The organism is Nocardia acidivorans NBRC 108247 (assembly GCF_001625085.1).
In the GTDB taxonomy this organism is placed as follows: domain Bacteria; phylum Actinomycetota; class Actinomycetes; order Mycobacteriales; family Mycobacteriaceae; genus Nocardia; species Nocardia acidivorans.
Map to the genome: position 1 here is coordinate 1 of NZ_BDAW01000045.1, position 57,671 is coordinate 57,671.

The following is a 57,671-nucleotide window of genomic DNA, read 5'->3' on the forward strand; positions in this document are numbered from 1 at the left end:
GGTTCCGGCGCACACCGCCGCGACCACGATGAGCCCGGTGCCGAAACTCACCACCGCGGCCGCCACCCCATCGCCCAACCGCTCCCCCAGCGCCCCGTTGACCCGCGCCTGCACCGCGACGCCCGCGCCGATACAACCCCCCAGCAGCAGTCCGACCCGTCTCATCAACACCACCCGATCCTTGCGCATCGGCCGCGACGGACCACGGCGGCGCACCGCCGACGGGTGAGATGCCTTGTGCCGGAACGGAAGCTGCGAATGGTCGGGCGACCCGGTGTCGGATACGGTCGGGGCGTGACCGAATCCACCATCGGCGAAATGTACGACGCCGAAACCTATCGGGTGCTCGACGAGGCTTGGAATTCCTGGGGGCGACTCGATACCGACGTTATCGCGCACATGATCAATCCGGGATTCATCGGCGGGCCGATGTGGCCCGCGGTGCGGCAGGCGCATGCGATCGCGCGCCGGGACGATGGACTGCTGGTGGCCAGCAGCGGACTGGCGGACCCGACCGAATGGGATGACGCCGAACCCACCAACGGGTACGAACTCGAGGTGTTCGGGATCTCGGGGGACCTGGCCCTGAACAGCGACACCCTCTCCGTCGCCACCTCCTGGTTGGGGCAGACCGTGATGACGGTGTCGAATCTGGTGGCGCACTACGGGTTCGGGTTCTCCGAAATGCTCGATCGGTACGAGATATTCACCATTCAGCTGGACAACGCGCGCCTGCCCGACGAGGGCGCGCAAACCTATCTCGACGAGAACGGCGCACTGGTGGTCATGCTCGGACTGCTGGACGGGGAACTACCCGCGACCGTGCCCGGACCACTGGCCCCCATTCGACTGGTCAATGTGAAACTGCTGACCGTCGCGGAAGGGCGCTTCTGCGTGAACAATTCGATGGGCGACGGCGAGGCTCGGCACGAACTGGCGCGCCGGTTCGCCGAACAGGGCGGGGTGCTCCGGTCCGGTCTCACTCGGCCATCGGTTGTCTGAGCGACTCCGCCGCCGCCCCGGGCAGCCAGCTCGGCAGTAGCACCGCGATCAACAGCAGCGGGGTGCCCAGGGCCGCGACCAGGGCCGGAATGGGCAACCAGGCGGCGGCCACCCCCGCGAAAATGAAGACGATCAGTGCGATCACCTCGGTGACCAGGCCGGACACCGAGGTGACCGTCGCCCGCGCGGGACCCTCGATGGCATCCTGGAGACGGGCCGCGGCCTGGATATCGGCGTTGTAATCAATGCCGTAGGCGACGGCGATGGCCGTGAAGCCCAGTGCCGTCAGGGGATACACCAGGCCGGGGTGCGAGGTCGCCGCGCCGCACAGCAGCGCACCACCGATGAACAGCACACCCGCGATGCCCATGGCGAGGGAAAACGCTCGGGCGGAGACGTTTTCGGTGCGACCGGCCAGCGCCGCACCGGCCAGCGCGCCCGCGACCGTCACACCCACCAGTACCGCGGAGATCGACGGCGCGACCCCGGCGTGATCGGTGAGCAGGGGGAAGTACTCGTCGAAGGCGGTGATGCCGTTCAGCAGCGCGACCAGAATGACACCGCGGCGAATAGCCTTGACGTGCACGGACTCTCGAAGACCCGTGCGCAGCGTGCGCAGATAGCGGGACAGGCCCGCGGCGGTCGGTGTCAGCCCGACCGGGGAGGGCACGGCCTCCGGCTCATCCGCCAGGTCCTCCACCTCCGAAGCGGATACCGCCTTCGGTGCGCCTGGCAAGGCGATCGCGGTCAGCACGTGCACACCCGCCAGCACCACACTCGACCGGCCGACCAGGGCGTAACCGCCCCAGGCGTACAGCGGGGCGGCGGCGAGAATACCTGTGAGAGCGGCTGATTCGGCCGCGGCGCGCAGATAGCCCAGCAACCGCGAATAACCGGCCGTCGACCCGCGCGCGGCGAGATCGTCGTAGATCAGCGCCTCGAAGGTGCCCGAGCGCAGCGCGCCCGCGGTACCCCAGAGAATGAATCCGGCCGCGAAACCGGCATAGCACGGCAGCACCGTCCAGATCGCGAAACCCGCCGTCAGCAGGACACCGGAGAGAATCAGCAGACCGCGGCGCGACACCGTATCCGCCCAGGCGCCCGAGGGCACCTCCAACAGGAACGAGGTCGCCGACCAGATCGCCAGCAGCGAGGAGATCTGCGCGGTGGTCAGGCCGTGATCGGCGAAGAGCAGCGCGTACAGCGCGTAGTACGGAATCAGATCCGCCGTCAGCGCGAACAGCATCGCGCGCAACGTGAGAGCGCGCACCGGATCGGCGCGGCGGTTACCTAGGAGTGCGAGCCAGGATCAACAGGCGTAGACGAGCATGCGCATGAGATCAACTCTGCGCTTCGTGCCCGCCGCCGTCAAACGGATTCTCGACCGGGATCCAGCCGTTGGTGTTCACCTCGTGATCCTTCAAACCCGCGCCCACCAGACCGTGCCGATCGTTCAGGTCATTGATGAGTTCGGACACCGGATGCGAATCGCTGTAGTGATAGCCCTGCGCCAGCGCGAAGCCCAGCTCGGTCAGGACCGCGGCCTGGTACTCGGTCTCCACGCCCTCCGCGATCACCTGTAGATCCAGCGATTTGCTCAGCGCCGCAATGACTCCCAGCAGCGGCGGAGCCGGGGAATCGGAGCGGATGGCGGCCACGAAGGACTGATCCACCTTCAGGATGTCGCTGGGCAGCGTGGCCAGGCGACTCAAAGACGAATAGCCGGTGCCGAAGTCGTCGATGGCGATACGCACGCCGGTCTCGCGCAGCTTGTGCAGATTGGCGATGGCGGTCTCGGATTCGGCCGCGATCTCGCTCTCGGTGACCTCCAGGACCAGCTGATCGGCGGGCCAGCCGGTATCGGCCGGAATTCCCGAAACCCGGTCGGCATAGGCGGATTCGGCCAGCTCCAGACCGCTCACATTCACATTCAGCGTCAGATCCAGCTGGGCGAAGGTCTCCTGCAGACGGGTCGCGTCGGCGCAGGCCCGGCGCAGCACCAGCTCGTCCAGATCGGAGATGAGGTCGTATTCCTCGGCGACCCGGATCAAACCCTCGGTGGTCACATCCGGCTGCGCGTGCGAGGACCAGCGCAGCAGCGCCTCCACCCCGACCGCGCGGGTCGCACCGTCGGACAGGCTCACTATCGGCTGATACTGCACATCCAGGGTGCCGCGATCGATGGCCTCGCGCAGCTCCACCGCCAGCGGCAACTGCCGCGAGGATTCCAGCACCGTGCGATTGCGGCCGGCCTGCTTGGCCCGGTACAAACCCACGTCCGCGCGACTGACCAGCAGCGAACCCGACTCACCCGGCTGCCACGAGGTGACACCCGCCGAACAGCCGGTGGTCACCGCGGCGCGCAACTGCTCGGTCAGCAGAATCGCCGCCTGCTCCGTCGAATTCGGCAGCAGCAGGGCGAAGGCGTCACCGCCGTAGCGGGCCAGGCGCTGCTCCGGCGTCAACAGCTTCGACCAGGTGTCGCCGACGCGCTGGAGCACCGCGTCACCCGCGCGATGCCCGAGATGATCATTGATCTTCTGGAAACGGTCCAGGTCCACCAGCACCAGCGACAGCGCCTGTCCGGTGCGAGTGGCATGTCCGATCGCATTGGCCAGCGCCCGATCGAAACCGCGGCGGTTCAACAGTCCGGTCAACATATCGATATCGGCGTCCGACGCCATACGCGTGAGAATGCCGACCACAATGCCGATTCCGAAAGTGATACCCGCTGGAATCAGACCCGACCACCACGGCAACCCGCGCGAGGGCACCACCCACAGACAGCACACGATCGCGAACACCAGATGCGCGCCGAGCCATTTCCAGGCGAAGAAAATCGCCGCGTCACAAGCGACGAATACATAGAACGCGGCCAGGCTGATGGCGCCGACGGTATTCGGAAACCAGTGCACCGCAATGGTTACCAGCACCGTCGCCATGGCGACATAGGCGTGATGCACCGAATGATGCATACGCGGACCCCAGATGAGCAGGCTCAGGCCGAGCAGCAGCGCGACACCGGCCGCTCCACCCACCAGCGGCCTATTGCCCTCATCACCCGGGGCGACCGCCGTGATCACCAGACCCAGCACACCACCCATGACGTAGAACGCCCCGGTGGTCCGAGCCATAACCATTGCTGTCGCCAGCGCCGATGCCGCACGCACCCGCGTTCGGGTATCGCCGCGATGCCCGATTCCTCGCACGCTGCCTAGCCTAAACACAAGAAATGCCGACGGTAGACACAACCGTATGAATACGGTGTGTGACTTGCGTCTGTTTCACTTGGGCGGGTTTCCGGCGTAGCGACGTGGTCAGCGCTTGGGCTCCAACACTTCTTTACCCACGAACGGCACCAGCGCGGCCGGGATCCGGACCGAACCATCGGCCTGCTGGTGATTCTCCAGCAGTGCGACGATCCAGCGGGTGGTGGCCAGTGTGCCGTTCAGGGTGGCGGCGGTCTGCGGTTTGTTGTTCTCGTCCCGGTAGCGCACATTCAAGCGACGCGCCTGGAAGGTGGTGCAATTCGAGGTCGAGGTGAGCTCGCGGTAGGTCTGCTGGGTGGGAACCCAAGCCTCACAGTCGAATTTGCGCGCGGCCGAGCTGCCCAGATCACCGGCGGCCACATCGATCACCCGGTACGGCACCTCGATGGCGGCGAGCATCTCCTGCTCCCAGGCCAGCAGGCGCTGATGCTCGGCATCGGCGTCCTCCGGCCGGGTGTAGACGAACATCTCCACCTTGTCGAACTGGTGCACGCGAATAATGCCGCGGGTGTCCTTGCCGTAACTGCCCGCCTCGCGGCGGAAGCACGACGACCAACCGGCATAGCGCTTGGCGCCCTCGGTCAGATCCAGGATCTCGCCCGAGTGATAGCCCGCCAGCGGCACCTCCGAAGTGCCGACCAGATACAGGTCGTCCTCTTCCAGGTGGTAGACCTCCGCGGCGTGCTGACCCAGGAAACCGGTGCCCGCCATGATCTCCGGGCGCACCAGCACCGGCGGAATCATCATGGTGAAACCATTCGCGGTGGCCCGCTGCGCGGCCAACTGCAACAGACCCAACTGCAGCAGCGCGCCGTAGCCGGTGAGGAAATAGAAGCGCGCGCCCGAAACCTTCGCGCCGCGTTCCATATCGAACAGGCCCAGCGATTCACCCAGATCCACATGGTCCTTGGGTTCGAAATCGAATTCACGGGGCGTGCCGACGTGCTCGAGCACGATGAAATCGTCCTCACCACCCGCGGGCGCGCCCTCCTGCACCACATTCGAGAGCGCGCGCTGGGCGGTGTCGAGCTCGGCGTCGGCGGCGTTCTCGGCCACCTCGGCCTCCTTCACCAGCGCCGAGAGCTCCTGCCCCCGCGCCAGCAGCGCCGGGCGCTCCTCCGGGGAAGCCTTGCCGACCTTCTTGCCCAGGGCCTTGTGCTCGGCACGCAGACCATCGGCGTTGGCCACCGCCGCGCGCCGGGCCGTATCCGCCGCGAGCAGGGCGTCCACCAGGGCCGGATCCTCGCCGCGAGCGCGCTGCGAGGCGCGAACAACGTCGGGGTTCTCCCGCAGGAATCGAAGGTCGATCATGGCTCTCAGCCTATCGGGCCGGGGCCAGTGGATTTCCCGTAGGTCCGGGCTCGGGCGAATGTCCGCGCGCACTCGCGCATTTCGCCGCGACCACGCAGTTTCCGCCTGATTCGCGCATTCGGGTCGCCGGGGTTCGCCGGATCGACCAGAGTTGGACCACGGGTACGGCAGGAAGCGCGGCTATGCCCGCGCCCGTACCCCTCGCCAGCCCTCCCGAGGAGTCTCCATGCCCCAATACACGCCGAGCACAGTCGATTTCATTGTCGTCGGCGCCGGATCGGCCGGGGCGGCAGTGGCCGCGCGGCTGAGTGACCGGCAAGGCGTCAGCGTCGCCGTCGTCGAGGCGGGCAGCGCCGACCGCGACAAATTCGTCCATATTCCGGCGGGATTCGCCAAGCTCTTCCAAGGGGAGAACGACTGGAACTACCGCACCGAACCGCAGACCGAACTGCACGACCGCCAGGTGTACTGGCCGCGCGGCAAGATGCTCGGCGGCTCCTCCTCCATGAACGCCATGATGTGGGTGCGCGGCTTCGCCGCCGACTACGACGAATGGGCACAGCACGCCGGGCCCGCGTGGTCGTTCGAGCAGGTGCTGCCCTACTTCCAGCGCATGGAGACCATCGAGGGGCCCGACGGCCTCTCCGGCGACGGGCCGCTGCACATCGCACCGCAGCGCAGTCCGCGGGCGATCACCGCGGAATACCTGCGGGCCGCCGGTCAGGCCGGATTCACCCTCGAAACCGCGAACAGCGACGCGCCGCAAGGGTTCACCCAGACCATGGTGAGCCAGAAGCGCGGTGCGCGCTGGAGCACCGCCGATGCCTACCTGCGGCCCGCGCTGCAGCGGCATCGGGATCTCACCCTCATCACCGACGCGCACGTCACCCAGGTGCTGTTCGAGGGCAAGCGCGCGGTCGGGGTTGAATACCGGGTCGGCGGCGAAACCAAACAGCTGCACGCCAAACGCGAGGTCATCCTCTCCGGCGGGGCGATCAACACCCCGCAGCTGCTCATGCTCTCCGGCATCGGACCGGTCGATCAGCTACAGGACTTGGGAATCCCGGTGCGACACCACAATCCGGAGGTCGGGCGCAATCTGCGCGACCATCTGGCCGCGCCCATCGTCTACCGGACCACGGCGGGCAGCCTGTACGGGGCGGACAAGAACCTGCTGGAGCTGGCCAACTATCTGGTGCGGCGGCGCGGACAGCTCACCTCCAATGTCGGTGAGGCGTACGGGTTCGTGCGCAGCCGTCCGGATCTGGAGCTGCCCGATCTCGAATTGATCTTCGCCCCCGCGCCCTACATCGGCGAGGGCCTGGGCGAACCGGACGGGCACGCGCTCACCTTCGCCGCGGTCCTGCTCAAACCCGAATCCCTCGGTGAGATCACGCTGACCTCCGCCGACCCGTTCGCCGCACCGCGCATCGCGCCCAACTACGTCGCCGAGATCAATGACCGCATCGCGCTCATGGCCGGACTGCGCACCTGCGTCGAGATCGCCTCGCAGCCCGCGCTCAAGGAGCACATCGGCGAACTCATGCAGCCCGCGCTGCCCGCCGGCACCCCGATGGAGGAGGTGCTCAAGCGCTGCCTCGACGATCATTCGCACACCCTCTACCACCCCGTCGGCACCTGCCGAATGAGCTCGGACAGCACCGGCGTGGTGGATCCGGAGCTGCGCGTACGCGGCGTCGAGGGCCTGCGCATCGCCGACACCTCGGTCATGCCGATCATCACCCGCGGACACACCCACGCGCCCGCGGTCCTGATCGGCGAGAAGGCCGCGGACATCATCGCGGGATAGCACTCAGACCATGAGGTCGAAGTTCGCGGCCCGCCCCGGTTCTGGACCGACGGAGCGGGGGGAGCGAAGCGGAGGCGCGGAGGAGGGAAGAAACGGGGTTACGAGGGCCGCGACGCGCCGGAGCGTAGCGGAGGCAAATCAAACCCTGCATGATGGAGCGCGATGTCCGACGAACAGTTCCCTCCGCCAGAACAGCCCGAGTGGCCGAGCGCCGGTCCCCGTAAGGGGGGCTCACGGCGGATGCCCGGACGGTCGGGTCCGCTCTCCGCGCTGCGGTCGAAGCTGGATACGGACGGGCCGCTCTCCGCGCCGACCCTGCGCTGGGGACTGCTCGCGGTCGCGGTCGGGGCCATCGTCGCCGCCCTCATCACCATGTTCCTGTCCGGCTTCGACTCCGGCCGGGTGGAGGCGCGCAATCCGGGTGGCGCACAGCCCACCGGGGCGGTCGCCGGCGCGGCCTTCGGCACCGCCAAACAGGGCGACTGCCTGAGCTGGTCCAAGGGCAATGCCAGCGATCTGGTGAAGGTGGACTGCGGCAGCAAGCATCTGTTCGAGGTCACCGCCGATATCGACCTGAGCAAGTACCCGGGCCGCGAATTCGGGCCCGGCTCACGCTTTCCCGATTCGCTGCGCTTCTCCGAACTGCGCGATGAGCACTGCGTCAGCGCCGCGCAGACCTACCTCGGCGGCAAGTTCGATCCGCGCGGCAAGTTCGTGGTCGGGCTGATCAATCCGGGTGAGGCGGGCTGGAAGGCGGGCGAGCGCACGCTGCGCTGCGGTCTGCAGGTCACCGGTAGCGCGGGCACCGCCACACACCCCATCTCGGGCAGTGTGCGCAGCACCAACCAGTCCAAGGTCTTCGAGGTGGGCACCTGCATCGGCATCGCCCGCAATCTGCCCACCGATCCGGTCGACTGCGCCCAGCCGCACGCCTTCGAGATCGTCTCCACCGTGGACCTCGGCGCCCGCTTCCCGGGCGGCCCGCCCACCAAGGACGATCAGGACAAGGTCATGGAAGACCAGTGCGCCAAGGACTCCACCGACTATCTCGGCTCCCCCGACGCGCTGCGCAACAAGACCCTCACGCTGTTCTGGGATTTCCTGGACACCCGCAGCTGGCTCGCCGGTAGTCAGAGCTTGAACTGCCTGATCGGCAAGGGCGCGGACCAGGAGGGCTTCGCCACCATCACCGGTTCGGCGCGCGGCGATCTGCAGATCGACGGTCAGGCCCCGGTGCCGCCGCCGAACAACGGCCGCTACACCCCGCCGCCGCTACCGGGCGCCGCCCCGCCGGTCATTCCGCAGCCGCGGTGATCGGCCCCGGCTTCCAGGAGATCCGGTAGGTATGGCGGTCTCCATGTCCGACGACCGCTTCGAGGAGTTGGTCGGCGACGCACTGGATCTGATTCCGGGCGAATTGGCCAAGGCCATCGACAATGTGGTGGTTCTCATCGAACCCCGCAGTGACGAGGATCCGCACCTGCTCGGGCTGTACCACGGGATCGCGCTCACCGAACGGGACTTCAGCCACTACGGGGGCGCATTACCCGACACCATCACCATCTATCGCGAGGCCATTCTCGGCATGTGCCACAGCGAGCAAGAGGTGGTGCAGGAGGTGGCGATCACGGTGATTCACGAGATCGCGCACTACTTCGGGATTGACGACGACCGCCTCCATCAGCTGGGATGGGGCTGAACCGGGGCTAGGGGAACCATTCAGCTAACCGGTGCGTCCAAGGATTCATAGCCGGTACAGCTGTCTGTTCCACCCGCCTGAAAGGGAGTCGCTTCATGGTTGGTCTCGTCTCCGTGCAGCCCGAGGTCATTCTCGCCGCTGCTCTCGAGCTCGACCTGCTCGCCGAACGACTCTCGGCGGCTGCGGCGGTCACCGCGCCGGCCACCCACGTACTTCCCTCCGGCACCGAGGAAGTCTCCTTCCTGGCCGCCGCGCATTTCAATCAGGCGGCCTTCAGCCACGATCGGGCAACCGCCCAGGCGGTTCTCGAACTGCATCACGCCGCCGCCACCCTGCGCGGTCAGCTCGCCCAGTATCTGGTGCAGGACGCGGTGCGCGCCGCCGGTATCGCCGCCATCCAGGTGTAGAGGGGAACATCGAATGACATTGGGCATCACCGGGGTCTTCTGGCTCCCCCGCATGGCCGAACTCAACTCCGTCACCCTGAACGCGGGGGCACACGCCATTCCGATCGCCGCGGCGGGCACCGCCTGGGGCGGGCTCACCGCCGCCTGGGTGGACGCCACCACCACGGTCGCGCGCGTCATGGCCGAGCTCGGGGTGGGTCTAGAGGGCGTCAACGGGTTGAATGTGCTGGGCCGCCTCACCGGATTCACCCTCTGGTCCGAACAGCAGAGCGTGCTGGCCGCCGCCATGGCCGCCAAGGCCGCGGCCAATGTGACCGCCTACACCGTGGCCTCCCTTGTCATGCCGAGCCTGCCCGAGATCGCGGCCGTCGAGGCGGCGCGGGTGGCGGCGCACTCCACCGGCGGTGCGCTCAACGGCACCGCCGAGGCGGCCGAGGCCGCCAAACTGGCGCTCGATATCCGGGCCGCACTGGTCATGGAGACCTACGAGGCCGCCACCACCGCGCTGGTCACCACGCCCGGTGAATTCTTCCTGCCGCCCGCCATCGCCATGGGGGCCGGATCGGCCGATGGCACAAGCGGTTTCGGCGACGGGGCCGGTGATCCGGTCCAGACGGCGCTGGCCGCCGCGGCCGGGCTCGCCAATAATCCGGCGGTGCTCAGTGCCATGGGTCAGGCCGCGCAGGTGGCCGGGACCGTGGCCACCTCCGGGGTGAGCACCGTGGGCAATGTCGCGAGCACCGCGATCACGGCGGTGGCCAGCGGGCTCTCGCCCGGACACCTCGGCACCGTCGTGCCGGGTCTCGGCGCGGCGAGTGTCGCCGCCGCCGGTGCGGGCGGTGCGGGATTGAGCACCACCGCGGTGTCATTCGGCGGCGGCTCGACCGTGAACATCGGAAATGGCGGCGGCACACTGAAACTCCCCGACGGCTGGGGTGCGGGCGGTGCGCTGCCCGGCGGCGCGCCGGCCGCCGCTCCGGTCGCCGAACCGGTGAGCGGCCCGCCCGCCGCGCAGGCCGCCGCACCGGTGCGGCCCGCCAATTCCAGTCCGCTGCTGGGCAATCAGGCGCGCGACGAAGAGGACGAGACGCACGGCGGTCACGACTACGGGCGCTCGGTGGAGCATTTCGCCGACGGCCGGGCCATCGCGCCCGCGGTGATCGGCGGCGATCCGGCGGAGCATCGGTGACCGTCCTCGGCGCGGGACGCGGGCCGTCGGTGCTGCGATCGGTCACACTGTCCCTCGACGAAATGCAGTATCTGCAAGAGACTTTGGCATTCGACGAACTGCCCGTGGTACTCGACGCCATGGGGCGCTACGACAATGCCACCGACCATGACGCGGCCATGCACGCCGCCGCGACGGCCCTCGCCGACCGCGAATTGCTCGACGTCGGCGAGGTGCATCCGGAGCTGGCCGAACGGCTGCGGGTGCTGTACCGGCCGCACTGGGTGCTCGCGCTGCGCTGGTATGTGAACGGTCAGGTCAATCGATTCTGCCTGGCCAAGGGGGACGATATCGAAGTGGTCGCGCTACGCGGGCCGCACTCGTATGTGATCGACGAGGCCGGACACGATCTGGCGGGGACGGTCATGGCCGCGCTCGGCCCGGCCGAACCCCTCGAACTCGACGGAATGAACGCTCCCACAGCGGAATTGGCCCCGATCTTCGACGATGCGGGCGATCCGGCCACCACGGGCAATCGCCTGGCCGCGGTGGGCAGACCGCCGCGCGATGCGAAAACCCTTGCCGCGGCGCTGGTTCAGGTCGATTCGCACGCCGAGATCGTCGGCGTCATCTACGGCGACGGCACCCGCGATACCGCGGACAATCACCTCGCGGTGTTCAATACCCGGCACGGCCGATTCCTGGCCACCGCGAGCACCGCCGACGACGGCACCCAGTGGACCTCGCTCGCTACCGGTACACCCGCGCGACTGCGCACCGCGCTACAGGACCTGATCGGTTCGCTCCCACTGCGACAGGAGTTTCCGACGCACCGACAGATCTGAGCGAAAGCCTCCTGGTCATCCCGGCCCGCCGCTCAGCCCCCCGCCGCTCAGCCCATCGGGTCGTCGCCGGTGGGGGCGGTCGCTCCCGCGAAGGGTGGAAGGTAACGACCCCAGCGGGTGCACTCCCAGGTGCCGTTCGCGGCGGGCAGCAGTTCGATCGTCTCGGTATTGTCGAGGTGATTGTTGGCCGCGAAAAGCCTGGGGACGCCTGCCAATTCGCGGGAGACCAGGCGCATGGCGGCGCCGTGGCTGACCAGGATCACATCACCGGAGTCGGCGGCGGTCAGATACTCCCGGCGCAGGCGGTCCAGGGTCGGGACGTAGCGGTCGAGCACCTCCATTCCGCTCTCGCCGCCGGGTACGCGCACGCTCAGATCACCGAAGTGCCAGGCGTGGTACACATCCTGGAACGCCTCGTGCGCCTCCTGGGTATTCAATCCCTCCAGATCGCCGAGTTGCACCTCCTGCAGACCTTCCAGGGCCTCGAGCTTCACGCCGGTGGCATCGGCGATATATCCGCCGGTCTGCCGGGCGCGCAGGGCCTCGGAGGAGAACAGGCGCTGCGGCGGCACGGTCAGGTTCGCGCCGAAGGTCTTCGCCTGTGCCACACCGCGTTCGGTGAGCGGCAGGCCCGGGAGCCGGGTGTCCAGGATCTTGGCGACATTGCCCTCGGTCTCACCGTGTCGCACCAGGATCAGTTTGCCGGTCACAGGTCCGCCACTCCTTTCTTCAGATCGGCCAGCCAGGCCGCCGCGGGTTCGTCGGCGGGCGGCGGAGTTCCGGTCGCGGAGGTCGCGGGCCAGGAGCCGAGGAAGCGGATCCGGGCGGTGGTGCGATGCAGCGCCTTGAGCGCCTCGGCGACCGCGGTGTCGTCGATATGTCCGACACAGTCCAGGTAGAAGCGGTACGTGCCCATACCCGTGCGGGTCGGGCGGGATTCGATCCGGGTGAGATCGATACCGCGGGTGGCGAATTCGGCGAAGGCGCGCATGAGCGACCCCGGCTCGTTGGCCAACTCCATCACCAGTGAGGTGCGATCCGCGCCGGTGCGCGGGGGCGCGGGCTGCGGGGGCGCGACCAAGACGAATCGGGTTACCGCGGCATCGACATCGGCGACGTTCGCGGCGAGCACACTCAAGCCCAGGCGCTCCCCCGCCAACGCGGTCGAGACCGCGGCATCGGCGTGCCCGGCCACCACGTCCTCCGCGGCGGCGGCATTGGAGGCCGAGGTGTACAGCTGCGCCTCGGGCAGCGTGCGCGCGAGCCAGATCCGCACCTGGGCGGCCGCGATCGGATACGCGGCGATGCGGCGCACCCCGGATAGCTCGATGCCCGGGCGGCCCAGAATCGTGAACGCCACATCGAGCTCGGTCTCGGCGATGATCTGCAGGCGCGACCCCAGCGCGAGCGCGTCCAGGGTCGGCGCGATCGAACCGTCCACCGAACTCTCGATCGGCACCACCGCGCCCTCGACCTGTCCGGCCCGCAGCAGGTCGATGGTCGCGCCCTGACTCGGGGCGGGAATACGCTCGACCGGCCCACCGAAGGCTCCGGTGGACTCGAGTTTCGCGAGGGCCATCTCCGTGAAGGTTCCCGACGGCCCGAAATAGGCGATACGCGGCACGGATACGACCTTACTTGCGGACGCCTGGCTGCCCCCCATTTTGGATCACTCCCTTACCGGCTCCTAAGGCGCGAGCGCGGTGAGCGCGGCGGTGAGCGCGGCGGTGAGCGCGGCCGGATCGGTGGTCTCGATGGCGAGCAGAACCGTGCGCAACGCCTCCACGGCGGGCGGTTTCAGGCCCTTCAGGAAGGTCAGGTCCGGGGCGGCCAGTGCCGCGCGGATGTCCTCGCCCATGAGGGCCGCGACGGTGGCGGCGATGAGGGCCAGGGCGCGCTCACCGGAGTCGGTCCGGGCCAGGAAGCCGGTGTCGCCGTGCGCGATTCGGACCAGGAATGCCGAGACGGACTCATCGTCCAGGCTCAGGTCCAGGATTTCAGCGGTGCCCGGATCGGCGCCGATCGGACGGATCAGGCCGTCGGCGATGCCCCGCACGCCGGGTTTGCCCGGCACGCTCAATCGCAGGATGACCGGTTCGGGGGCGGGGGCTGAATCATGCGGCACGGGTCAACCGTAGCGAGTGGACGGGTTGCGCGAGATCACCCTCTGACTTAGCTTAGGTTTACCTAAATATACCTGGAGGTAGGCAATGACCCACACGGCCCCGGTCGTCGCGCCGCACACCGCCGAGCGCGTGCACAGCGCCTGCGCCCATGCCGAGAGCGCGATGCTGGCCGTGCCCGGTCTGGACCCGGTACCCACCTCGGTGCATCTGCTGCGCCAGTGCGGTGACATCGTCATCGCCGTTCCCTCCAATTCGGTTGCGGCCGTACTGGTGATGACCTGCGGCAATACCGGATCGCCCGCCGTGCTCGAGCTCACCGACCAGGCCCCGCTGCCGCTGCGCGAACCCGTGCGCGCGCTGGTCTGGCTGCGCGGCTGGGTGCACGCGGTGCCCGCCGGTACCCAGCGCGCGCTCGCCGCCGCCATGGCCGAGGACCATCCGCATCCGAATCTGCTCGATATCGGCCATACCGCCACGCTGTTGCGGCTGGTCGTGGACTCCGCCGTGGTCGCGGACACCTCGGGCGCGGATTCGGTCTCCCGCGAACAACTTCGGCAGGCGCAACCGGATCCGTTCTGCGCCATGGAGGGCGCGTGGCTGCAACATCTGCACGCCGATCACGCCGATGTCATCGACCGGCTCGCCCGGCATCTGCCGCCCGCGCTGCGGCGCGGCGCGCTGGTGCACCCGCTCGCCATCGACCGCTACGGGGTGACCCTGCGGGTCGAGGCCATCGAGGCCGACCACGATATTCGCATTCCCTTCGCCGCCCCGGCACATGATGTCGAATCGCTCTCGCGGGCGGTACAGGCGTTGGCCGCCAACCCCTTCGAACACGGGCTGCATCGCATCTGAGCTGGGCGCATAGATTGGCGGGCATGGATTCGGCTGCCGAGACCTCGGCCACCTGGCCCGCGCCCACGTCGAATGAGCGGGAACGGCGCGGTATTCGGCTCGAGATCGCGGTGGTGCTGGTCGTCACCTTCGGGCTGAGCGGGACGAACGCGGCGCTGTCGCTGGTGGAGAGTGCGCTGGCCCCCGGCGGGGTGGGCGGGCAGACCGTCGCGCTGAATCCGTCGCGAGCGGCGCAGTCCACCATCGATCTGCTGTTCCAGCTGTTGAGTGTGGCGCGGCTGCTCGGCTGGGCGGCGCTGGGGATCTATCTGTTGTGGCGCAGCGGGTTCGGGCCGCGCCTGATCGGGCTCGTCCGACCGAAGTGGCGCTCGGATGTGCTGCCCGGGCTGGCGCTGGCCGCGGTGATCGGCCTGCCCGGACTCGGGTTGTACCTGGTCGCACATGCTTTGGGGATGAGCGTCACCATTGTGCCCGGCTCACTGGATCACTGGTGGCGGCTGCCGATGCTGGTGCTGTCCGCCTGGGCGAATTCGGCGGCCGAGGAAGTGCTCGTGGTCGCCTGGCTGATCACCAGACTGCGCCAACTGGGCTGGACCGAGAATCGCGCACTCCTGGCGTCGGCGCTGCTGCGTGGCAGTTATCACCTTTATCAGGGGCTCGGCGGCGGGCTCGGAAACCTGGTGATGGGCCTGGTCTTCGGCCGCTACTGGCAGCGAACCAACCGGTTGTGGCCGCTTTTGCTGGCGCACGCGCTCATCGACACCGTCGCCTATCTCGGCTACTCGATACTGCGCGGTCACGTGTCCTGGCTGCCGTAATGCGATTGGAATGAACCCCGGAGAGGGTCCGATCAGTAGAGTTTCGATGATGAACGGCGACGACCCCCAGCAGTTTGCACGGATGCGCCGGGAGCCACCGCCGAACCGCGCGGGTCAGCCCCCGGCTCCCCGCCCACGCCCGAATCCGAGCCCCCGGCAACCGGATCCGGCGGACCCGCACGGACCCACCCACAAACTCCATCGAGACGAGCCCGCACCCGCCCTGGCATGGTCGGAAGTGCCGCCCACCATGCGCAATCCGCGTAAGGGTCCGCCGCCGCCACCGCGCAATCAGCCACCCCAGCGCAATCAGGTGCCCCCGCAACGCAATGCGAATCCACCGCGCAATCCGGTACCGCCGCAACGCGATCAGCATCCGCCGCGGCGCGATCAGCTGCCGCCGCGCGATCAGCGCGGACCCGGCGCACCGCAGCGGGATCGCTACCGTGAGGGCGCGATGACGCACGCGCCGACCCAAATTCCCGAGCCGTACCGCGAGAATCCCCCACCGCCGCCGCCCGCCCTGCCCACCAAGCGCGGTGGCCGGGGCGCGGATCGACCGCCCAAGGGCCCCAAGCGCAAACGCAAACGGCACTGGTTCCGCTGGATACTGGCGCTGCTGCTGATCCTGCTGCTGTTGCCGATCGCCGCCGCGATCTATGTGGACTCGAATCTGACCCGGATCGACGCGCTGCCCGGCTACTCCGGCCGGATCGGCGACACGCCCGGGACGAATTGGCTTCTGGTGGGCTCGGACAGCCGGACCGGGCTCACCCCGGAACAGGAGCAGGAACTCGCCACCGGTGGTGAGGTCGGCTCCGAGCGGACCGACACCATCATCCTGGTGCACCAGCCCAAATCCGGGCAGCCGACGCTGGTCAGCCTCCCGCGCGATTCCTACGTGAGCATTCCCGGGCACGGAAAAGACAAGCTCAACGCGTCCTTCGCCTTCGGTGGCGCACCACTGCTGGCACAGACGGTGGAGATCGCGACCGGCCTGCGCATCGACCATTACGCACAGATCGGATTCGGCGGCTTCGCCGATATCGTGAACTCGGTCGGCGGCATCGATATGTGCCTGGACAAGCCGATCGACGATCCGCTGGCCGGTATCGATCTGCAGGCCGGATGTCAGAAGCTCAATGGCGCGCAGGCCCTGGGTTTCGTCCGATCCCGCGCGACCGGCCTCGCCGATCTGGATCGCATGCTCAACCAGCGCAAATTCCTCAGCGCGCTGCTGCGGAAGGCGACCAGTGTGAGCACGCTCGCCAATCCCTTCCGGGCCTGGCCACTACTACAGGGCTTGACGAAGGCTCTCAAGGTGGACGAGGGCACACACGTGTGGAATCTGGCCTCGCTCGGTAAGGCCCTGGCGGGCAATCCGATAGCGACAACCGTGCCGGTCGGTGGGTTCGAGGATGTGGACGGCAGCGGCAATGTGCTGCTGTGGGACAAAACACGCGCCGGTCAGTTCTTCGACGCATTGGCCGCGGACAAACCCGTGCCAACGGAGCTGATCACCACGGTCGGGAATTGAAAAATTAGGCAATACTTGCCTCAATAAGGCTGTGCTCAATAAGGCTGTACTTGGATGACACGCTTTTTGACCAGGGCTAATGTCTTGTCTCATGTCCAGCCGAACCCAAACCAAGAGCAGCAAGTTCCACGCCCTGCTGCAGGATCAGATCCGTAATGAATTCAATGCCGAGCGCCAGTACATCGCCATCGCATTGTGGTTCGATCACGCCGATCTGCCGGTCCTGGCGAAGTACTTCTACAAGCAGGCCGTCGAGGAGCGCAATCACGCGCTCATGATCGCGCGGTATCTGCTCGATCAGGATTTCATCGTCGAGGTGGCCGACAACGCCGCCGCCAAATCGCAATTCGAAAATGCCAAGGAGCCCATCGCCTTGGCCCTGGCGCAGGAGCAGACGGTCACCGAACAGATCGTCGCCCTCGCCAAGACCGCCCGCGAAGAGGGCGATTACCAGGGCGAGCAGTTCATGCAGTGGTTCCTGAAGGAGCAGGTCGAGGAGGTGGCGACCATGAAGACCCTCCTCACCGTCGCCGAGCGGGCCAGCTCGAACATGTTCGATCTGGAGAATTTCGTTTCGCGCGAAATGAGTTCTCCGAAGGATGCTTCCGGCTCCCCGCACACCGCGGGCGGCGCGCTGTAATTCGGCGCTCTCGGGTTTTCGGTGCGAAAGGCCCGGTCCCCCTGCGGGGCCGGGCCTTTCGCTGGCCGAGCTACCTCAGGGCATCCGAACTACCGCACGGCCTCAGCGCAGCGTGACCTGACGCGAGCGCAGGCCGTCGCGCGAACGCCGCTCCTCGGTGCTCAACGGCTCCTCGTTCTTCAGCGCGGCCGCCAGGCGGGCGCCGAATTCCTTTGCGGCGGGCTCCCATTCGGTGGCGTGCCGCTCCGGGTCCAGATCGAAGACCGGTACCAGCAGACCGTGGGTGCGGAACGACCCCGCGAAACGCGAACCCTCGCCCAGGTGCAGCTCACCCGCGGCGTGCAGACGCGCGAGCGCCAGCATGAGCGCGTCCTCCTCCTCCGGGCGCACCCAGCGCAGATGCGCCTTCTCACCGGCGTCCACCCACCAGGCCGCACCGATGGCGTCCGCGCCCAGATTCAGGCGGGCCGAGGGCATGATCGCCTGATTCGCCTGCTCGATGGTGGCGGCCACCTGAGGTTCGGGGGTGACACCCTCGGGCACCCACCAGTTGAAGTCCTGATGCACGGTCACATCCAGACCGGCGTTGTCCAGTACATCCGAAAGGCTCGGCGCGCCTTCGACACTCGCCGCGGCGAGCGAATCGCCCGGTTCGGCGGACTGCGTCCACAGAATGGCCGTGGCCAGATCGGCGGCCGGATTACCCGACTGGAACTGCACCTGGGTGCCGACGAAACCGACCGGCTCGTCGCCGGCGCGCACCAGCGCGGCCACCGCGCCCGGCAGCACCGTCGCCAGGGTCACGGCGCGCTCGGCGGCCACACCCGGCGCCAGCTTCAGCGTCGCGGTGGCGGACGGCACGAACTCGCGGAGCGCGACCAGATCACACTCGGCGGCCAAACCCTCGAACGGCCGCGTGATCGTCTGCGCGGCCCGCTCCTGCTCGGCGCGGCGCGCGGCCAGCTTCTCGGCGCGGTTGCTGTCCGGCTTCGGACTGTTGCGCTTGCTCTTACCCATGACGCCGGAGCGTAGCAGGCTGGGGTTTGTTTCCCTGCTTTGACCTGCCCGTTTAGCCTTCCTGGCCGTTCTCTGCTAATCCCCCACAATCCCGGGGATTCACCAGCAGTTCCGGGATATCTCCGGGATTTCGGAAATACCATACCGGGGTATAACAGAGGGCGAACCGTCTGAGCGAAGGCCGCGCCAGAGGTTTCGAACCAAGATGAGGACAAGTGAAGATAACCGCAACCGTAGTTTCCAGTGACACCCTTATCTACGCATGGATCGTTGATCACGACGACTGGGGTAGATGCTTCATAGTCCACCAGTCGATCAGAGTGAAGGATCACCAGCCGCTTTACGAACCCGTAGCAAAATTCCTGGACGAGAACCGACATGCCTTGGTTTACGAGGAACAAACCTCGGACGAGACCATGATGGGTTACCAGCGAGTCGTCCGGGTTTACAAGCTCGAAGACTGAAATAGATAAACCCTTGCCCCGGGGTGTTCATACCATCCCGGGACAAGGGCACTGAAGAGGATACATCAGAGATGAAGCGCGTAATACTTCAGCCCCGGTACAGCACAGACCAGGGCGTCAATTACAAACTCAAGCTAGAAGGCGTCCCAAGCTTTCTTTTGTTAGACCGGGACGAATTAACGCAACTGCAAACTTTGATCAAAGATGCCTTGGAGGGCAACAGCAGTGACCGAGCAACTAGATAAGTTCTCTTGGATGAAGGCGTTTGCCTACAATGGGCAGAAGCTGCCTGCGGAGGCGGCAATTGTTATTTGGCACCACATCAACTCTGAGTCGCTCGAATGGAACGTGAGCTATGAAGATATGGCTCATGCGTCAGGCAAGTCCACTGACGCTATGGAAGCTCAGGTGAAGAAACTAGTTTCCGCCGGTTGGCTCACGATTACAGCGCGAGGCGGACGGGGCAAGAAGACTAGGTACCGGCTTGCGGTTCCAGAGGGCTTCGACTGGTCTAGGTGTGTCCAGGACTACAAAGGGGTCGAGGGTGTCCACACCCCCAATAAGGGGCGTACACGCCGGGTAGTTGGGGGCGTAGACGCCCCCGTATATAGAGATAATCAATCTCCTACAGAGATTGATCTATATAGAGAATATAATGGTGGTGCTGACACCCCCGTTTTCAGAGCCGTGTCCGGAGAACGCATAGCATCGGTGCCTACCTCTCCAGTGCAAACGGTTTACCGTTGGACCGAGAAGGCCGGAGCACTAGCCTTGCCTGATATTCAGGGTAAGAACTGGAATCCGTTCCTCACCGCCGAAGAGACGACGGCGTTCCATGTCCGGCACGTGATAGATAATTGCCAGGGTTTGAGTCGCACTGAGACCAACGCTCAGCTTCGGCAGCATTTCTCGCCAAAGGCTAGACGAGTCGAGGATCTTGCCGAGTACGTGGAACATATCAAGGAATAGCTTCCTTCTGAGCCATCGGAACCGTCATCAGGTACTTTGGGTAGCGTTTGGCGGTTCTCGCCCGTTTACGGTCAATCGAGGCAGCAATACGGCCGCCTCCGGTAGACTTCACGTCTGTGGACAATGCTGCGGTAGATAGCTTCGAAGGCATTCGTGATGAGTTTACCGCCATCCGTGAACACCTGACAAGTATCAAAGCGTCGCTTACCGAGGTCTCGACAACCCAGAATGAACACACCGGGATGATTCGGGAAATCTTATCTCGTTTAACGGTCAATTCTGATCGATAGACTGAGACACAAAATCGTATCCGCAGGCTATTCGGACCTCGCTTCGATCGCTTTCCGAATCAGCGTACGCGCTGACAGCGTGATCCCTCCCAACCATGTAGAAGGTCTACCCGGAGGGGTATTCGTCCGCCTACGGCAAACCAGGGCCGTCTACCGCCCCTCTCGCATCCAGAGAACAGACATGGGTTCTACCTCTCTCGGGCATCCAACGCCCTGCGGATCGCTGCACGGGCCGAATCCCCGGCCACAGCAAGCCCTGACAGCTCAGTGAACAGCCTGCCGTACAAGGCAATCTCTTTGGGCTGAGTAACGCTTAGCTCCGCAGTCACGGCTTCCACAAGCACTAACCGCTCATCGAACATTACGAAATTGGTTATCTGCATAGGCAGTTTCGCCTCCGATGGGATGATGCCCATCAAGACGCGCGGGAGGCCGATTACGGCCAGCAGCCGATCAAGCTGGCCCACCATGACGGAATTGCTACCGACTGTGGTTCGTAGGGCTTGCTCCGCTATGAGGATGTGGAAGCGATGGTCACCCTTGTATAGAAGCTGTTGCCGTTCAAGGCGTTTCGCTACCCCTTCATCCAGGTCATCCGGGATTCTGTAAAAGTCGATACTCCAACGCAAGATCGCAGACGCGTACTCGGCAGTCTGGAGGATTCCGGGAATGATGTTCGGCTGGAATATCCGCATCAGCCTGGACTGTTCGGCCAGCTTCACAATCTGGTGCTGTCTGCGCTTCGTGCCAGTGCCAAGCACCTTCCGCCACTCCAGATACGCGGCCTGGACGTTCCGCAGTGTTGCTATGAGGTCCGGCAACTGAGCCTCATTGCCCGTATGGACGCAATACGCCCTTAGATGCGCCTCTGTGGGGCTACGGTCCCCGGTTTCAATCTTTGAGACCACCGACTCATGCCAGCCCGCGAGCGCGGACAGCTGGCGGCCTGATAGTCCGGCATCACGGCGGAGCCCCCGGAGGGTTTGTCCGAGGGCTCGCCGTTCTTCATGGGCAGAGCTTGTCACCGCGGGGCGTACTCCGCGTATGGGATTGCCAGCTTCCAGAGCCGTTGGCGTACGCCTTGGCAGTACGCCACGATTCCGGGGTCTTCAGTGACTGCCAGCCCGGCCGGTATCCCGGTCGGATCGGTGAGGTTGTAGACAACCCGTTCACCATCCATAAGCCACCAGTCATCGGGTGGCACTGTTCCCGCGAGATTTTTTGGGACATAACGGATGTCTTCTCCGGCTTCGACGTTGAAGCCGGTGACCGACAGCAGCCACCGCTGATAGTCCGAATGCGGCTCCGTCACGACTCGAACTCTGGAGACCGACAGTCCCCGGTTGACGGTTTCGGTCATGAGGTCCTGCCAGAAGGTCCGCGTGTACGGCGCTGGTTGACCTGCGAGGAATGCTCGTATCCGGGTGTCCTCATCGGGCACATGGTATTCGTCCCTGACCTCCAGGTGGAACGCCTCACGCTTCAGTTCCCGGAACAGCGTCGGCCACAGGTCCGGTTCATCGTTGGGCCGCAGCAGCATTGCCGTAGAACGTCCTTCCTAGCTTCGGAACCTCAATAGCAGTCTCGTCTTCTGCCAAGGTCAACGTCCCCAACACATCCGGCTCAGTGATCGGCCGACCGGACAAGGCGAACGTACCCCGCCCGGTGTCGGTCAAGGTGGAGCCAATGAAGTTATCCGGCTCAGCGAACCCGGTGAGATGGTGCGGAATCTCCACGGTCCCTACATGATTCGTCTCCCAGCCTTGAACTACATACGTGTCCTGGTCGGTGGCGTAGAGGCTAGGGCAGTTTCCCGAGTCTGATCCGCATCTACCAAGGAAAGTTAGTTTCATGATCGAAAGTCCCGTCTAGTTGTTTGACACTAATTGGCGTATGCCTCCTCAATCGTCCTCCAACAAGACGGTTTAGACAGCCGGTAGAGCGAATTCTGTCAAGTTCTGCCAAGTTCATCGACCGTGCCAGCAGTCGGTCATTAGCGTCGAGATCACGCGTCGGGGCCGGTGAAGTCGACCCGGCCCCGACTGCTACCCAGCACCGAGAGGGGCGGACATGCCGAAGGGCGGTAAGACCAGATGGGTCCACGACGACTGCGAGACGAGCTTGGTACTCCCCTTAGACATCAAGCGCGCCGAGGGAATCCTTGCGATTCACGCGCAGTGCGACCCGCCGTGTCCACGCAAGATCACCGCTTGCAAGTACCTCGATCAGCAGCGGGCAACCGAATTGAGGTTGGTGCGGCGAAGATGAGAGCGGTTGTGTGGCTGGACACTTCGCTACTTTCCGAGCCAGGCGCGGTCAAGCGCGCTGAGCGTGAGGTCAGCGAGCGTGCCGCTGAACTCGACGCGTACGTGGTGCAGACCATCAAGGGCGTATGGGGCACCACGGGCCAGAGGGACGTGCTCTACGGCGTACTGCACGCGGTAGATGCTCCGTTGTTGATCACGCCGACGCTGGAACACGTAGGCGGGTCGGAAGATCCGGCAACCGAGATTGCAGAGTTGGTCACGATCGAACCCGCGAAGGTGTGGCGGTGGTGCACTCCGCTTACGAAGTCCATCAAGCGCCAGTTCGACCAATACCGGCGGGGGGATTGGTCTGTATGCGTTGGCTAGGGGTGGTGCTCATCAGCTCGGTATCCAGCGTCGCGGTTCTCGTAACGACTGTGTTCACCGTGGCCTGGGCGGTGTTCAGGTTCAACCCGGCTCAGTTCGTCACTGAGGTCCGGGGATACATCCACGCTGACGACTAAGCCACCGCACGATGCTCGGGAGGAAACGGAGGTGGACTAGGACAGCATTCAGTGACTGAGCACACGAAGACCCCCGGATGTCGGTCAACTTATAGGTGCAATCGCAACCACCTACCCTGACCAGGACTAGCCCGGGGGTTTTCTACGTCTGTAACTCGAAAACCGTAGAGGCACAAGGTGATTACTGAAAACGCGTTCAACAATCCAGACTCCCCGCGTGGCCGGATACTGGATTGGTTGACCCACCATTCCAGCTGGTTCATCGCGGCGTACGTGGGGTTGAGCGTAGGAACCTGGCTTACCGATTCCAACTGGTTGGTCATGCCCGCACTCGTGGTGGTCATCGCCTTCTGTGGAGCGGTCACGGTGACCGGTCTGCACCAGGAACTCACCCGGATCTGTCTCGCGTGTATGCGCGAGCTGCCTGAAGACGCTCCCGCACAAGCCCACCGGCGACGGTGGTTGCTGAGACTGTGGCACATATGGAGCGGGTATACGGCGGCTCCGGTACTGCTGGTGTTGCTTGTCCTGCCCGTTGCGGTCACCGCCCTTCTACCGCCAGCACACACCGGCTTGGCGTTGGCACCGCTTGAGATATGGGCGGCTACTGCGGCGTCCTCCCAGCGCATCCACCACCGGCTACGACCGTGGTGTCCGTGGTGCAAGGACTGGGGCGAAGACGGAGACATCAAAGAACCGTCCCCCGACCCAGTGAACCACGACAGTTTGACCCGCTAGGCACAAGCTATTCCCGATGGGCGGGAATCGAATTGCAACCTTGTTAGGGTCTAAGATGTTCTGAGACTTGCGTCACAATCTGGCCTGGACGGACAGATATCCGGGGGGTGTGACACCCATATACCTATAGAGGGTTGAGACGCTCTCAAATCGGCTCGCTTCTCTATGGTCGCTAGGTCTTCGTCAGCACTAGCGGCTAATACCCGGTCTCTGATCAACCGGGATGAGGGCTGGCGCTAGCCAGTCCTCCTTAGCTTCCGTAAGGAAGGTCGCCGTATCAACGGCGACAACCCGAAACCGATTACTTCGGACGATTGCTTTTCGGGTCCTCTTCTTGCCGAGACATCGAGCTAACCCCCGATGTCCGGCTTTTTATTTGTCCTCACTCATTCGCGTTAATGCCATAAAGGAAGGTCCACGATGAATGAATGCCGTAACGGGCATCTGATTCGCGGTTCCCAAGACCGGTACCTGAGTACCGGCAACTGCAAGCTATGCCAGCGTCATTCTCAGGCCCGCTACCGGGCCAGGTGCAAACAGACTATACAACTTGCTCGAGAACTGGGCATCGCTTAATGAACCATCGTTCGAGACATAAGCTATGCCACCGCTCGTACCGCAAAACACCTGACGAATCCACCGAAAACCGAGGTGTCACATATGCAGTCACCCCATCGGCCCACCCCTACCCCTACACCACACCGACCCGATGTCAGCGACTACCGATCACAACATTTCCAGATCTAACGACAGTCGCCTGCTCTGCGAAATAAAGTCGAACAGGCGACTCCACAATTCCTCAATACGAACCCGATTCGAAGCCAGGCCACACACCAGCCACCCACTACTCGACGCAAGTGGTTTGAAAAGGCGCAACCCGACGACTGGGTTAAGTCGGTCGCGGCTTCGAGCCGCATCACACGCATGAATGGAATTCCATCCACAGACAAGCTCCAAGGAGTCCGGCCTAGGAGTTACATCCGAACCGGTCTAAAAGTTACTCTGTGTCCATTCTAGACGGCAATACGGGCGCTTGTAGATCGCCCGCAATTGATGACAAACCGTACGAAAGGAACTCATGTCTTATTTTCATGCATCGCAGCATCGAAGGTCTACACCAACCGAGGCGGAACAACGACAGCTATTCGAACTCTGGTTCCACTCCGACCAACACCAAGCGTACCGAAAGGCCAAGGCTGCCGGTGGCGGCACGCTTTCCACAGGGAACGAAGCCTACGAATTGTTCTGCCGACGCTGGAAGCGTCCAGAGCCACCAGAGATCCTGAAGAACATTTCCCACACTTATGAGGCCATCAGCTAATGGACATTGACAAATACAGCGAAGATATCTACCTCGATGAAGAGACCGCGGCCATCTAGATCGACTCTCCGGCTACTAGCCCTCACTTATAGGCCCGGCTAATTCCCAACTAGTTACCTAACCACGGCCCACGGGTGGGCTAGCGACCTCCCCCCTAGGGTACCGGCCTACCCCATGGCCTACGGGCCGATACCTCCCCGCTGAAATAACTTGCCTCAGAGAATCGCGGATTATTATCCTGAACTGGGAGTGTTTGGCTCTTTGGTCGGAGTTCCGCGCGGGCCTGGTGATCGCATTCGGCCACTTCTAATGAAACCAGACAGAAAGCAATAACGTTATGGATATTCCCCTAAAGTTCATCACCGCTGACCAAAGGAATATGATGCGGTTCCGGAACGATCCTCGCATCATGCGGGCACTTGAATCGGCCCCCGGGTTCAATGAAGCCATCACAGTCGCTTTGAGGGCCGAAGTCTTGCTTGCCGAAATAGAGCAGCAATCTGAATCCACAAGCGTCCAGGATCTTGATGCAATCATCTCGGAAGGTCAGATTCCGGATTCGTGGCTTGAGTCGGTTGGTACTAATCATCTGAAGGCGGAGATTGCCGAGCGCAAGCTTCGGCTTATACGAGAGTTGCAGAGCAGGGCAGCGGCCCGCCTCGAATCTGTCGCGATGGAGAGTAGGGATGCGATCCTATCGCAACTCAATTCGCAGTTGCAGGTGGTTCTAACACATATCGAAGCAACTATTGCAGAACTCGGTGAAGCCTCGAATATGGCGGAAGCAGTGGAAGCGGGAACCGCTGGAGCTTGGCGAACTCTGACTCAGCTCCGTGGCGAATACAACCTGCTGCGATCCAGTCAAAATACGGTTATGGCAGAAGTTCGAGGCAGCATGGCTATTTCTCAGTGCTTTCGGAGTCGTGATGAGCGGGCTAGCGAGACATTCATTCGGAACCTTGATGATATCTGGCCGGAATGGTCATTGCCTCTGGATTCTGTGGGCCAGTCTATTGTTCCGGGCGTCGACCCCGCGCTAGTGATGGATCGAGGCAAAGACTCTCAGCCGTGGCCGGAAAATCAGGACGAATTCATGGTCTGGGCTGTTCGGAACAACGTCGAGTTGTGGATTCCAACGATTGCTCAACTACGCGAGCTGAGCGAGACGCGCTCTGATCTATCGTTCGACAAGGAAGCCGCCCGGCGAGACGGAATCCAAGAGATGGAGATTCTTGAATGAGCAGCCGTGACGGAGAATGGCTAACGGAGAAGGATCTAGAGCAAGAGATTGATGTGGTGGCCTGATGGCCGTAGAGCTAGGCGAAGCTTATGTTTCGCTCGTTATCGAAGACAGCAAGATTCCGGGTCAGGTTGAGAAGGGCCTTAAAGGCGCGGAACCGGCCGCGAGTCGTGCTGGGGTCGGTATCGGATCTCACCTTGCTTCGGGTATCGGCACAACTTTTAAGACTGCTGCGGCGGGTATCTGTATAGCAGCTGGCGCAGTGATCGGTACCGCGTTGACAGCGGGCCTCCAACGCATGACCGCGATCGATGACGCCAAAGGCAAGCTAGCTGGTCTCGGTAACGATGCCCAGAAGGTTACCGGCATCATGGATTCCGCTTTGGCGTCCGTGAAAGGTACCGCTTTCGGGCTAGGCGAGGCCGCTACTATCGCGGCTTCTGCGGTCGCTGCGGGTGTGAAGCCCGGGGAAGACCTGACCAAATATCTTAAGCTGACTGCGGATGCTGCGACTATCGCGGGAACCTCGCTCGGCGATATGGGCTCTATCCTCAACAAGGTTCAAACCGGCGGCAAAGCGTACACCGACGATCTGAATCAGCTTTCCGACCGTGGCATCCCGATCTTTACTTGGTTGCAAGAGGCGTACGGCAAGTCTGCTGACGGTCTATCCGACATGGTGAAGCGCGGCAATGTCGACGCTGCGACCTTCCAGCGGGTTATCCGTGAACATATCGGTGGTGCCGCGCTCGAATCGGGTAAGACCTTGAAGGGTGCCTGGTCGAATCTTCATGCAGCACTGGGCAGAATCGGCGAAGGTGCACTCAGCCCGTTCCTCCCGATGATGAAGAACGGGCTAGCCATCGCAACGCAGTGGGCCGACAAGGCCGCGCCTCGGGTCAAGGAGGCCGCGCAAGGTATCGCCGACGGGATGACAGACCTAGGACACGCATTCCAATCCAACGGCGCGAGCATCGAAGGCAACGCCTCGGCATACGAACAGTGGGGTCTGCGACTTCGCCACACCGCAGACGGCGCTAAAGGTGTCTGGTCGATCTTGAGAGATGGCCAGTACCAAGGTGCTGGAATGACATTCGGGCTCTCAGAGGATTCCGGGGTAGTTCGGGCGTTGGTCCGCATCCGTGAGGCCGCTGTAGCCCTGAAGGAAGCTTTCAAAAGTCCAGGCGGGGAGAAGTTCCAATCGTTCCTGAATGCCTTGAAGGGGACCGGAAGCCAAGCGTCCCAGGGACTGGGCAAGGTCCGTGAGGAAGGTTCTTCGCTCTCGTCGGTGCTGTCGCAGCTTGGGAGAGCAGGCACCGATGTAGGTACATCACTGTTGTCACTGGCAGGCGATACCGGCACCGTGGCGGCGACCGGCATACGGGTTCTCGGTTCTGCGATGAAGTTCCTTGCGGACCATTCCAGTATCGCCGCGACTGCCCTCGTCGGCCTGGTCGCGATCCAGGGTGTCTCTGAGGTCGCGATGATCTGGGGCAACTTCGGTCGAGGACTTACCGCGATCATGACCCCGGCAAATATTCTCGCTACCCGCGCGATGACCCGGGCTCTCACCGAACACACTGCCGTGCAACGAGCGTACCTGGTTGCAATCGGAGGGGAGCTGCCAGTACAGGAACAGACCATCCGGCAACGTCTCGCAAACGCGGTCGCGACAGCACGGCAGACAATTGAAACTCAGGCGGCCACTACAGCTTTGGGCCGTTTTGCCGTGGCACAAACGGAGGCCGCTGCAACCTCCGGCATGCTGGTTGCTGGACTACGAAATGTTGCCGCCGGAGCCGCGACAGTCGGCGCAAGAGCACAGGCGACCGCCACAACCGGCATGACTGCGCTCATGAACGGCTTGAAGAACACTCAAGTTGCCATGTTGGGCGCAACCATCGCATTCGGCGCGCTGAGTCAACAGACCGATGAATACGGCAACAAGACCGCGCTTGCGAAGGTCGGCACGGTCGGCATGGATGCTGCCATGGGCGCGATGGTGGGCAGCATGCTCGGACCGTGGGGTACTGCCGTTGGCGGCGCTGCTGGAGCAGTATTCGGGTTGTACCAGATGTTCAATAAGGGCTCTGATGCGGCGAAGCGGCTGGACGACGCGATGAAAGCTCAGATGCAGACTCTCGATCAGCTGACGGGCAAACAGACTCAAGCAACGATTGATGCCACCGCAACGCGGCTTCAGGACAACGGCAAACGTATCGACCAAGCCGCCGGTTTCGGGCTCGACCGAAACCGGTTCGTGTTGGCCGCATCTGGTGTGGATTCGGGCTACCTGAACCAGGTGAACGAGGATCTTCGTAAGAACATCCTGAACGATCCACACTTTCAGGCGATGACCAGTCGCCTGAACGCAGTGCAGAAAGATGCGGCGGCTCGTGCGCTACAAGGCGACAAGGCCGCGGCGGATAAGTCCGGTCTGACAACGGGATACCTGGACGAGATCCGCGACCGTATGAACAACGTCGGGCAGGCGTCGGCGGACCTGTCTGCGGCCATGAACACTGAGGCTTCGGCCACGGGTATGGCTTCCACGGCCGCAGTTCAGTTCATTCAAGACACCAAGGGACAGTTCGCGGCCACCGATGAACTGAAGGCGAAGATCGCAGAGCTTAGCGGCACGATTGCCGCTGTGCCACAAAAGAATACGGTCGAGATTTCGTCTCCTCCGGGGATGGACCCCGAGACGTTTCGTAAGAAGGTTGAGGATCTGCATCTCGGTGTTACCGAGCTGGAGCGGGACAAGAAGACGGTCAAAGTTGTCTTGGATGATGCTGAAGCTCAGGCGAGCATCAAACGTCTTGAGCAACAACAGCTTCCAGATAAGAAGCAAAACGTCCTCGTCCAGATGATCAATCAGGCTGCGATTGATGCCGGTAAGCCTCCGGTGATCAATGCTCAACCCCGGGCGATCGGTGGCCCGATCTTCGGTGCCGGTGGACCTACCTCTGATTCCATCCCGGCCCTATTGTCCAGGAACGAACACGTATGGACATCAGCCGAAGTGGACGCCGTAGGCGGACACAAAGCCATGTACGGCCTTCGGTCTGCCGCTCTGGCTGGCGGATTGAAGTTCGCCAAGGGCGGTACTCCTGCGGGTGTCTCCGAAGCGGTCAAGGCCGCACAATCGGCAGAAGGCCACGCCTACAAGTGGGGCGGCACCGGCCCGAACAACTTTGATTGCTCCGGGTTCATCGGATTCTTGCAACAGGTCACGATGGGCCTAGGGAAGCTGGCGCGTCGGCTGTACACAACTACCACGTTGATCGGTGGCTCTACGGCTGGTCTGGAGTCCGGCCTAGGTCCGGCCGGTACCTGGTTCCAAGTCGGTGCTTCGAGCGAACACATGGCCGCGACGATCGGAGGGCTCAACGTCGAAGCTGGAGGCCAATACGGCACCTCTGGTATCGGTGCAGGCCGTGCCGGTGCCGGTGACTCGCAGTTTCCGAACAAGTTTCATCTCCCTAATTCGCTTATCGCGGGGATCAACTCACTCATGAGCGGAGGGACGGTTGCCCAGTGGACCGATGAGAACGAACGGGAACTGGAGCGGCTCCAGATCGCAGTAACCGAGGCGAAGCAGAAGCGCGATGAGACCTACGCGAAGTCCGACGCTTCAGAGTCGGACAAACGCAAAGCGGATCTCGACGTCCAAGACGCGCAATCGGCGGTGGTGAAGAAGCAGGCGGAGAAGGACAAAGCCGGAACCGTCGACGGAGGTTCTCGCGTAGCGCCGCAGGCACCGGCGTTATCCAAGACGTACACGGACTCGGAAAAGTCCTATGCCAGCGCCTTGCAGGCCGTTGAATCCGCAAACAAGTCGCGTAACGAGGTCTACGACAACCCGGACTCGACGGACACTGACAAGCAGCTTGCAGATATCACGCTTCAGGAGGCGATATCGAAGTTGGAAAGCTCTGGTACGTCACCGTCCTCAGCGAAGTCGGTGAAGGATATCTTCACTACCTGGGCTTCAAGCAGTGCTGGCGCGGTCTTCGATGCGTTCAAGGAACAGCTACCCGACAAGCTCGGTAGCTCTCACTGGTGGGATGTCGCCGATAAGGCAATAGATCTAGGCGCATCTTCGACAGGCTCGAATTCGTCTGTCTCCCAAGCACTTCAGAATCTCGGATCGTTTGGCTCCAGCTCGTTCCTGGGTCAGCTCGGCTACAACAAATCCGCCGGGATACCAGAGTGGGTGAAGAACCTCAAGAGTGCTGCGGTGTACGACACAGGCGGCTGGTTGCCTCCCGGCGGCATGGCAGTAAACCTGAGTTCTTCGCCAGAGCCAATCTTCAACTCTCCCAGTCAACTTCGAGAGTTTGCAGGGTCTCAGTTGCAACCCGCTCAAATTGGCGGCGATACCCCGACCCTGGCGGAGATCGAACGCATGATTCATACACGGCCTAACGTCACGTTCAACGTGACGGATATTCCAGCGGCTATGCAGGCGTATCGAGTTGAGCAAAAACGGCAATCCAAGTCGTACATCCGCCGTTGAGACTGGCCGCCAGACGGGCGCAGAGTAGTTGTCTGCGCTGATTGGGCAATCGGCCCGGCCGCCAGTCTGCCGGAGCCTATCAGTGTTCAGTTTGGGAGTTGCGGCCCGGTGGGGGGCGCTATCCGCTCAAGAATCCCGTTTGCCTTGCCGGTGAGCTGGCCGCCTGCGCGGCCAGCGCTGCCGATAAGTAGTTCTTTCTTCCGCGCCTGCCAGAGGTGGCCCTTGATCGTGTTTGCCGTCTTGCCGACCATTTCAGCCAGGTAGTCAAGCGGCTTGGCCTGCCCCCGGTTGGTGGCCGACACGTAAGCAGCTGCCAGCAGTGCAAGGTATTCATCAGTAACCCCTTGCGCTAGTGCATCTCTCAGACTCTTGGCCCGATTTGTTTCGTGGCGCTCACTTGCCTTACCCGAGGGTTGCGAGCCCTTCAACTGGCGGCGCAACGTCTCAACCGCTCCGCGAAAGTCAATGTCTCGCAGGACAGTTGAGGACAGCCCACCCGCCGGGTAGTTCTGCGGATCGGCGGGCTCGATGAGCAGTACACAAGGGCCGCCGTTCTCGACCCCGGCAGGCCATTCCATCTTCACTACCCAGTCGCCCAGATCTTGGGTAACGACCCGATCGTTGCTCATGCGCGACACCCTACCCAACCTCTCAGCCAATCTGGTTGTGTCCATATTCATAGTCAAACCTGTTTGTCCAACTAGTTGGTCAGACGTAATGTGTGCTCTGTCGGGCGAACCGGCAGACCTGGACAGCAAGGAGGGCTCCCCTGCCCCGAACAAACGAGTGGCTCAGTCGCAAAGAGGTCTCCGAGGTTCTCGGCTTCTCACCGAAAACCCTGGCCAACTGGGCTCTAGAGAACAAGGGTCCGCGCTTCGCGAGGATCGGAGGCGGTCAGTGTCGCTACCGCCTCTCCGACGTAACCGAGTGGCAGAACAGCCACTTCGCAACAACATCGTAGGTAGCCAATGGCAAGCGTTTGGATACAAAGCAAGAACGGGAAGTACCTGGTCCGCTGGTACGCGGACAATCCCAACGAGGAGAAGTCAGAGTCGTTCTCAAAGCTTGGTAGCACGAGAGAGTCCGGTACTGCCCGCTTTCGCAAGCGGGAGTTAGAAGAGCAGCTGGCGAAGGGCACCTACGTTGATCCGAGCCTGTCAAAACAGCTGCTAGGCAAGGCTGTCGAGAAATGGGCAGGGCGCGCTGCCACCGACGGAACGGAACAGCAACGTTGGGCGCTGTACAACGATCTCGGAAAACTCCACCGGGTAGCGATTTCGGACCTGAGAGCACCAGATGTTCGCGATTGGGTGGACGTGCTTCTCAAGGGGCGACCGTGGAGAGACGGCAAGCCACTTCAACCAGGGACCGTCAAGCGTCGATTGGACATGCTTAAAGCGGTCTTGAATCAGCTTGTTGCCGACGATGTGTTGGTGAAGAACCATGCGGCCACGGTGAAACTTCCCCATATCGACGCCGAGGTGCTGCCAGAGAACCTGATGCCTCTCGATGAGGGCCGGACCATGCTGGCGGCCGCCAAGGACAACCGGATACGGGTAATGATCCTGATCGGCATGCAGTGCGGGCTGAGGCCAGCCGAGATAGCAGGACTACGCGTCCGGGATATCGATATCGAGAGTGCGACGCTTTCGGTAATGCAGCAGATCTCAAGGACTCGGGTTCCTACCTCTGTCCTGAAGACGAAGGCCAGTCGCCGTACTGTGCCGATGCCCCTATCTCTCGTTGCGGAAGTTAAGTCTTTCCTGGAGGGAAAGGGTTTGGACGACTTGCTGTTTCAGACGGCGAACGACAAGCCGTACAGCAGCAAGGACATGGGCGACTGGCTGCACCGTGTCGCAGCTACGACAGCCCTTTCCCGCGCGTACACATGGCGAGACTTCCGGCATTTCTACGCCTCGAGCCTGATCCGTCACGGCATCAACGTGAAGACCGTTCAGCGGCGTATGGGCCATGCCAGCGCGAAGGTCACACTGGACATCTACACCCACATCTGGCCGGACCAAGACGACAAGACCCGCGAGGCAATCGAACTCGTCTGGTTCGACACCGCCGCGTAGGGGGTATGCGCTTGTACGGCTCCGAGTGCAGACCTGTTCCGGGATATCTCCGGGATGCAGAGCCGAATGCGGGCGTTCAGCCCACCTAAGAAGCCCCTGACCTGCTCACCAACGAAACCATGGGTACAAGGCGCTTGCTCTTACCCATGGTTGGCAAAGTTACAGGGTCAGTCGAAGCCGATCGCCGACGGCGCGGACGTGTGCCGGGTTCGGGCTGTCCGCCCGCATTCGGCCCCGCGAAGCGGGCTGCGCTACAGCGGATTACGCGACCGGGAGCAGGCCCTTGGTACGGCCGGGGTGGTTGGTGGCGATCCAGCTGACGCCCAGGTCCGAGCAGAGGCGGACATCCTCCGGTGCGTCGACGGTCCAGACGTAGGTGGCGCGGCCCGCGGCGGCGGCCTTGTCGACCAGGTCCGGGTGTTCGCGCAGGGTGCGGACCGAGGGGCCGATGGCGGTGGCGCCCACGGTGGTGGCCGCGCCGCCGGAGAGGTAGAGGGAGGACTCGCCGAGCAGGACGGTCGGGAGCAGCGGCGCGGCGCGGCGAATGCGCCAGACGGCGGTGGCGGCGAAGGAGATCACCACCGCGCGCGAGTGGTCGGCCGAGGCCGGGGCGGCAATTCCGTAGCGCTGCAATTCGTTCAGCAGGGTGGTCTCGACGAGCGCGCCGAAGCGCACCGGATGTTTGGTCTCGATGAAAAGCTTGGTGGGGCGACTCTTCCAATCCAGCACCAGCTCGATGAGTTCGGCCAGGGTCAGCACCGGCGACGGCTCCGCCTCGGTGCCGAAGTTCAAGGCGCGCAACTCGTCCAGGGTCATCTCCGACACCGCGCCGATACCGTCGGAGGTCCGGTCCACGGTGCGGTCGTGCACGCAGACCAGCTGTCCGTCCTTGGTCAGCCGGATATCGCATTCGACACCGTCCGCGCCCTCCTGCAGCGCGAGATCGTATGCGGCGAGGGTGTGTTCGGGTCGCGCCGCCGACGCCCCCCGGTGCGCCACCACGAATGGTGCGCGACTGGCCCGGCTCACTTCGCCAATACCTCCTCGTGCTCTGCTTCCGCCGGATTCAATGCGGTCGCCTCATCATTCCCGACGTGCCGCGCGGGCGCGCGCCCGGCGGAATCGGATTCCGGATCGGCCGCGGGCCGCACCGGCGCGATCACCGGAACGGCGGGCGCGGTCGCGGGCAGCCAGCGCCGCACGGTGAGCGGTTCACCGCGCAGATCGACCCCGGCGAAGGCGCGCACCAGCCACAGCGTCAGCACCGCGACCCCGGCCGCCACCAGATCGGTCCACATGGTCACCAGGACGCCGTCCGCGCGCACCTGCAGGGTGCCCGCGAAGCGGTACAGCAGCACCGCCACCACCAGCACGCCATTGAGAATCCACGCCGCCCACCAGATTCGGACCGCGCGCAGCAGCCGAGAATCCAGTTCGCCGGTCTTGACGGCCTCGGTGAGGAAGACACCCGGCCACAGCAGATTCACCCCGGGAATCAGGCAACCGAGGAAGAGTTCGATACGCGGTCGCGGATCCGCCCGGCGCACAGCGGCATACGCGGTGCGGCGGGCCTGCACCAGCCAGCCGACCAGCGCGACCGCGGTGAGCAGCGCCAGCAGCGCGGCCAGAATCGACGAGACCGTCACCGCCCCATCGGAGATCCACAGCAGCCACGGCTGGATCAACCGGGTGCGGTTGCGCAGCAGAATGCCGTAGCGGCCCAGTTCGGCCAGGGCGGCGACGCCGAAGGAGACCGCCGTGGCGATCAGCAGCCGGGGCAGGCGCGCGGTGAGCGCCTCGAGTCGGCCGACCGGCGTGGCGACGGTTTCCGGGACGCGATCCTGCAATCCCCAGCGCGGAATCCGGTCGTAGCGCGGCGTTTGCGGCTCCGGCCGCGGCCGGACCGCCCGCGCGGGACGCGAGGTGCGGCCGGGCGGGCGGGCCACCCAGCGGTAGTTGCGCCGCGCGGGCGGTGCGTCCACCGGGGCGGGTGAGAGCAGTACACCGTGGCAGCGCGGGCACCAGTGCAGCGGTTTGCCCTGCACGGCCCAGCGGGCCCCGCAGCGGGCACACGGCTGTACGACCGCGGGTCGCCGATCTGCCACGTTCCCCCCGTTCATCAGTAGACCTTCGCCTCGTCCGGATTGTCACCGGTGAGCGGGCGCCCGGCGCGCTGCCAGGCCACCATGCCGCCCTCGACCATGACGGCCTCGATACCGACCGATTCCAGGAATTGCACGGCGGTCACCGAGCGGCCGCCCTGCCGGCAGATCACGAAGATCTCGGCGTCGTAGTTCAATTCGTCCAGGCGTGCGGGCACGTCGACCAGGGGGATGTGCAGGGCGCCGGGCGCATGCCCGAGCCGCCACTCGTCCTCTTCGCGCACATCGAGCAGCAGGACGGGCGCGGAGTCGGTGGCCGCCCTGGGCGCGGCAGTGTCGAACTCCGCGGGTACCTCCTCGATCGGGATCGAGGGGATATGGGGACCGGTCACGGAATCGATCCTGCCACGGGCGTGCGGGGGCCGGGGAGTTCTGTCCCGGCGAAGCCTGCCGTGGCGGGTATCGGAGTGGGAGTTATCCACATAATCCACAACCTGATCCACAGGTTGAGAACTGTCCGAAATGTCTGGTCGATCGGTCCGAAACATCCGGTCGACCGCTCCGAAACGTCCCCTCCACCTCTCGGAGCGACCGACCCGATATCTGTTTGGACGGCGGCGGTTCCGGATCGGTTCCGTTCGCATCCGAAAAAAACGACAACACTACAGAAAATCCGAAATCCTCGGCGCACGCTGGCAAGATCGGTAGCCTGGCGCTATGACTGTGAGCAGGGGGCTACTCGACGGACTGGACATCACCGGACTCAACACCGCACTCTCCGAGGCCACATGCCTGGGAATCGACGTCGACGCGGCGGCCGGGACACTACGGCTGGAACTCGACGTACTCACCCTCCCCGAGAGCGGGCCACCGCCGGAGGACTGTGACATCTACCTGACCCTGACCGGGGTCAGCCGGGTCGCCGCCTCCCTGCGCCGGCAGCGCTGGGACGATCTCGACCCGGTCGTACTCCCCCTCGAACTCGACGGGTTGCACGACGCGGTCAGCAGTTTCGGCGGCGGCGCACTGCACGGCTGGGAATTCTTCGATCTGAGCGATAAGGCCTGGACGCAGTGGCGCAAACTGCTCAGCTTCGACACCGTGCTGGCCGACCGCCCGGCCGCGCACCTGCTGGAGATCTCCCAGGAAGAGGGCATCGATCCGCGCGAACTCGATGTGCGGGTGTGGTTCGACGGCGTCACCGTCACCGACAAACAGGGCAACGACATCGCCCTGACCGACTTCGTCGCCGGGGGTGTGCGCTGGTGGCAGGCGCACGACGCGGGCGATCCGCGCACCATGAAGCCGAATATCGTCCCGCCGCTGTAACTTTCCGGGCCAGTCCCCGCGCCGAGCCGAAGGGCCGCACCGCATACCGCGGGGCGGCCCTGTCCATGTGTGGGACGCACACGGCCGGGCAGTCCAAGGAGTGGGACGCCGCCCCCGGATCGGAATGAGGGGGCGCACACCCCGGTTGCATCGAAGCGGGTGTACGAATGATGGTTGGGTGCCCCTGGGCACAATTGCCGAGGGCGCACAGCCCCGACACTGAGGAAGGGACATCGTGGCTGAATACACGCTGCCAGATCTGGATTACGACTACAGCGCTCTGGAGCCGTTCATCTCCGGGCAGATCAACGAGATCCACCACACCAAGCACCACGCCGCCTACGTCGCCGGCGCCAACGCCGCGCTCGAGAAGCTGGAAGCCGCCCGCGAGGCCGGTGACCACGCCGCCATCTTCCTGAACGAGAAGAACCTGGCCTTCCACCTGGGTGGCCATGTGAACCACTCCATCTGGTGGAAGAGCCTGTCCAAGGACGGCGGCGACAAGCCGGTCGGCGATCTGGCCGCGGCCATTACCGACCAGTTCGGTTCGTTCGACAAGTTCGTCGCGCAGTTCTCCGCGGCCGCCAACGGCCTGCAGGGCTCGGGCTGGGCGTGGCTGGGCTACGACACCCTGGCCGGCAAGCTGCTCACCTTCCAGCTCACCGATCAGCAGGGCAATGTGCCGCTGGGCATCATCCCGCTGCTCGGCCTGGACATGTGGGAGCACGCCTTCTACCTGCAGTACAAGAACGTCAAGGCGGACTACGTCAAGGCGTTCTGGAACGTGGTCAACTGGGCCGAGGTGCAGGATCGCTTCACCCGTGCCACCACTCAGGGCAAGGGCCTGATCTTCGGCTGATGAGCCGGGATTCCGTTGGGGGCTGATCACCCCCACACCCCCGGGTGGCGGGGTATTCCGAGACCCGGGCGGGCAATGGGGACGCAGCCCCCGCGCCCACACGCACTTCGAGGCCCGCGAACCAGCCGGTTCGCGGGCCTTGCGCGTGACCGGACCAATGTCGGACGGGGTGTCCGAGTGCTGGCACTCTTTGGTACTTGTGTGCCAGACATGACCAGGTACAAACTCGGGTACTACTGAAATGGGCATAGCCGCCCCGATTCGTCACCTCGGGAGGCACACGATGAGCGAGCAGATCGGTGTGTTGCCGTTTCTCTCATCAGCGGAACAGGCGCGCGGATCCTTGCGCGGGTTCGTCATCTCCGGGCGCTGGCCCGACTCCACCAAGGAATGGGCACAGGTACTGGTACTCGCGGTGCGGGTGGCCAGCCTGCCGGGAATCCTGCCCACCACAACGGTATTCGGGGCGCGCGAGGAGCTGCCCGATGATCCGCAACCCGGTATGGTCGGGCTCGTCATCGCCGAGGGCACCGTACTGGGCGATGCCGCACTGCTGCCGGGGCAGTTTGCCGAACATGTGCCACCGGCGTTGATCATGTTGCATCCGCCGCGTGAGACCCGGCCGTCGCTGCCCGAATGCGCGGGCGCGGCCTCGGGTACCCTGCTGCTTCCGGGGCTGCCCCACCTGGGGTTGGAGCATCGGGCGGCCTGGGTGGAAACCGATGTCGACGGGGCCGTGACATCGATGGTCTCCCGGGTGGGGGTCGATCCGATCAGCGATCCCGACACCGCGGTTCTGGCTATGCTGCTGGCCGCGTAAGGGTTCCCGAAACTTCTCGGCAGCGCGCCCAAACTTATTGCGCGCATTGCGATTTCGGCCATATGTGTTTGCGGATGCCGGGTTTGCCGGAGTAGTGTCGCTCAGAGCGAAGGGGAGTAGCCCCCAATCATGTAGTCGACATACTGATCCTCCCGGATCCGGCTGCGTGAACCGGAATCATCCGGTGGGCGAGACCTTCGGCCATGACAGCCAAACCGATCACGGTGCGGATGCAGGCTGAAGCGCCCCCGCGAATTCAGTCGGCAGGCCGGAGAACCTGGGAGCCGAGAAACATGATCACCACGATATTGCTGAGCTTCGGCGCGCTCTTCCTCGCCGAACTGGGCGATAAATCGCAGCTGATGGCCCTGACCTTCGCACTGCGCTACCGCTGGTGGATCGTGCTCTCCGCCATCACCGTCGCCAGCATTCTGGTGAACCTCATCGCCGTCGGCGTCGGCCATTTCCTCGGCGCGGCGCTGCCCACCGATCTCATCTCGCTATTCGCCGCCGCCACCCTGATCGCGGTCGGCCTGTGGACACTGCGCGAGGTGCTGCCGGGCCGCACCGGCGAGGACGATGCCGAAGCCGCGGCCCCGCAGACCACATCGCGCTCGGCCTTCTTCGTGGTCCTGTCCGCGTTCCTGCTCGCCGAACTCGGCGACCGCACCATGTTCGCCACCATGGCCCTGGCCACCAAGAACGGCTGGGTCGCGGTCTGGATCGGTTCGGTCGCGGGCATGGTCGCCGCGGGCGGCCTGGCCATTCTCATCGGCGTGACCGTGGGCAAGCACATTCCCGAGCGCACCATCGCCACCGCATCGGGTCTGCTGTTCCTGTACTTCGGCGCGGTCACCCTGCTCGGCACGCTCGCCCCCGGCGTGGGGACGCTCGGCGCGGTCGCGCTCGGCGCGGTCCTGCCCGCGGCGGCCGGTGCGGTGCTACTGGTATTGCGCCGCAGGGCATTCGCGCGGACGCCGGAACGAGCCGTCGCGCCGGAGCAGCCCGAGTTCGAACTGCCCTGAGCGCCTAGGTCTCCGAGGTCTCACCGAAGAGGGCGCCGCTGCGGCGCACCAGGGCGACCAGCGGATCGCGCAGGGCGCGCAGGCCGTCGATATCGCCCACCGCAATACGATTGGTGACCATCGCCGACAACGCCGCCACCAGGGTCTGACAGGCGAAAAGCTGATCATCGGTATCGGCGCGCAGAATATCGGCGACCATGGCGACGAAGGTCTCCTGTAGATGCGTGCGCCGGATGATGGCCTCCGGGCCGACCGCGTACACCTCGACGAGAAACAGTCTGGCGTAGGCGGGTTCGGCGGCCAGCGCATCCAGGTACGCGCCCAGCACGCGTTCGATGCGTTCGGGCTGGGTCTCACCGTCGAACTCCGCGCCGGTGACGGCGATGATACCGGTGAGCATCAACTCCACGGCGCGCTCGTAGGCGGCCTCGAAACAGTCTTCCTTGGAACGGAATTGCTCATAGAAGGTTTCGCGTGAAACACCGGCGCGTTTGATGACCGCGGCGACGGGTGTTCCGACATAACCGTTTTCGGCCATCGCCTCGGCCATGGCCAGCAGGATGCGATCGCGCTGCGCGGCGATCACCGTCTCGCGCGGCAGACCGTGGCGGCCTCGGGGCAGCTGGCGGGCGGTGACTGCCGAATCGGCCATCAGGCGAGCTTCCTCATTCTGGGCGGGCGGGCAGGCTGCTCGGTGGTGAAGGCCACCGGCTCGGTCGTCGCCACGGCCAAAGCCGGTGCGACACCGTGCCGCAGAGCGTAGTCGACAACCCGCTGCCCCACCCCTCGGAAACTCAGCACCACTCCCACCCAGTACGGGGAGAAGACGCGGCGCGAACGGCGGGCCAGGGCGCGCTCCATGGCGTCGATGGCCGGGCCGAGCGGTGCGATTCCGGAGACGGTGCTGCGACCCAGAATGCTGCGCGCTGCGTCGGTGCCGAAACCCCGGCTGGTCATCTCGGTATCGAGTTCGGCGAAATAGGCCATGCCGACCTTCGCACCGGTATGGCGCAGTTCGATGCGCAGGGTGTCGCCGAGCGCCTCCAGCGCCGCCTTCGACGCGCTGTAGGCACCGGCCAGGGGTAGGTGGATGGCGGCGGCCAGCGACGACACCAACAGCACGTATCCGCCCGGATGCGCGATATGCGGGCCCGCCGCGCGGAGGGTGTAGTACGCGCCGAGCACATTGACGGTGAGCGTCTCCTCGAGCACCGTCGCATCACCGTCCAGCAGCGAAAGCTGGCGTGCGATACCGGCATTCACCACCACCGCGTCCAGACCCCCCAATTCCATGGTGAGCGAATTGACCACCCGCTGCACCTGCGCGGGATCACCGACATCGCAGTACCGCCACGGGGCCTCCCCGCAGTCGGCGGCCACCTCGGCCAGCAGCCCCTCCTCGATACCGAGCAGCGCCACCCGGGCACCCCGGGCATGCAACTGCCGGGCCAGCGCCGCCCCGATACCGCGCGCGGCACCGGTGACCAGAATGCGTTGCCCGCTCACTTGCCGGGCGGAGTGGAAAAGACCACGGCGCGAACGTCGGGCCGCGTGGGCGTTCATGACAGCAACCCTAGCACTCAACGAACACCCGTGTTCGCAAACTACCGAGCCGGCTTCCAAACCCCAAGCCAACCAAGCGGACCCGCCCGCAAAGTTCGCGGCCGTCCCGGTTCTGGACTGAGTGGAGCGGAGGAGCGAAGCGGAGGAGCGGAGGGAGGGAAGAACCGGGACTTCAGGGCCGCGAACCCCGCCCGGAGCGAAGCGGAGGGCAGAAAATACCGCCGCGAACCCCGCCCGCAGCGAAGCGAAGGGCAGAAAATACCGCCGCGAACCCCGCCCGCGGCGAAGCGGCGAGCGGAAATTACAGTGCTTGTTGACGGAGGGCCAGTGAGAGGGCGCTCCACGTTCGAGAGGACCAATCACCGTGGAGATTTCCGGCTCCGCCGCCATCGTCACCGGAGGTGCTTCCGGCCTCGGTGCGGCCACCGCCAAGCGCCTCGCCGATGCCGGCGCCACCGTGTTCGGCCTGGACCTGGCCCAGTCGATCGAGCGCGCGGGCGACAGCGTCCCGGCCGGTGTCACCCTGATCCCGACCGACGTCACCAGCGGTGACGAGGTGGCCGCCGCGGTCGCCAAGGTCGTGGAATCCGGTGTGCCGCTGCGTATTGTCGTCAACTGCGCCGGTGTGGGCTGGGCGGGACGCATCCTGTCCAAGAACGGCCCGCACGATCTGGAGCTGTTCCGCACCGTCATCACCGTGAACCTGCTCGGCTCGTTCAATGTGATGCGCCTGGCCGCCGACGCCATCGCCAAGACCGAACCGGTCGACGAGTACGGCCAGCGCGGCGTCATCATCAACACCGCCTCGGTGGCGGCGTTCGAGGGGCAGATCGGGCAGATCGCCTACTCCGCCTCCAAGGGCGGCGTCGCCGGTATGACCATTCCGGCCGCGCGTGACCTGGCGCAGTTCGGCATTCGGGTCAACACCATCGCCCCCGGCATCATCGACACCCCGATGCTCGCCGGTGTCACCGAGGAGTACCGCAAGGGCCTCGAGGCCGGTGTGCCTTTCCCGTCCCGCCTGGGCCGCCCGGACGAGTACGCGCAGCTGGCGCAGTACATCACCGAGCACGACTACCTGAACGGTGAGACCATCCGCATGGACGGCGCACTGCGCATGGCGCCCCGTTAAATTTCACCTCGCCTGAGATGGGAGGGGAATGGGGGCTTCGCCCCCAAACCCCATTCGGGGCTCCGCCCCGAAACCCGAATACGGCACAAGGCCCGCACCGAAGATGGTGCGGGCCTTGCTCTTTGCCGCGATAGCGACAACTGATTTCGTGAGGATCGGGGTAACTCCCGAGGGACCCCCGAAATCCGTTGCGCCCTGGCCGGTCCTACGCGTTCGCGACTGCAGACGGCACTCAGCCGTGCGCTGAAGTCGCGAAGAGGCGGGACAGGCCTTGTTATTTCACGAGGTCGGCGGACGCGGAGGCTTCAGCACCCTGCCGGAAATCTCAGTGGGGGCGGACGGCCGCGGCCTGCGGACCCTTCTTGCCCTCGGTGATTTCGAAGCTCACGGCCTGGCCCTCTTCGAGCTGGCGGTAGCCGTTGCCTTCGATTTCAGAGTAGTGAACGAACACATCGGGGCCGTCCTCGCGGGCGATGAAGCCGTAGCCCTTCTCCGCGTTGAACCACTTGACGGTGCCCTGAACCATAACTTTCTCCTGCTGGATGCTGCATCGGCCGCCGCGGTCACGGCGACCGGGTCGAATCAGAAGGCGGCTTGCAACTTGGCTGGCAAGAGAAGCGCCCGCACGATGTTCAGCGCGAGCATGTAATACACGAACACGAAAAACTTACGACCAAGACGTACAACGTACGCGCCGGAGGGGAGTTCCCGAAATCATCGGATCATTGCGAGCGTCACATTTCACCGATGCTGGGTATGACCGAATGCCGCTATCGAACAATCGTGCCCCCTAACAATCGTGCCCCCTGTGGATTCCACAGGGGGCACGAGAGATCAGCGGGTCAGAGTGATCTGGTGAGACGATCCGCGAGGACCCGGGCGAAGCGGGCCGGATCCTTGAGTTCGCCGCCCTCGGCGAGAACCGCTGTGCCGTAGAGCAGTTCGGCGGTCTCGGTGAGATCGGCGGGCTTGTCGGCGTCGTCCTTGACCTTCGCGAACGCGTCCCGCAGACCGGTCACCAACGGGTGGGCCGGGTTGAGTTCGAGGATGCGCTTGCTGTCCGGGAGCAGCTGACCGGAGGCGCGGTACATGCGCTCCAGCAGCGGTGTGAAATCGAACACATCACCCACGATGCAGGCGGGCGAGGTGGTGAGGCGGGAGGTCAGGCGGACCTCCTTCACATTCTCTTCCAGCGTGGTCTGCAACCAGCCGAGCAGATCGGCGAAGTCCTTGTCCTGCTGCTCGCGCAGCGCCTCGGACTCCTTCTTCTCGTCCTCGGACTCCAGATCCACCTCACCCTTGGCGATGGATTGCAGTGGCTGCCCGGCGAATTCGGGAACCGAACCCACCCACATCTCGTCGACCGGATCGGTCAGGATCAGCACCTCGAGGCCCTTGGCCTTGAACGCCTCGATATGCGGGGAGTTCTCGATCTGCTCGCGGGACTCGCCGGTCATGTAGTAGATCGCCTGCTGGGTCTCCGGCATGCGCTCCACATATTGGGCGAGGGTGGTGAGCTCCTCGCTCGAATGCGTGGACGCGAAAGACGAAACGCCCAGGATGGTTTCGCGATTGTCCGAATCGGAGAGCATGCCCTCCTTGAGAACTCGGCCGAACTCGCGCCAGAAGGTCTGGTACTTGGTCTGGTCCTCGGCCTTCTGCATATCCTTGACCGTGGACAGCACCTTCTTGACCAGGCGCTTCTGAATCATCCGGATCTGCCGGTCCTGCTGCAGGATCTCCCGGGAGACATTCAGCGACAGATCCTGCGCGTCCACCACGCCCTTGACGAAGCGCAGGTACTCCGGCATCAGCTCTTCGCAGTTGTCCATGATGAACACCCGCCGGACATACAGCTGCACGCCGCGCTTGTGCTCACGGGTGAACAGGTCGAACGGCGCGGTCGAGGGCAGGAACAGCAGCGCCTGATACTCGAAGGTGCCCTCCGCCTTCATCGGAATGATCTCCAGCGGATCATCCCAGGCGTGCGAGACGTGCTTGTAGAACTCCTTGTACTCCTCATCGGAGACCTCGCCGCGCGGGCGGGTCCACAGTGCCTTCTGGGAGTTCAGGGTCTGGGTTTCGGTGCGGGTCTTCTCGGTCTTGTCCTCGCCCTCACCCTCGGTGACGGTGCGCTCGACATCCATCCGGATGGGCCAGGCGATGAAGTCCGAGTACTTCTTCACGATTTCGCGGAGCTTCCACTCCATCGTGTAGTCGAAGAGGTGGTCCTCATCGTCGGCGGGCTTCAAATGCAGCGAGACGGCGGTGCCCTGCGGGGCGTCGTCCAGCTCCTCGATGGTGTACGTGGAGCTGCCCGCGGCGGATTCCCAACGGGTGCCGGTGGTTTCGCCCGCCTTGCGGGTGGTCAGGGTGACCTTGTCCGCGACCATGAAGGTCGAGTAGAAGCCGATGCCGAACTGGCCGATCAGCTCCTCGGCGGCGGCATCGGACTTGGTCTCGAGCAGCTGTTTGCGCAGGGTGGCGGTGCCGGATTTGGCGAGCGTGCCGATCAGATCCACGACCTCGGCACGGGACATGCCGATACCGTTGTCGCGGACGGTGAGCACGCGGGCCTCGCGATCCACCGACAGTTCGATATGCAGGTCCGAGGTGTCGGCCTGCAAATCCTTGTCGCGGAACGACTCCAGGCGCAGCTTGTCCAGCGCGTCCGAGGCATTCGAGATCAGTTCCCGCAGGAAGGTGTCTTTGTTCGAATAGACCGAGTGAATCATCAGCTCCAGGAGCTGATGGGTCTCGGCCTGAAACTCCAGGTGTTCGACGTGTTCGGTCACGACGCGATATTACGTCCCGTGAAATCCGCGATCGCGGGAACCTCGATATCGGCCCGCTGGGTCATCCAGTCACGCAACACCTTCGTCGCCTGCACATCGTCCTCGTTGTACTCCAGGATGCGGGTGCGCTGCGACATATCGGGCTCGCCGCCCTCGTAGGCGACGGCCAGGCGGTACCAGCTCATGGACGCCTCACCACCGGCTTCGGGATCCCGCCAGGAGAAACCGGCGACCGGGGCGATCTTCTTGAGGCCCTTGCCGTTCGGGCAGATGAACTGCTCCGAGACGGCCTGGAACATATCCACCCACTGCGGACTGTCCACGAACTTCTGGATCTCGCGCTCGGTCGGGATGCCGGGCATGCCCGCGAAGCGGCGCGCCGACTCGTACAGCCACTTGTCCTCGGCGGTGCGCGAATAGCAGTAGGCGGCAAAGGTTTTGCCCGCCGCGGCGGCGTCGGCGCGGACCCGCATCAGCCAGGCCCAGAATTCGGCGAAGGAGCGGCCCTCATCCTCGGTGGGCAGCGGATCCCAGGTGACGAAGGGGCGGTAGACGCCGTCCAGCAGGGTGCCCCACAGGTAGGCGCCGTGCTCCTGATAGCTCTCCAGGTCCACATCCACCTCGACGTCGGCGCGGGTCACCCGCACCTGGTCGACGCGGCGCACCAGGGGGGCGCCGGTGGCCCAGGCCCGGGCTGTCACAACGGTTTCGGTGAATAGCTCGAAATGCCAGTCGTCCGGTTCGTCACCGGTCCAGGCGGCCAGATCGTCGATGGTGTCGACGCCGTGCCGACGCAGCACCTCGGCGCGGGCGCCGGGGGCGACCAGGCTCACATCGCGATGGTCGGCGAGCCACTGCGCACAGCTGAGACCGCCCTCCTCGGGAGCGCGGGACCACCACGGGCACTGGCGGCATTCGGGGACCTTGGACGGGACCGTGGGTAGTTCACCGCGGACCACCGCGATGCGGTCGGCATAGCGGCGGTCGTAGTCGTCCAGGATCGGGCCCAGATCGTGAATCAGGATGCGGTCGAAGGCATATCCGATCGCACCGCCCACCAGGGCGGGGCTGGCGTAGCCGTGCCGCTGCAGCATGCGGTACAGGTGCGCCAGGCGTTGCTGATCGCGCGGCTGCGGGCGGGTGCGGACATAGCGGTCCGGTTTGGGGGTCCAGGCGTAGAGGCCGCTGGTCATCGGATGGAAGTCGGCCGGATCCGGTTGCCGCGGATCGGTCACCTTGTGATTGACCACCACGATCGGGATGTAACCGCCGCGATCGGGGTCACGCCAGAGGATTTCGCAGCCGCCGCGGCGGCCGGTATCGGACTCCTGCGGTAGCAGACCGCCCCAGATGCGGTCCGCACCCGCTTCCATGGCGGCCATGGTCGCCTCGGCGCGGCGGCCCGCCGGCTGGGCGGGATCGATGACGGTCCAGCGGGCCGGATCGCCGCCGACCAGGGTGTCTCGCACGGTGATCCGATGCGCGGCGGCGGCCTCGCGTCGCTGTTGCACGCCGGCGTCCTCGGCGACTCCGGTCAGCACCCGGGGGTGTGTGGAGTCCAGGAGCAGCCGGTGGCGGCAGCCGATCAAGGCCCGCGCGTCTAGGAACGCGGCCCGCTCGCCATGGTCACCGATGCCCGAATACACGCCTAGCAGTATGGCCTCAACCGCCGACATTGCCCGCTTCGCGTCCCTCGGCGCGCAGAGGAGAGCGGGAATGCGGGGCTTTGGGCATGGTGCTCGCGGTGTGGGATCGGGAACCGATAGGGTGACGGTCGAACTGTGTTTCATGGGCGGACAGGCAATTCCCCCGGCCCTGTGCTGCCATGGCGAACCAGCATGACGGAGGCCATCTATGGGGTTGTTCACCAAGCGCAAGAAGAAGGTCAGTCGGCGGGCCGAGGCCAAGGCGTTGAAGCATAAGGCCGCTATGGAGGCCAAGCTGGGCGCCAAGAACGAGCGTAAGAAGCATCGTGGTGAGGCGCGCACCCAGAAGAAGGTCGCGCAGGCCGAGATCGCCAAATTGCAGGCCGAGGAGAAGGCCGCGCTGAAGTTGGCGGCCAAGGCCGAGCGGGATCCGTTCAGCGTGGCCTCGGTGCGCAAGTACCTGGGTGTGGCGCGGATTCTGGTGCCGGTGCTCGCGCCGCTCGCCTATCGGGGCGCGACCATGCTGCGGGCGCAGTTGGATACCCGGCGGGCACAGCAGTTGGGTGTGGGCGTGAACCAGCTCGGCGAATTCGCCGGGCCCGGTGCGAAATTGCAGGCGCGACTGGCGAATGTGGAGTCCACACTCGCCGATCTGGAGCGCAAGAATCCCAAGGACGGCGAAACCGCCAAGTTCACCGCCGCCACCCGCGACCGGCTGGAATCGCTGTCCGCGGCCATTCGCACCGCCTCGCAGATGCCGGTGCAGCGCCGGCGCGCCGTGCACGCCTCCATTTCCAACGAGCTCTCCGGTATCGAAGCCGATGTGCTCGCACGCCTCGGCGTGAACTGAGCAGCGTCCCGTGCCGAGCTCGAAATGACCAGGCCGCCCCGGCATTCCGGCGCGCCTTCGGCCGGGATGCGACGAAAACCGCTGGAGTACAGCGGGTGTGGATCCCGGCCACAAGCACGCCGGGGTGGCAGTGGGCGGTCGCGCCAGGATGACGGTGGGCGGTCGCGCCAGGGTGACAGTGGGCGGTCGCGCCAGGATGACGGTGGGCGGTCGCGCCAGGGTGACAGTGGGCGGTCGCGCCAGGATGGCAGTGGGCGGTCGCGCCAGGGTGACAGTGGGCGGTCGCGCCAGGATGACGGTGGGCAGTCGCGCCAGGATGGCAGTGGGCGGTCGCGCCAGGATGGCAGTGGGCGGTCGCGCCAGGATGACGGTGGGCGGTCGCGACGGGATGACGGTGGGCGGTTGCGCGGGGCGCTGGCGGCTGTCGCCATGGCGGTGCTCGCCGTGGGCGCGCACGGTGTCGCGGGTGGCGGTTATCCGGATTCGGCGGGGCTGACCCTGCTGCTGGTCGCCACCGCGGCCATCGGGGCGATCACGGCGGTATCGCACTCGCCCCTCGTACTGCCTGTTCTCATGGCGCTGGGTCAGCCGGTCTGCCACGTCGCCCTGAGCGGCATGGCGCACTCCGGACACGTCTCAGCGGCAGGCGATTTCGTGAACGACGGCGTCATGGCCGCGGCGCATGCCGGGGCCGCCGTACTGTTCGCGGTGCTGATTCTGATCGCCGAACGCCTGTATCTGCTTGTGTCCCAGGCGGTTCGGGCGGTGCTCACCCGCCCCGCGGTACGGGTCGTGCGGCGGATCGGACGCTGGGCCGCCATCGCGGCCGAGGTCGAACAGCGGTTGACGCTGGGCGCGAAGGGTTCTCGGGCGCCACCGGTCACGGTGTGATTCGCGAAATCCGTAACCCTTTGCCAGAAGAGGCCATTCACCCATGCACATCTCCCCCTCCCGCGCGTTCGGCGCGGTCGCGGCGGCCGCCACCCTGACGCTGTTCGGCACGGGCATCGCGTCCGCGCACGTCACCGTCGACGCGCCCGGCGCGTCCCAGGGCGGCTACGCGGTCGCCACCTTCAAGGTGCCCACCGAATCCGATACCGCATCCACCACCAAAGTCAGTGTCGCGCTGCCGAATTTGAAGAGCGCGCGCACCGAACCCCTGCCGGGCTGGTCGTCCAAGGTCGACAAGAACGACAAGGGCGAGGCCGTCACCGTCACCTGGACCGCCGATCCCGGCAATGCCGGGGTGGCGCCCGGTCAGTTCCAGCGCTTCGTCCTCTCGGTCGCGCTGCCCAAACAGGAGAAGGTCACCTTCCCCGCCGCCCAGACCTACAGCGACGGCAAGGTCGTGGTCTGGGATCAGCAGGACAATTCCGATGGCAGCGAGCCGGAGCACCCCGCCCCGGCCCTGACCCTGGCGGCCGGTGGCGGCGATGACGATCACGCCGCGACCACCACCGAGGCCAAGGCGAGCAAGGACACCGACGACACCGCCCGCTGGCTCGGCGGTATCGGCTTGGTGCTCGGCGCCCTCGGTGCGGCCCTGGGTCTGGGCAGCGTGCTGCGGAGCCGGAAGTCATGAGCCGCAAGCTCTTCGCCGGTATCCTGACCGGCCTGTTCATCACCGGTTTCGCCCTGCTGGGCGGCGGTGTGGCCAATGCGCATTCGGCCGCCATCGGCTCCAGCCCGGAGAACGGCGCGCAGATCGAGGTCTCCCCCGCGCGCGCCAGCGTCACCTTCAACGAGGATCTACAGGCCGGCTATCCGTCCATGACGGTCACCGGTCCGGACGGCAACCTCTGGTCCAAGGGCCAGCCCAAGGTGGAGGGCCCGACCGTCAGCATCGAGGTCGGCGAACTGGGTCCGGTCGGCGCTTACAAGATCGCGTACCGGGTCACCTCCGCGGATGGCCATCCGGTCAGCGGCACCCGCACCTTCACCCTCACCAAGGCGGGCACCGGAACTCCCGGTCCCAAGGCCGACTCCTCGGCCAAATCGGGTGGCTCCGGCGACGGCGGCGTCCCGCTCTGGGTGTTCGTCGCGGGCGCGGTGGTGCTGTTCGGCGGCGGGCTCGCCTTCGCACTGCTGGGCGGGCGGGGCAAGCAGCGCAAGTGAGCCGGTCCGACCGCACCGATCGTCGCCGTGAGCGGGGCACGACCGGCGGCAGCAGCTCATCCAGATGGCTACTGCTGCTGGTCGTTCCGCTCGGCTCGGGCGGTGCGGCACTGGCCTGGGCACTGGCCGCGAGCGATCCCGTCCAGGCGGAGGCGTGGGTGCGGGCGCTCGCGGACCTGGCGGGCGCGACCGTGCTCGGATCCGCCGCGCTGCCCAGGCTTTCCGAGCGGCTGGCCCCACCGTGGCAACTGCTCACCATTGTCGCCGGGATCTGGGCGGTGCTGGAGTTCGCCATGCTCGCCCTGGAAGCCTCCGAGGTACAGGGGATTCCGCTCGCGAAGCTGGGGGCCGGACAGTTCGGCGATTACCTCACCACGGTGAGCGGCGGTCAGATCGGTATCGCACTGCTCATCGGCAGCGGCGCGGTCGCGATCTACAGCGCCTTCGGTTTCCGCAATCCGGATCGGGTGACGGCGGATCTGGTGCTGGTGTTCACCGCGGTCACCCTCGCGCTACGCCCGATCACCGGGCATATGTCGCAGCAGATGTTCGGTTCGGTGCTGGGCGCGGTACACGCCCTGGCCGCCTCGGCCTGGTTCGGGGTGCTGCTGGCGCTGGCGCTGACCGTCCGCACCCGCGGTGAATGGGCGGTGCTGCTCCCCCGCTATTCGCGCTGGGCGCTGCCGCTGGCCGCGATCGTGACGGTCACCGGAATTGTGAACGGTCTGGTTAGGGTCGGCGGTCTCACCGAATTCGTCAGCACCGGATACGGCCGCATTCTGCTCGCGAAGACCGTGATCCTCATCGCTCTGCTGGCCATGGGCTGGTGGTGGCGGCGCAGTTGGGTGCCGCTGGCCACCGATCATCGAATGGACGCGGAATCCTCTTTGCGCCGTGCGATTGTCGAAGTCCTGCTGATGTCGGTGGTATTCGGTGTAGCCGGGACGCTGGCGGTCACCGCGTAGGAATTGGCCCACCGTCGCCAATTGTGGCGCTCACCTCATGATCTGCGCATGGAATTGGAACCCGTTACTGTCGTGCGCATGACCGAAGTCAAGATCGTCGCGGATTGCGCCGCCTCGGCCGAATCGGCCTTCGCCTATGTCAACGATTACCGGCATCTGCCGAAATTCATCAATGAGATCACCGATTTCGAACCGCTCACCGCGCAGACCGAAGGCGTCGACGCCACCTTCGACGGCACCATCGGACTCGGCCCGGTGAAACTGCACTCCACCATCAAGATCGTGCGGCACGAACCCGGCTACGCCATCGGCGTGCGGTCCATCAAGGGCTTCGAGATCGAATCCACCTTCCTCTTCCACGACAAGGGCGAGGAATCCTGCACCATCGACGCGATCGTCGACTATCGGGTGCCCGGCGGCATCGCCGGAAAACTACTCGGCAAGACCATCGAACCGTTCGTGAAACTCGCCGTGAAGAGCTCCACGCACAACCTGGTGACCCAGGTCGCCGCATTCCACACCGAACGCACCAGCGCCTGAGACCGCCGGGGTCGTCAGCGCCGCCGGCCCCCGACATTGTTCCGGCCGATCCCCGCGGAAATGCTGGGCATATGCCCGAACGCACCACACCGGCCCTCGCGCAGCGCATCGGCTATATCTGCGGCCGCACCCTGCCGTCGATGTCGGAGTGGGTGCGCGATGACCTCATCGGTCCCGGCGCCACCCGCCGCTATCTGCTGCGCATTCTCGTGCCGATCATTCCGGTGCTCTGTCTGTTCCTGCTGATTCCCGGTCCGCTCCGGATGGGATTGGCCATGATGGCGCTGCTGTATCCGCCGCTCATCTACTTCACCGTCGCCCTCACCTATGTGTTCCGGCGCAATAAAACTCATCAGGCACGGATTCGATCCGGCACTCGCCGACACCGATAAGCGCGCCCGCGACGCCGCCGATCGGCACGCCTACGAGCAGCGGCGCGGCCGAGCCTGAGCATTCGCTGTGGTTCCGGTCTCGATTGCGGTCCACTCGACCGGCATCGGCATACGCTCGTCGAGAAGACCTGTACCGCTTCGGGTTCGATGGAGAACCGCATGCAACCGCACTGGAATCCCGCACATCTGCGAGCGAGCGATGCCGACCGGGAACGCGTGATCGAGGGCCTCAATCAGTGTTTCCGCGACGGCCGCATCACTGCCGACGAACTCTCCGAGCGAATAGGGTTGACCTTCAACGCCCGCACCTTCGCCGACCTCGACGCCGTATTGCAGGGGCTGCCCGTGGTGCGACCCATGCCGCCCGTGCCCGGTATGCCGACGGTGCCCGCGAACGCGCCGATGTTCTATCGGCAGCACAGGCAAACGCAGTGGAATGGCATGGGGCTCACCGCATTCGTGCTCGGCGTCTTCGGATTCATCTGCGGCATCACCGCGATTCCGGCCGTCGCGCTCGGTGCGGCCGCGCTCGCCATCGATCCCAAACGCGAGGACAAGGGCTTCGCCATCGCCGGGTTGGCGGCGGGCGGGGCCTGGCTGCTGCTGTTCGCCTCGCTGTGGCTCACCTGAGGCTGTGGCTCACCTGAGGCTGTGACTCACCCGAAGGCCGTGACTCACCCGAAGGCCGTGGCTCACCGGAAATCGGAGCGAATGGAGATGGCGCGTTCGAACGCGCGCAGATCCGCCTCCAACTGCCGGAAAAGCCAATAGTCGCCGAGGAATCCGAGCACACCGGCCAGGCACAGCCATTTGATCGGGCCGATGGCCAGGGATACCTCGTGCGGGGTCAGGAACAGCAGACTGGTGACCACGCCGATCAGTGGAATCGCCACGGCCACCGCCAGATAGCGGGTGCAGCGGCGGCCCAGTGCGCGCAGGGCGGCCTCATCACCGGCGGTCTCACCGTGCGTGAGCAGGCGCGGATAGAACCCGCGCACCACGAAGAAGGTCACCAGGAAGAACGGGTACGCGACCGCCACCGCACCCGAAACCAGCAGTGTCGCGGTCAGATTCACCAGCCTGCCCATCGACAGGTCGGTGTAGACCAGCAGCGAGATCATCGCCACGATCGCCGAGACCACCCACCACAGGAAGGCCAGCAGCGCCACCCGGTCACCGGCGATGAGGGTGTCGCGGCGTGCCCGCCCCAGCGTCTCGGAATCGTAGCTGCGGCCCTTGCGCAGCCCGCGCCACACCAGGAAGGCCCGGCGGCACAGGTAATTCGTGACGACGATGGCCGCGGGCGTGCTGAACAGTGCCAGCCCCGCGCCCACCGCCTGTAGGTGCCGCCGTTCGGTCTCGGTGAACCAGATATCCCAGAGCGGCCCGTTGTGCAGATTCGCGTACAGCATGCCGAGGAAGTCGCCCAGGAAACTCGCGGCCGTCACCAACAGCACCAGGGACCACGGTCCGACCCTGGCGCGCAGGCTGTTTCGCGGCGGGTCCACCAGATCGCGGGCGCGGTGGTCCAGGCACAGATCCAATTGCTGCGCCAGCGCCGCACCATCGGACCAGCGGTCATTGCGGTGCGGGGCAAGACATTTCAGCAGGACGCGGCGCAGGGTCGGCGGACAGTCCGGCGGCAACTGCTCCAGAAAGCGCGGATCGATCTCGCGCTGACGGATGCGCAGCATGCGTTCGAGGGAGGATTCCGAATCGCCCGCGCGGGTCTCGTCGTCGAAGGGCCGCTGTCCGGTGAGCAGCTCCCACAGCACCACGCCGAGCGCGAAGATATCGCTGCGGCCGTCCAATTCCTCGGCGGTATCCGGCAATTGCGGGTGGCAGGCGGACAATTGCTCCGGTGACATATAGGCCAGCGAACCGCCGAAGTACGCCAGCGGACTGGTGCCCGCCACGTGCAGGCTGAAACTGATATTGAAATCGGCCAGTTTGGGGATGCCGTCCGCGGTGAGCAGGACATTGGCGGGCTTGATATCGCGGTGCAGCACCCCGTTCTCCGCCGAATAGTCCAGGGCGCGGGCCAGGCGACTGCCCAGCCAGGCGACCGTCTCCGGCCAGGTCTGCGCGGCGATGGCGGTGCGGGTGGCGGATTCACTCGGGACCAGACCGCCCTTGTCCCGCATGGCCGAATCGACGGCCTCCAGCAGCAGACCGCCGTCGCGCTGCTCGACCGGGCGCGCCCGCACCAGGCTCAGCACCTTCGACAGCGTGCCGCCCGGCAGGTACTGCATGTACATGAGCTTGAGTTCGCGCTCATCCATCAACCGCTGGTCGAAGACGCGCACGATGTTCTCGTGATCCAGCTGGGCGAGGGTCTCGGATTCGGTGCCGTGATTCTGCGAGACCTTCACCGCGACCAGACGCTGCATGGAGCGCTGCCGGGCCAGGAAGACCCGGGCGAAGGCGCCCGCGCCCAATTCGACGAGCAGGTCGAAATCGTCCACCCGATCCCCCACCTCGATACCGTCCAGGGCCGCGCGGGCACGCGGGCGGGCGATCAGGGTGCTGCGATAGTCGCGTTCCCCCCAGGCGGCCTCGGTGGGTGCGGCCTCGGTCGGAAAACCGCTCTCGTCGATACCGCGGCCCGAGCGCCGCAGGGCGTGGAACTCCTCGTAGGCCAGGTCGGGCGGCAACGGGCCGGAGCGCAGTTCATCGAATTCCAGGCGGTATTCGGCCAGGCGTTTGGGAAAGTCGTACCGGATCCAGCGGTATTCCAGATCCACCTTGATCAGCTCGATCAGGCACAATCGCCGGAATTGCGCGTCCTCCGGCAGGAATTCGCGCAGGGCGGGCGGGCTGCCCGCCGCCTCCCATACGGCCGCGAAGCGCGCCGCGACCGCTGTCAGCAGCGAGCGGGTCTCGCCGACAGCGTCCGACTCGATCGCAGACTCCAACCTCATGCCCTCCGCACGACCCATGACAACCTGTCCTCCCCGGGTGGATGCCACTTGGATTCAGTATGCGCCCGTGAGTCGGCACGGACGTACCCAATTACCCGCATGGAACAGCGCTGACGAGGCCGTGCGGGCACCGCGGGGGCGGACAGGGCGCGCCGCCGGGCACTACAGTTCCCGGACATGACCGAGCAGTTTCCGGACCGCATCTGGGGTTCGCGCACCAATCTCCTGTCCCGCGTTGTCAGTTCGTTCGCCGCGACGAAACTCGGATCGCTGGCGACCCGCACACTCACGCCGCTGGATCGGCGGCTGCTCGAGCGCACCGGCGGCAAATACACCGTGCTGGGCCCGATCGGCGCACCGGTCATCCTGCTCACCACCGTCGGCCGCAAATCCGGGCAGCCGCGCACCACCCCGCTGCTGTACGTGCACGACGGCGACACGCTGTATGTCATCGGCAGTAATTTCGGACAGGCGCAGCATCCCGCCTGGACCGGGAACCTGCTGGCCGATCCCACCGGCGAGGTCACCATCGCGGGCGAGCGGATTCCGGTGCGGGCGGCCCTGGTTCAGGACGAGGCGCGCAAGGCGGAGATCTTCGCCCGCTTCGAGGAGACCACGCGGGCGTACACCGCCTACCGCAACCGCACCGCGCGCGATTTGCGTATTTTCGCCCTGACAAGATAGGCGGGTGACCGAATCAGCAAACTTCGTCGCGACTGCCGACCTGGCCGATGAGATCGGCCCCGAAATCCGCAGCTGTGATACCCAGTTCATTCAATTCGGCGGCCGGGAAGCCTTCGCGGGCCGCATCGTGACCATTCGCTGCTTCCAGGACAACCTGCTGGTGAAGCAGACCCTCGGCGAGCCGGGCGAGGGCCGGGTGCTGGTCGTGGACGGTGGCGGCAGCGTGCACACCGCCCTGGTCGGCGACATCATCGCCGGGCGCGGTGTGGACAACGGCTGGTCCGGCGTGATCGTCCATGGCGCGGTACGGGATTCGGCGATCCTGCGCACCCTGGACATCGGTGTGAAGGCGCTGGGCACCAACCCGCGCAAGAGCACCCAGACCGGATCCGGTGAGAAGGATGTGCCGGTCGAATTCGGCGGTGTGAAGTTCGTCCCCGGGGACATGCTCTACAGCGATCACGACGGGGTCGTCGTCCGCGCCGAGGACTGATTCGCCGGACTCTCCAAAGACTCGGGGAGATGCTCAGCGGTGCCGTTCACCTGCCCGGCCGTACGCGCCGGGCAGGTCGCGCCGAGGCGCTCGGCGGGTGGGTTCAGCCGTTGGCCACGCGGACCTTGTGACCGGCGAGGGTGATGACGTCCCCGGCGCTGAGCTGACGCCCGCGACGCAGCTCCACCTCGTCATTCACCCGCACCAGGCCCTCGGCGATGACTTGTTTGGCTTCCGAACCGGAATCGATGAGGTTCGCCAGCTTCAGGAATTGGCCGAGCCGAATGACATCGTCTTCGATCGGCACATCGACTGGATCCGACATGGATACATCCTCACCCGGCGGTTCCAGGACACCAAATATCACCCCCGCAACCAACCGGTAAGGGGCCCGCAACGAGACACGAACCGGGTTCCGAGTGCACATGGGCGAGCGCAACATACACACTGGTGCGGTGACTTCGACGCAGGACCGGCAGCACCGGGAACTCGAACACAGACCCGACGCGCCGTCGCCCGAGGTGCCGCATCGCGGCCACGGGCGACTCCGGGAAGTCCCGCACGTCGCGGGGCTGGTCCTGGGCGTCTTCGCGGTTCTGTGCGCCATGTGGAGTATTTCGCCCGGTCTGCGGTATCTGACGTCGGGGCTGCGGCACTACGTCGACACCTATTACTTCGACGCGCCCGACACCTCGCTGGTGTGGGCGCTGGTGGTCGGATTGCTCGCGGGCGCGACCGCCAGCCGCAAGCGCATCGCCTGGTGGCTACTGTTCGGCTATATGGCCGCGTACGCGCTGGCCAACGCCCTGGACTTCGCCGCCGAGAGCGATCTCAACGCGCTCGTCGCCCTGGTCGTCCACCTCGGTGTGATGACCGTGCTGATCGCGGCCTGGTCCGAGTTCTACACCCGGGTGCGCAGCGGCACCGTCCTGCGCTCGCTCGGCGTACTGATCGGCGGCCTGGCTCTCGGGTGCGGGGTCGGCTGGGGTCTGGTGGAATTGTTCCCCGGCAGCCTGCCCGAGGACGAACAGCGGCCGCTGTGGGCCGTTTCCCGGGTGACCGCCGCCATCCTGGTCAGCAATGAGGATTTCGACGGACATCCGTCGCATCTGGTGAACCTGCTGCTCGGCCTGTTCGGCGCCATGGCGCTGCTGGCCGCGGTGATGGTGCTGTTCCGATCCCAGCGCGCCACCAACGCGCTCACCGGGCTGGACGAATCCGCCATTCGCGGGCTCATCGAACGCTCCGATGTGGAGGATTCGCTCGGATACTTCGCGACCCGGCGCGACAAGGCCGTGGTCTTCGCGCCCAGCGGTAAGGCCGCCGTCACCTATCGCGTGGAACTCGGCGTCTGCCTGGCCTCCGGCGATCCCATCGGCAAGAAGGAAGCCTGGCCACACGCCATCGACGCCTGGCTGCGGCTGGCCGACCAATACGGTTGGGCGCCCGCGGTGATGGGCGCGAGCGAGCTCGGCGCGACCGCCTACCGCCGCGCCGGACTCTCCGCGCTGCGCCTGGGCGACGAGGCCATTCTGGAGACCCGCACCTTCTCGCTCGCGGGCGCGGAGATGAAACAGGTCCGCCAGGCCGTGAACCGACTTGCCAAGCAGGGCATCACCGTTCGCGTACGCCGGCACAAGGAGATACCCGCCGAGGAAATGGCCGAGGTCACCGAGCGCGCCGAGGCCTGGCGCGATACCGAGACCGAACGCGGCTTCTCCATGGCCCTGGACCGGCTCGGCGATCCGCTCGACGGCGACTGCCTGCTGGTCGAGGCGATCGACTCGAACGAACGCGTGCTCGGCATGCTGTCGCTGGTGCCGTGGGGCCGCACCGGCGTCTCGCTGGATCTGATGCGCCGGGATCGCCGCAGCCCCAACGGCGTCATGGAATTGATGATCTCCAAACTGGCGCTCACCTCCGAGCAGTACGGCATCACCCGAATCTCGTTGAACTTCGCGGTCTTCCGCGCGGTCTTCGAGGAGGGCAGCCGGATCGGCGCGGGACCCGTACTGCGCCTGTGGCGTTCGGTGCTCATGTTCTTCTCGCGCTGGTATCAGCTGGAGGCGCTGTACCGCTCGAATGTGAAGTACCAACCGGTTTGGGTGCCGCGCTTCTCCCTCTTCGAGGAGCGCCGGCAGCTGCCGCGGGTGGCCATCGCGAGCGCTCTCGCCGAGGGCTTCCTGCCGCGAATCGGCAAGGAGCAGAACCCGACCGCGCATACCGGTCTGCGTTCCTCGGTGCCGGACACCATGACCGGACTGCACGCCGACGGCAGTATGCCCGACCTGCCGCCGGAGGAGTACGACGAATCCGGACCGCGCCGCCCCGAACAGGTGCGGGTGCGCATGGACAAACTGCGCAAACTCACCGACTCCGGGGTGGACGCCTATCCGGTCGCGTACCCGCCGACCCATACCGTCGCCGCCGCGCGCCGCTCACCGCAGGGCACCACGGTGCGAGTCTGCGGGCGGCTCTTGCGGATTCGCGATTACGGCGGGGTCAGCTTCGCCGTGCTGCGCGACTGGTCCGGGGAGATCCAACTGG

At 65.1% G+C, this 57,671-nt stretch carries 56 protein-coding genes and 1 pseudogene (1 of these 57 running past the window's edge); 35 read left to right on the forward strand and 22 right to left on the reverse strand.

Annotated elements, in window-relative coordinates; all coding sequences use genetic code 11:
• On the reverse strand, positions 1-189 hold a 189-nt coding region (locus tag NA10_RS23230; protein ID WP_218021565.1), incomplete at its 3' end, for a DMT family transporter.
• A gap of 105 nt (positions 190-294) precedes the next feature.
• On the opposite strand from NA10_RS23230, the gene NA10_RS23235 reads away from it, so the two are divergent.
• The gene (locus NA10_RS23235) at positions 295-1,002 is read left to right on the forward strand and encodes a hypothetical protein (RefSeq protein ID WP_157556694.1); all 708 of its coding nucleotides are present in this window, start codon (positions 295-297) and stop codon (positions 1,000-1,002) included.
• Here NA10_RS23235 and NA10_RS23240 read toward each other — a convergent pair.
• From NA10_RS23240 to serS, 3 genes are all read right to left on the reverse strand, one after another.
• A complete protein-coding gene (locus tag NA10_RS23240; RefSeq protein WP_067571449.1) occupies positions 980-2,248 on the reverse strand; it encodes an MFS transporter in 1,269 nt (422 codons plus the stop codon). The two genes, NA10_RS23235 and NA10_RS23240, sit on opposite strands and share 23 nt — an antisense overlap.
• A 94-nt stretch (positions 2,249-2,342) precedes the next feature.
• Positions 2,343-4,136 carry an EAL domain-containing protein gene (locus NA10_RS23245; RefSeq protein ID WP_245677667.1) on the reverse strand — a complete coding sequence of 598 codons (1,794 nt, stop codon included), beginning with the start codon at positions 4,134-4,136 and terminating at the stop codon, positions 2,343-2,345.
• A gap of 183 nt (positions 4,137-4,319) precedes the next feature.
• Positions 4,320-5,582 carry a serine--tRNA ligase gene (gene serS / locus NA10_RS23250; protein WP_067571452.1) on the reverse strand — a complete coding sequence of 421 codons (1,263 nt, stop codon included), beginning with the start codon at positions 5,580-5,582 and terminating at the stop codon, positions 4,320-4,322.
• A 226-nt stretch (positions 5,583-5,808) separates the two neighbouring features.
• On the opposite strand from serS, the gene NA10_RS23255 reads away from it, so the two are divergent.
• The 6 genes from NA10_RS23255 to NA10_RS23280 all read left to right on the forward strand — a co-directional run bounded on the left by NA10_RS23255 (position 5,809) and on the right by NA10_RS23280 (position 11,511).
• Positions 5,809-7,392, forward strand: a complete 1,584-nt coding sequence (locus NA10_RS23255) for a GMC family oxidoreductase (RefSeq protein WP_067571454.1) — start codon at positions 5,809-5,811, stop codon at positions 7,390-7,392.
• 240 nt (positions 7,393-7,632) lie between these two features.
• Positions 7,633-8,706: a septum formation family protein gene (locus NA10_RS23260; protein ID WP_067571457.1), complete on the forward strand. Its 1,074-nt coding sequence runs from the start codon at positions 7,633-7,635 to the stop codon at positions 8,704-8,706.
• A 31-nt stretch (positions 8,707-8,737) separates the two neighbouring features.
• On the forward strand, positions 8,738-9,091 hold the full coding sequence (locus tag NA10_RS23265; protein ID WP_067571458.1) for a metallopeptidase family protein: 354 nt from the start codon (positions 8,738-8,740) through the stop codon (positions 9,089-9,091).
• Positions 9,092-9,186: 95 nt separating this feature from the next.
• Positions 9,187-9,498 (forward strand): PE domain-containing protein, encoded by a 312-nt coding sequence (locus NA10_RS23270; protein WP_067571460.1) that lies wholly within the window; start codon positions 9,187-9,189, stop codon positions 9,496-9,498.
• A 13-nt stretch (positions 9,499-9,511) separates the two neighbouring features.
• The gene (locus tag NA10_RS23275) at positions 9,512-10,687 is read left to right on the forward strand and encodes a PPE domain-containing protein (protein WP_067571462.1); all 1,176 of its coding nucleotides are present in this window, start codon (positions 9,512-9,514) and stop codon (positions 10,685-10,687) included.
• Entirely contained in the window at positions 10,684-11,511 is an 828-nt protein-coding gene (locus NA10_RS23280) for an ESX secretion-associated protein EspG (protein ID WP_067571463.1), read from the forward strand. The genes NA10_RS23275 and NA10_RS23280 overlap by 4 nt, the downstream gene beginning before the upstream one ends.
• Before the next feature lie 47 nt (positions 11,512-11,558).
• Here NA10_RS23280 and NA10_RS23285 read toward each other — a convergent pair whose 3' ends face one another.
• The 3 genes from NA10_RS23285 to NA10_RS23295 all read right to left on the reverse strand — a co-directional run bounded on the left by NA10_RS23285 (position 11,559) and on the right by NA10_RS23295 (position 13,636).
• Positions 11,559-12,221, reverse strand: coding sequence for a histidine phosphatase family protein (locus tag NA10_RS23285; protein WP_067571465.1), 663 nt, complete (start codon positions 12,219-12,221; stop codon positions 11,559-11,561).
• Positions 12,218-13,135, reverse strand: a complete 918-nt coding sequence (gene pheA / locus NA10_RS23290; protein ID WP_067571467.1) for a prephenate dehydratase — start codon at positions 13,133-13,135, stop codon at positions 12,218-12,220. The genes NA10_RS23285 and pheA overlap by 4 nt, the downstream gene beginning before the upstream one ends.
• A gap of 63 nt (positions 13,136-13,198) precedes the next feature.
• Positions 13,199-13,636 (reverse strand): hypothetical protein, encoded by a 438-nt coding sequence (locus NA10_RS23295; protein ID WP_067571470.1) that lies wholly within the window; start codon positions 13,634-13,636, stop codon positions 13,199-13,201.
• 85 nt (positions 13,637-13,721) lie between these two features.
• Between NA10_RS23295 and NA10_RS23300 the strand changes: the two genes are divergently transcribed.
• From NA10_RS23300 to NA10_RS23315, 4 genes are all read left to right on the forward strand, one after another.
• Positions 13,722-14,492, forward strand: coding sequence for a DUF2470 domain-containing protein (locus tag NA10_RS23300; RefSeq protein WP_067571472.1), 771 nt, complete (start codon positions 13,722-13,724; stop codon positions 14,490-14,492).
• A gap of 23 nt (positions 14,493-14,515) precedes the next feature.
• Entirely contained in the window at positions 14,516-15,310 is a 795-nt protein-coding gene (locus tag NA10_RS23305; protein WP_067571474.1) for a CPBP family intramembrane glutamic endopeptidase, read from the forward strand.
• A 49-nt stretch (positions 15,311-15,359) separates the two neighbouring features.
• Positions 15,360-16,847, forward strand: coding sequence for an LCP family protein (locus NA10_RS23310; protein ID WP_067571476.1), 1,488 nt, complete (start codon positions 15,360-15,362; stop codon positions 16,845-16,847).
• Between the two features lie 91 nt (positions 16,848-16,938).
• On the forward strand, positions 16,939-17,487 hold the full coding sequence (locus tag NA10_RS23315; RefSeq protein WP_067571477.1) for a ferritin: 549 nt from the start codon (positions 16,939-16,941) through the stop codon (positions 17,485-17,487).
• Positions 17,488-17,589: 102 nt separating this feature from the next.
• Here NA10_RS23315 and NA10_RS23320 read toward each other — a convergent pair whose 3' ends face one another.
• Complete coding sequence (locus tag NA10_RS23320; RefSeq protein WP_067571479.1) at positions 17,590-18,504, reverse strand: DUF5926 family protein; 915 nt, start codon at positions 18,502-18,504, stop codon at positions 17,590-17,592.
• 215 nt (positions 18,505-18,719) lie between these two features.
• Here NA10_RS23320 and NA10_RS23325 point away from each other — a divergent pair, with 215 nt between their 5' ends.
• The 3 genes from NA10_RS23325 to NA10_RS37015 all read left to right on the forward strand — a co-directional run bounded on the left by NA10_RS23325 (position 18,720) and on the right by NA10_RS37015 (position 20,227).
• On the forward strand, positions 18,720-18,968 hold the full coding sequence (locus tag NA10_RS23325; protein ID WP_067571481.1) for a hypothetical protein: 249 nt from the start codon (positions 18,720-18,722) through the stop codon (positions 18,966-18,968).
• Between the two features lie 225 nt (positions 18,969-19,193).
• Entirely contained in the window at positions 19,194-19,937 is a 744-nt protein-coding gene (locus NA10_RS37010) for a helix-turn-helix domain-containing protein (RefSeq protein ID WP_157556695.1), read from the forward strand.
• Positions 19,938-20,053: 116 nt separating this feature from the next.
• The gene (locus NA10_RS37015) at positions 20,054-20,227 is read left to right on the forward strand and encodes a hypothetical protein (protein WP_157556696.1); all 174 of its coding nucleotides are present in this window, start codon (positions 20,054-20,056) and stop codon (positions 20,225-20,227) included.
• 188 nt (positions 20,228-20,415) lie between these two features.
• On the opposite strand, the gene NA10_RS23335 is transcribed toward NA10_RS37015, so the two are convergent.
• From NA10_RS23335 to NA10_RS23340, 3 genes and pseudogenes are all read right to left on the reverse strand, one after another.
• Positions 20,416-21,048: a DUF5753 domain-containing protein gene (locus tag NA10_RS23335; RefSeq protein ID WP_245677685.1), complete on the reverse strand. Its 633-nt coding sequence runs from the start codon at positions 21,046-21,048 to the stop codon at positions 20,416-20,418.
• A 24-nt stretch (positions 21,049-21,072) separates the two neighbouring features.
• Positions 21,073-21,252 (reverse strand): annotated as a pseudogene (locus NA10_RS38815) (helix-turn-helix domain-containing protein); the annotation flags it as partial.
• The gene (locus NA10_RS23340) at positions 21,249-21,767 is read right to left on the reverse strand and encodes a DUF6879 family protein (RefSeq protein WP_067571485.1); all 519 of its coding nucleotides are present in this window, start codon (positions 21,765-21,767) and stop codon (positions 21,249-21,251) included. The gene NA10_RS23340 and the pseudogene NA10_RS38815, both read right to left, overlap by 4 nt.
• 736 nt (positions 21,768-22,503) lie before the next feature.
• Between NA10_RS23340 and NA10_RS23355 the strand changes: the two genes are divergently transcribed.
• From NA10_RS23355 to NA10_RS23370, 3 genes are all read left to right on the forward strand, one after another.
• Positions 22,504-22,860, forward strand: coding sequence for a hypothetical protein (locus NA10_RS23355; protein ID WP_157556697.1), 357 nt, complete (start codon positions 22,504-22,506; stop codon positions 22,858-22,860).
• Positions 22,861-25,393: 2,533 nt separating this feature from the next.
• Entirely contained in the window at positions 25,394-26,296 is a 903-nt protein-coding gene (locus tag NA10_RS23365) for a hypothetical protein (RefSeq protein ID WP_067571495.1), read from the forward strand.
• A 64-nt stretch (positions 26,297-26,360) separates the two neighbouring features.
• Complete coding sequence (locus tag NA10_RS23370) at positions 26,361-30,815, forward strand: tape measure protein (RefSeq protein ID WP_157556698.1); 4,455 nt, start codon at positions 26,361-26,363, stop codon at positions 30,813-30,815.
• 86 nt (positions 30,816-30,901) lie between these two features.
• On the opposite strand, the gene NA10_RS23375 is transcribed toward NA10_RS23370, so the two are convergent.
• Positions 30,902-31,444 carry a hypothetical protein gene (locus tag NA10_RS23375; RefSeq protein WP_067571560.1) on the reverse strand — a complete coding sequence of 181 codons (543 nt, stop codon included), beginning with the start codon at positions 31,442-31,444 and terminating at the stop codon, positions 30,902-30,904.
• 92 nt (positions 31,445-31,536) lie between these two features.
• On the opposite strand from NA10_RS23375, the gene NA10_RS35875 reads away from it, so the two are divergent.
• Together NA10_RS35875 and NA10_RS23380 are read left to right on the forward strand one after the other, a co-directional pair.
• Complete coding sequence (locus tag NA10_RS35875) at positions 31,537-31,776, forward strand: helix-turn-helix transcriptional regulator (RefSeq protein ID WP_245677673.1); 240 nt, start codon at positions 31,537-31,539, stop codon at positions 31,774-31,776.
• 7 nt (positions 31,777-31,783) lie between these two features.
• A complete protein-coding gene (locus NA10_RS23380) occupies positions 31,784-32,893 on the forward strand; it encodes a tyrosine-type recombinase/integrase (RefSeq protein ID WP_067571499.1) in 1,110 nt (369 codons plus the stop codon).
• A gap of 261 nt (positions 32,894-33,154) precedes the next feature.
• On the opposite strand, the gene NA10_RS23385 is transcribed toward NA10_RS23380, so the two are convergent.
• From NA10_RS23385 to NA10_RS35880, 3 genes are read right to left on the reverse strand one after another with little or no spacing between them, the layout of a single operon-like run.
• Positions 33,155-33,922 (reverse strand): glycerophosphodiester phosphodiesterase, encoded by a 768-nt coding sequence (locus NA10_RS23385; RefSeq protein ID WP_067571501.1) that lies wholly within the window; start codon positions 33,920-33,922, stop codon positions 33,155-33,157.
• Positions 33,919-35,013, reverse strand: coding sequence for a DUF4328 domain-containing protein (locus tag NA10_RS23390; RefSeq protein ID WP_084515153.1), 1,095 nt, complete (start codon positions 35,011-35,013; stop codon positions 33,919-33,921). Before NA10_RS23390 ends, NA10_RS23385 begins: the two co-directional genes overlap by 4 nt.
• Complete coding sequence (locus NA10_RS35880; RefSeq protein ID WP_245677678.1) at positions 35,013-35,387, reverse strand: rhodanese-like domain-containing protein; 375 nt, start codon at positions 35,385-35,387, stop codon at positions 35,013-35,015. The genes NA10_RS23390 and NA10_RS35880 overlap by 1 nt, the downstream gene beginning before the upstream one ends.
• 325 nt (positions 35,388-35,712) lie before the next feature.
• Between NA10_RS35880 and NA10_RS23400 the strand changes: the two genes are divergently transcribed.
• The 4 genes from NA10_RS23400 to NA10_RS23415 all read left to right on the forward strand — a co-directional run bounded on the left by NA10_RS23400 (position 35,713) and on the right by NA10_RS23415 (position 39,028).
• Positions 35,713-36,324: a hypothetical protein gene (locus tag NA10_RS23400; protein WP_067571502.1), complete on the forward strand. Its 612-nt coding sequence runs from the start codon at positions 35,713-35,715 to the stop codon at positions 36,322-36,324.
• A 235-nt stretch (positions 36,325-36,559) separates the two neighbouring features.
• A complete protein-coding gene (locus tag NA10_RS23405) occupies positions 36,560-37,183 on the forward strand; it encodes a superoxide dismutase (RefSeq protein WP_067571504.1) in 624 nt (207 codons plus the stop codon).
• Between the two features lie 283 nt (positions 37,184-37,466).
• Positions 37,467-38,003, forward strand: coding sequence for a peptidase (locus tag NA10_RS23410; RefSeq protein WP_067571506.1), 537 nt, complete (start codon positions 37,467-37,469; stop codon positions 38,001-38,003).
• Between the two features lie 293 nt (positions 38,004-38,296).
• Positions 38,297-39,028: a TMEM165/GDT1 family protein gene (locus NA10_RS23415; RefSeq protein WP_067571509.1), complete on the forward strand. Its 732-nt coding sequence runs from the start codon at positions 38,297-38,299 to the stop codon at positions 39,026-39,028.
• A gap of 4 nt (positions 39,029-39,032) precedes the next feature.
• Here NA10_RS23415 and NA10_RS23420 read toward each other — a convergent pair whose 3' ends face one another.
• A complete protein-coding gene (locus tag NA10_RS23420) occupies positions 39,033-39,680 on the reverse strand; it encodes a TetR/AcrR family transcriptional regulator (protein ID WP_067571513.1) in 648 nt (215 codons plus the stop codon).
• Entirely contained in the window at positions 39,680-40,534 is an 855-nt protein-coding gene (locus NA10_RS23425; protein ID WP_307188412.1) for an SDR family NAD(P)-dependent oxidoreductase, read from the reverse strand. The genes NA10_RS23420 and NA10_RS23425 overlap by 1 nt, the downstream gene beginning before the upstream one ends.
• 421 nt (positions 40,535-40,955) lie before the next feature.
• On the opposite strand from NA10_RS23425, the gene NA10_RS23430 reads away from it, so the two are divergent.
• Positions 40,956-41,723, forward strand: a complete 768-nt coding sequence (locus NA10_RS23430; RefSeq protein ID WP_067571517.1) for an SDR family NAD(P)-dependent oxidoreductase — start codon at positions 40,956-40,958, stop codon at positions 41,721-41,723.
• Between the two features lie 325 nt (positions 41,724-42,048).
• On the opposite strand, the gene NA10_RS23435 is transcribed toward NA10_RS23430, so the two are convergent.
• From NA10_RS23435 to NA10_RS23445, 3 genes are all read right to left on the reverse strand, one after another.
• On the reverse strand, positions 42,049-42,249 hold the full coding sequence (locus tag NA10_RS23435; RefSeq protein WP_033085228.1) for a cold-shock protein: 201 nt from the start codon (positions 42,247-42,249) through the stop codon (positions 42,049-42,051).
• A gap of 316 nt (positions 42,250-42,565) precedes the next feature.
• On the reverse strand, positions 42,566-44,518 hold the full coding sequence (gene htpG / locus NA10_RS23440) for a molecular chaperone HtpG (RefSeq protein WP_067571519.1): 1,953 nt from the start codon (positions 44,516-44,518) through the stop codon (positions 42,566-42,568).
• Complete coding sequence (locus NA10_RS23445) at positions 44,515-46,194, reverse strand: TM0106 family RecB-like putative nuclease (protein ID WP_084515155.1); 1,680 nt, start codon at positions 46,192-46,194, stop codon at positions 44,515-44,517. The genes htpG and NA10_RS23445 overlap by 4 nt, the downstream gene beginning before the upstream one ends.
• Before the next feature lie 178 nt (positions 46,195-46,372).
• On the opposite strand from NA10_RS23445, the gene NA10_RS23450 reads away from it, so the two are divergent.
• The 8 genes from NA10_RS23450 (at position 46,373) to NA10_RS23485 (ending at position 51,656) form a co-directional block, all read left to right on the forward strand.
• Positions 46,373-47,014, forward strand: a complete 642-nt coding sequence (locus tag NA10_RS23450; RefSeq protein ID WP_067571521.1) for a DUF6474 family protein — start codon at positions 46,373-46,375, stop codon at positions 47,012-47,014.
• A 402-nt stretch (positions 47,015-47,416) separates the two neighbouring features.
• A complete protein-coding gene (locus NA10_RS23455) occupies positions 47,417-47,905 on the forward strand; it encodes a hypothetical protein (RefSeq protein WP_157556699.1) in 489 nt (162 codons plus the stop codon).
• Between the two features lie 43 nt (positions 47,906-47,948).
• Positions 47,949-48,596: a YcnI family copper-binding membrane protein gene (locus NA10_RS23460; RefSeq protein ID WP_067571525.1), complete on the forward strand. Its 648-nt coding sequence runs from the start codon at positions 47,949-47,951 to the stop codon at positions 48,594-48,596.
• The gene (locus tag NA10_RS23465; protein WP_067571527.1) at positions 48,593-49,129 is read left to right on the forward strand and encodes a copper resistance CopC family protein; all 537 of its coding nucleotides are present in this window, start codon (positions 48,593-48,595) and stop codon (positions 49,127-49,129) included. Before NA10_RS23460 ends, NA10_RS23465 begins: the two co-directional genes overlap by 4 nt.
• Positions 49,126-50,094 (forward strand): CopD family protein, encoded by a 969-nt coding sequence (locus NA10_RS23470; RefSeq protein ID WP_067571529.1) that lies wholly within the window; start codon positions 49,126-49,128, stop codon positions 50,092-50,094. The genes NA10_RS23465 and NA10_RS23470 overlap by 4 nt, the downstream gene beginning before the upstream one ends.
• Before the next feature lie 78 nt (positions 50,095-50,172).
• A complete protein-coding gene (locus NA10_RS23475; RefSeq protein WP_067571531.1) occupies positions 50,173-50,634 on the forward strand; it encodes an SRPBCC family protein in 462 nt (153 codons plus the stop codon).
• Between the two features lie 71 nt (positions 50,635-50,705).
• Positions 50,706-51,026: a DUF5313 family protein gene (locus tag NA10_RS23480; protein ID WP_307188413.1), complete on the forward strand. Its 321-nt coding sequence runs from the start codon at positions 50,706-50,708 to the stop codon at positions 51,024-51,026.
• A gap of 159 nt (positions 51,027-51,185) precedes the next feature.
• A complete protein-coding gene (locus NA10_RS23485) occupies positions 51,186-51,656 on the forward strand; it encodes a DUF1707 SHOCT-like domain-containing protein (RefSeq protein ID WP_067571533.1) in 471 nt (156 codons plus the stop codon).
• A 62-nt stretch (positions 51,657-51,718) separates the two neighbouring features.
• Here NA10_RS23485 and NA10_RS23490 read toward each other — a convergent pair whose 3' ends face one another.
• Positions 51,719-53,947 carry a serine/threonine-protein kinase gene (locus NA10_RS23490; protein WP_084515157.1) on the reverse strand — a complete coding sequence of 743 codons (2,229 nt, stop codon included), beginning with the start codon at positions 53,945-53,947 and terminating at the stop codon, positions 51,719-51,721.
• Positions 53,948-54,124: 177 nt separating this feature from the next.
• Between NA10_RS23490 and NA10_RS23495 the strand changes: the two genes are divergently transcribed.
• Entirely contained in the window at positions 54,125-54,631 is a 507-nt protein-coding gene (locus tag NA10_RS23495) for a nitroreductase family deazaflavin-dependent oxidoreductase (protein ID WP_067571535.1), read from the forward strand.
• Positions 54,632-54,635: 4 nt separating this feature from the next.
• Positions 54,636-55,124, forward strand: a complete 489-nt coding sequence (rraA, locus tag NA10_RS23500) for a ribonuclease E activity regulator RraA (protein ID WP_067571537.1) — start codon at positions 54,636-54,638, stop codon at positions 55,122-55,124.
• 103 nt (positions 55,125-55,227) lie between these two features.
• Here the strand turns inward: rraA and NA10_RS23505 are convergent, their stop codons facing one another.
• Positions 55,228-55,449: an RNA-binding S4 domain-containing protein gene (locus NA10_RS23505; RefSeq protein WP_067571539.1), complete on the reverse strand. Its 222-nt coding sequence runs from the start codon at positions 55,447-55,449 to the stop codon at positions 55,228-55,230.
• Positions 55,450-55,579: 130 nt separating this feature from the next.
• Between NA10_RS23505 and lysX the strand changes: the two genes are divergently transcribed.
• On the forward strand, positions 55,580-57,671 hold the 5' portion of the coding sequence (lysX, locus tag NA10_RS23510; protein ID WP_067571570.1) for a bifunctional lysylphosphatidylglycerol synthetase/lysine--tRNA ligase LysX. 1,238 nt of this gene lie beyond the right edge of the window; only the first 2,092 of its 3,330 coding nucleotides appear in the window; its start codon is at positions 55,580-55,582; the stop codon falls past the right edge of the window.

Coding starts and splice junctions, on each gene's coding strand:
- NA10_RS23465 (WP_067571527.1), top strand. CDS start 48,593: ATGAGCCGCAAGCTCTTCGCCGGTATCCTGACCGGCCTGTTCATCACC.
- NA10_RS23505 (WP_067571539.1), bottom strand. CDS start 55,449: ATGTCGGATCCAGTCGATGTGCCGATCGAAGACGATGTCATTCGGCTC.
- NA10_RS23240 (WP_067571449.1), bottom strand. CDS start 2,248: ATGCTGTTCGCGCTGACGGCGGATCTGATTCCGTACTACGCGCTGTAC.
- NA10_RS23375 (WP_067571560.1), bottom strand. CDS start 31,444: ATGAGCAACGATCGGGTCGTTACCCAAGATCTGGGCGACTGGGTAGTG.
- NA10_RS23415 (WP_067571509.1), top strand. CDS start 38,297: ATGATCACCACGATATTGCTGAGCTTCGGCGCGCTCTTCCTCGCCGAA.
- NA10_RS23460 (WP_067571525.1), top strand. CDS start 47,949: ATGCACATCTCCCCCTCCCGCGCGTTCGGCGCGGTCGCGGCGGCCGCC.
- serS (WP_067571452.1), bottom strand. CDS start 5,582: ATGATCGACCTTCGATTCCTGCGGGAGAACCCCGACGTTGTTCGCGCC.
- NA10_RS23480 (WP_307188413.1), top strand. CDS start 50,706: ATGCCCGAACGCACCACACCGGCCCTCGCGCAGCGCATCGGCTATATC.
- NA10_RS23475 (WP_067571531.1), top strand. CDS start 50,173: ATGACCGAAGTCAAGATCGTCGCGGATTGCGCCGCCTCGGCCGAATCG.
- NA10_RS23365 (WP_067571495.1), top strand. CDS start 25,394: ATGGATATTCCCCTAAAGTTCATCACCGCTGACCAAAGGAATATGATG.
- NA10_RS23450 (WP_067571521.1), top strand. CDS start 46,373: ATGGGGTTGTTCACCAAGCGCAAGAAGAAGGTCAGTCGGCGGGCCGAG.
- NA10_RS23340 (WP_067571485.1), bottom strand. CDS start 21,767: ATGCTGCTGCGGCCCAACGATGAACCGGACCTGTGGCCGACGCTGTTC.
- NA10_RS23300 (WP_067571472.1), top strand. CDS start 13,722: ATGACCCACACGGCCCCGGTCGTCGCGCCGCACACCGCCGAGCGCGTG.
- NA10_RS23410 (WP_067571506.1), top strand. CDS start 37,467: ATGAGCGAGCAGATCGGTGTGTTGCCGTTTCTCTCATCAGCGGAACAG.
- NA10_RS23445 (WP_084515155.1), bottom strand. CDS start 46,194: ATGTCGGCGGTTGAGGCCATACTGCTAGGCGTGTATTCGGGCATCGGT.
- NA10_RS23380 (WP_067571499.1), top strand. CDS start 31,784: ATGGCAAGCGTTTGGATACAAAGCAAGAACGGGAAGTACCTGGTCCGC.
- NA10_RS23265 (WP_067571458.1), top strand. CDS start 8,738: ATGGCGGTCTCCATGTCCGACGACCGCTTCGAGGAGTTGGTCGGCGAC.
- NA10_RS23320 (WP_067571479.1), bottom strand. CDS start 18,504: ATGGGTAAGAGCAAGCGCAACAGTCCGAAGCCGGACAGCAACCGCGCC.
- NA10_RS23260 (WP_067571457.1), top strand. CDS start 7,633: ATGCCCGGACGGTCGGGTCCGCTCTCCGCGCTGCGGTCGAAGCTGGAT.
- NA10_RS23485 (WP_067571533.1), top strand. CDS start 51,186: ATGCAACCGCACTGGAATCCCGCACATCTGCGAGCGAGCGATGCCGAC.
- NA10_RS23245 (WP_245677667.1), bottom strand. CDS start 4,136: ATGGCTCGGACCACCGGGGCGTTCTACGTCATGGGTGGTGTGCTGGGT.
- NA10_RS23390 (WP_084515153.1), bottom strand. CDS start 35,013: ATGAACGGGGGGAACGTGGCAGATCGGCGACCCGCGGTCGTACAGCCG.
- NA10_RS23420 (WP_067571513.1), bottom strand. CDS start 39,680: ATGGCCGATTCGGCAGTCACCGCCCGCCAGCTGCCCCGAGGCCGCCAC.
- NA10_RS23495 (WP_067571535.1), top strand. CDS start 54,125: ATGACCGAGCAGTTTCCGGACCGCATCTGGGGTTCGCGCACCAATCTC.
- NA10_RS23490 (WP_084515157.1), bottom strand. CDS start 53,947: ATGAGGTTGGAGTCTGCGATCGAGTCGGACGCTGTCGGCGAGACCCGC.
- NA10_RS23435 (WP_033085228.1), bottom strand. CDS start 42,249: ATGGTTCAGGGCACCGTCAAGTGGTTCAACGCGGAGAAGGGCTACGGC.
- NA10_RS23370 (WP_157556698.1), top strand. CDS start 26,361: ATGGCCGTAGAGCTAGGCGAAGCTTATGTTTCGCTCGTTATCGAAGAC.
- NA10_RS23305 (WP_067571474.1), top strand. CDS start 14,516: ATGGATTCGGCTGCCGAGACCTCGGCCACCTGGCCCGCGCCCACGTCG.
- NA10_RS23315 (WP_067571477.1), top strand. CDS start 16,939: ATGTCCAGCCGAACCCAAACCAAGAGCAGCAAGTTCCACGCCCTGCTG.
- NA10_RS23400 (WP_067571502.1), top strand. CDS start 35,713: ATGACTGTGAGCAGGGGGCTACTCGACGGACTGGACATCACCGGACTC.
- NA10_RS23310 (WP_067571476.1), top strand. CDS start 15,360: ATGAACGGCGACGACCCCCAGCAGTTTGCACGGATGCGCCGGGAGCCA.
- NA10_RS23255 (WP_067571454.1), top strand. CDS start 5,809: ATGCCCCAATACACGCCGAGCACAGTCGATTTCATTGTCGTCGGCGCC.
- NA10_RS23275 (WP_067571462.1), top strand. CDS start 9,512: ATGACATTGGGCATCACCGGGGTCTTCTGGCTCCCCCGCATGGCCGAA.
- NA10_RS23270 (WP_067571460.1), top strand. CDS start 9,187: ATGGTTGGTCTCGTCTCCGTGCAGCCCGAGGTCATTCTCGCCGCTGCT.